Origin of the sequence: Pseudomonas sp. UBA6310 (assembly GCF_002438225.1) — a bacterium.
GTDB classification, from domain to species: Bacteria; Pseudomonadota; Gammaproteobacteria; order Pseudomonadales; family Pseudomonadaceae; genus Pseudomonas_O; species Pseudomonas_O kuykendallii.
Genome location: NZ_DJTK01000025.1, coordinates 1 through 41,878, shown reverse-complemented (window position 1 = coordinate 41,878; position 41,878 = coordinate 1). Strand labels below are relative to the sequence as shown.

Annotated in this window: 41 protein-coding genes and 2 pseudogenes; 10 read left to right on the top strand and 33 right to left on the bottom strand. The window is 67.6% G+C overall.

Features of this window, described 5'->3' with window-relative positions; genetic code table 11:
* Positions 1 to 387: 387 nt before the first annotated feature.
* The 13 genes from B3E91_RS05745 to B3E91_RS05685 all read right to left on the bottom strand — a co-directional run bounded on the left by B3E91_RS05745 (position 388) and on the right by B3E91_RS05685 (position 14,248).
* Entirely contained in the window at positions 388 to 1,314 is a 927-nt protein-coding gene (locus B3E91_RS05745) for an ABC transporter permease (protein ID WP_273230403.1), read from the bottom strand.
* A gap of 40 nt (positions 1,315 to 1,354) precedes the next feature.
* On the bottom strand, positions 1,355 to 2,452 hold the full coding sequence (locus tag B3E91_RS05740) for an ABC transporter permease (protein ID WP_287028676.1): 1,098 nt from the start codon (positions 2,450 to 2,452) through the stop codon (positions 1,355 to 1,357).
* A gap of 12 nt (positions 2,453 to 2,464) precedes the next feature.
* Positions 2,465 to 4,006 (bottom strand): ABC transporter ATP-binding protein, encoded by a 1,542-nt coding sequence (locus tag B3E91_RS05735; protein WP_287028675.1) that lies wholly within the window; start codon positions 4,004 to 4,006, stop codon positions 2,465 to 2,467.
* Positions 4,007 to 4,242: 236 nt separating this feature from the next.
* Complete coding sequence (locus B3E91_RS05730) at positions 4,243 to 4,710, bottom strand: nucleoside deaminase (RefSeq protein WP_282340811.1); 468 nt, start codon at positions 4,708 to 4,710, stop codon at positions 4,243 to 4,245.
* Position 4,711: 1 nt separating this feature from the next.
* Positions 4,712 to 5,479 carry an ABC transporter permease gene (locus tag B3E91_RS05725; RefSeq protein WP_287028674.1) on the bottom strand — a complete coding sequence of 256 codons (768 nt, stop codon included), beginning with the start codon at positions 5,477 to 5,479 and terminating at the stop codon, positions 4,712 to 4,714.
* Position 5,480: 1 nt separating this feature from the next.
* Positions 5,481 to 6,278, bottom strand: coding sequence for an ABC transporter ATP-binding protein (locus B3E91_RS05720; RefSeq protein WP_287028673.1), 798 nt, complete (start codon positions 6,276 to 6,278; stop codon positions 5,481 to 5,483).
* Positions 6,275 to 7,264, bottom strand: coding sequence for an ABC transporter substrate-binding protein (locus B3E91_RS05715; RefSeq protein WP_287028672.1), 990 nt, complete (start codon positions 7,262 to 7,264; stop codon positions 6,275 to 6,277). Before B3E91_RS05715 ends, B3E91_RS05720 begins: the two co-directional genes overlap by 4 nt.
* 31 nt (positions 7,265 to 7,295) lie before the next feature.
* Entirely contained in the window at positions 7,296 to 8,054 is a 759-nt protein-coding gene (locus tag B3E91_RS05710) for an alpha/beta fold hydrolase (RefSeq protein WP_287028671.1), read from the bottom strand.
* The gene (locus B3E91_RS05705) at positions 8,047 to 9,018 is read right to left on the bottom strand and encodes an isopenicillin N synthase family dioxygenase (protein ID WP_287028670.1); all 972 of its coding nucleotides are present in this window, start codon (positions 9,016 to 9,018) and stop codon (positions 8,047 to 8,049) included. The genes B3E91_RS05710 and B3E91_RS05705 overlap by 8 nt, the downstream gene beginning before the upstream one ends.
* Before the next feature lie 490 nt (positions 9,019 to 9,508).
* Complete coding sequence (locus B3E91_RS05700) at positions 9,509 to 10,459, bottom strand: LysR family transcriptional regulator (RefSeq protein ID WP_090225423.1); 951 nt, start codon at positions 10,457 to 10,459, stop codon at positions 9,509 to 9,511.
* A 331-nt stretch (positions 10,460 to 10,790) separates the two neighbouring features.
* Positions 10,791 to 11,456 carry a TetR/AcrR family transcriptional regulator gene (locus B3E91_RS05695; RefSeq protein WP_287028669.1) on the bottom strand — a complete coding sequence of 222 codons (666 nt, stop codon included), beginning with the start codon at positions 11,454 to 11,456 and terminating at the stop codon, positions 10,791 to 10,793.
* A gap of 238 nt (positions 11,457 to 11,694) precedes the next feature.
* The gene (locus B3E91_RS05690; RefSeq protein ID WP_287028668.1) at positions 11,695 to 13,089 is read right to left on the bottom strand and encodes a uracil-xanthine permease family protein; all 1,395 of its coding nucleotides are present in this window, start codon (positions 13,087 to 13,089) and stop codon (positions 11,695 to 11,697) included.
* Positions 13,090 to 13,327: 238 nt separating this feature from the next.
* On the bottom strand, positions 13,328 to 14,248 hold the full coding sequence (locus B3E91_RS05685) for a LysR family transcriptional regulator (protein ID WP_287028667.1): 921 nt from the start codon (positions 14,246 to 14,248) through the stop codon (positions 13,328 to 13,330).
* A gap of 207 nt (positions 14,249 to 14,455) precedes the next feature.
* Here B3E91_RS05685 and B3E91_RS05680 point away from each other — a divergent pair, with 207 nt between their 5' ends.
* A complete protein-coding gene (locus B3E91_RS05680; RefSeq protein ID WP_090225430.1) occupies positions 14,456 to 15,802 on the top strand; it encodes an aspartate aminotransferase family protein in 1,347 nt (448 codons plus the stop codon).
* Between the two features lie 121 nt (positions 15,803 to 15,923).
* The gene (locus B3E91_RS05675; protein WP_287028666.1) at positions 15,924 to 17,423 is read left to right on the top strand and encodes a CoA-acylating methylmalonate-semialdehyde dehydrogenase; all 1,500 of its coding nucleotides are present in this window, start codon (positions 15,924 to 15,926) and stop codon (positions 17,421 to 17,423) included.
* Between the two features lie 70 nt (positions 17,424 to 17,493).
* Here B3E91_RS05675 and B3E91_RS05670 read toward each other — a convergent pair whose 3' ends face one another.
* Genes B3E91_RS05670 through B3E91_RS05660 form a run of 3 tightly spaced genes read right to left on the bottom strand, consistent with a single transcriptional unit; the run spans position 17,494 to position 19,150 of the window.
* Positions 17,494 to 17,928: a hypothetical protein gene (locus B3E91_RS05670; RefSeq protein WP_287028665.1), complete on the bottom strand. Its 435-nt coding sequence runs from the start codon at positions 17,926 to 17,928 to the stop codon at positions 17,494 to 17,496.
* Positions 17,925 to 18,602, bottom strand: a complete 678-nt coding sequence (locus B3E91_RS05665) for a hypothetical protein (RefSeq protein WP_287028664.1) — start codon at positions 18,600 to 18,602, stop codon at positions 17,925 to 17,927. Before B3E91_RS05665 ends, B3E91_RS05670 begins: the two co-directional genes overlap by 4 nt.
* 35 nt (positions 18,603 to 18,637) lie before the next feature.
* A complete protein-coding gene (locus B3E91_RS05660) occupies positions 18,638 to 19,150 on the bottom strand; it encodes a PAAR domain-containing protein (RefSeq protein ID WP_287028663.1) in 513 nt (170 codons plus the stop codon).
* A 283-nt stretch (positions 19,151 to 19,433) separates the two neighbouring features.
* On the opposite strand from B3E91_RS05660, the gene B3E91_RS05655 reads away from it, so the two are divergent.
* The 4 genes and pseudogenes from B3E91_RS05655 (at position 19,434) to B3E91_RS05645 (ending at position 23,251) form a co-directional block, all read left to right on the top strand.
* Complete coding sequence (locus tag B3E91_RS05655) at positions 19,434 to 20,201, top strand: hypothetical protein (protein ID WP_287028662.1); 768 nt, start codon at positions 19,434 to 19,436, stop codon at positions 20,199 to 20,201.
* Between the two features lie 148 nt (positions 20,202 to 20,349).
* A pseudogene (locus tag B3E91_RS22210) lies at positions 20,350 to 21,489 on the top strand (HAMP domain-containing protein); the annotation flags it as partial.
* Between the two features lie 15 nt (positions 21,490 to 21,504).
* Positions 21,505 to 22,350, top strand: coding sequence for a methyl-accepting chemotaxis protein (locus B3E91_RS22205; RefSeq protein WP_414708200.1), 846 nt, complete (start codon positions 21,505 to 21,507; stop codon positions 22,348 to 22,350).
* Positions 22,351 to 22,621: 271 nt separating this feature from the next.
* Entirely contained in the window at positions 22,622 to 23,251 is a 630-nt protein-coding gene (locus B3E91_RS05645; protein ID WP_287028660.1) for a c-type cytochrome, read from the top strand.
* Between the two features lie 55 nt (positions 23,252 to 23,306).
* Here the strand turns inward: B3E91_RS05645 and B3E91_RS05640 are convergent, their stop codons facing one another.
* The 5 genes and pseudogenes from B3E91_RS05640 to B3E91_RS05620 all read right to left on the bottom strand — a co-directional run bounded on the left by B3E91_RS05640 (position 23,307) and on the right by B3E91_RS05620 (position 28,324).
* A complete protein-coding gene (locus B3E91_RS05640; protein WP_090225443.1) occupies positions 23,307 to 23,648 on the bottom strand; it encodes a zinc ribbon domain-containing protein YjdM in 342 nt (113 codons plus the stop codon).
* A gap of 180 nt (positions 23,649 to 23,828) precedes the next feature.
* Positions 23,829 to 24,245, bottom strand: coding sequence for a DUF1850 domain-containing protein (locus tag B3E91_RS05635; RefSeq protein WP_287028659.1), 417 nt, complete (start codon positions 24,243 to 24,245; stop codon positions 23,829 to 23,831).
* The gene (locus B3E91_RS05630; protein ID WP_287028658.1) at positions 24,242 to 26,272 is read right to left on the bottom strand and encodes a TRAP transporter permease; all 2,031 of its coding nucleotides are present in this window, start codon (positions 26,270 to 26,272) and stop codon (positions 24,242 to 24,244) included. Before B3E91_RS05630 ends, B3E91_RS05635 begins: the two co-directional genes overlap by 4 nt.
* Before the next feature lie 69 nt (positions 26,273 to 26,341).
* Complete coding sequence (locus B3E91_RS05625) at positions 26,342 to 27,298, bottom strand: TAXI family TRAP transporter solute-binding subunit (protein ID WP_273230446.1); 957 nt, start codon at positions 27,296 to 27,298, stop codon at positions 26,342 to 26,344.
* A gap of 104 nt (positions 27,299 to 27,402) precedes the next feature.
* A pseudogene (locus B3E91_RS05620) lies at positions 27,403 to 28,324 on the bottom strand (LysR substrate-binding domain-containing protein).
* 113 nt (positions 28,325 to 28,437) lie between these two features.
* Between B3E91_RS05620 and B3E91_RS05615 the strand changes: the two are divergent.
* Positions 28,438 to 29,193, top strand: coding sequence for a 3-oxoacyl-ACP reductase family protein (locus B3E91_RS05615; RefSeq protein WP_282343889.1), 756 nt, complete (start codon positions 28,438 to 28,440; stop codon positions 29,191 to 29,193).
* 1 nt (position 29,194) lies between these two features.
* Here the strand turns inward: B3E91_RS05615 and B3E91_RS05610 are convergent, their stop codons facing one another.
* The 4 genes from B3E91_RS05610 to B3E91_RS05595 form a co-directional block, all read right to left on the bottom strand.
* Positions 29,195 to 29,323: a hypothetical protein gene (locus B3E91_RS05610; RefSeq protein WP_287028657.1), complete on the bottom strand. Its 129-nt coding sequence runs from the start codon at positions 29,321 to 29,323 to the stop codon at positions 29,195 to 29,197.
* Positions 29,324 to 29,428: 105 nt separating this feature from the next.
* Positions 29,429 to 29,920, bottom strand: a complete 492-nt coding sequence (locus tag B3E91_RS05605; protein WP_287028656.1) for an LEA type 2 family protein — start codon at positions 29,918 to 29,920, stop codon at positions 29,429 to 29,431.
* A gap of 104 nt (positions 29,921 to 30,024) precedes the next feature.
* Positions 30,025 to 30,780: a hypothetical protein gene (locus B3E91_RS05600; protein ID WP_287028655.1), complete on the bottom strand. Its 756-nt coding sequence runs from the start codon at positions 30,778 to 30,780 to the stop codon at positions 30,025 to 30,027.
* Between the two features lie 332 nt (positions 30,781 to 31,112).
* Complete coding sequence (locus tag B3E91_RS05595; protein WP_287028654.1) at positions 31,113 to 31,799, bottom strand: hypothetical protein; 687 nt, start codon at positions 31,797 to 31,799, stop codon at positions 31,113 to 31,115.
* Between the two features lie 208 nt (positions 31,800 to 32,007).
* On the opposite strand from B3E91_RS05595, the gene B3E91_RS05590 reads away from it, so the two are divergent.
* Positions 32,008 to 33,066: a YeiH family protein gene (locus B3E91_RS05590; protein ID WP_273230458.1), complete on the top strand. Its 1,059-nt coding sequence runs from the start codon at positions 32,008 to 32,010 to the stop codon at positions 33,064 to 33,066.
* Between the two features lie 34 nt (positions 33,067 to 33,100).
* Here B3E91_RS05590 and B3E91_RS05585 read toward each other — a convergent pair whose 3' ends face one another.
* Both B3E91_RS05585 and B3E91_RS05580 read right to left on the bottom strand, forming a co-directional pair.
* Positions 33,101 to 34,828, bottom strand: coding sequence for a cobaltochelatase CobT-related protein (locus tag B3E91_RS05585; protein WP_287028653.1), 1,728 nt, complete (start codon positions 34,826 to 34,828; stop codon positions 33,101 to 33,103).
* Positions 34,825 to 35,790, bottom strand: coding sequence for an AAA family ATPase (locus B3E91_RS05580; RefSeq protein ID WP_287028652.1), 966 nt, complete (start codon positions 35,788 to 35,790; stop codon positions 34,825 to 34,827). The genes B3E91_RS05585 and B3E91_RS05580 overlap by 4 nt, the downstream gene beginning before the upstream one ends.
* Before the next feature lie 209 nt (positions 35,791 to 35,999).
* Between B3E91_RS05580 and B3E91_RS05575 the strand changes: the two genes are divergently transcribed.
* Positions 36,000 to 36,242, top strand: coding sequence for a hypothetical protein (locus B3E91_RS05575; protein ID WP_287028651.1), 243 nt, complete (start codon positions 36,000 to 36,002; stop codon positions 36,240 to 36,242).
* Between the two features lie 60 nt (positions 36,243 to 36,302).
* Complete coding sequence (locus B3E91_RS05570) at positions 36,303 to 37,067, top strand: TSUP family transporter (RefSeq protein WP_287028650.1); 765 nt, start codon at positions 36,303 to 36,305, stop codon at positions 37,065 to 37,067.
* Here the strand turns inward: B3E91_RS05570 and B3E91_RS05565 are convergent, their stop codons facing one another.
* The 6 genes from B3E91_RS05565 to B3E91_RS05540 all read right to left on the bottom strand — a co-directional run bounded on the left by B3E91_RS05565 (position 37,068) and on the right by B3E91_RS05540 (position 41,648).
* Positions 37,068 to 37,976, bottom strand: a complete 909-nt coding sequence (locus B3E91_RS05565; RefSeq protein WP_287028649.1) for a glycerophosphodiester phosphodiesterase — start codon at positions 37,974 to 37,976, stop codon at positions 37,068 to 37,070.
* A gap of 364 nt (positions 37,977 to 38,340) precedes the next feature.
* Positions 38,341 to 38,913, bottom strand: coding sequence for a HupE/UreJ family protein (locus tag B3E91_RS05560; protein ID WP_287028648.1), 573 nt, complete (start codon positions 38,911 to 38,913; stop codon positions 38,341 to 38,343).
* 21 nt (positions 38,914 to 38,934) lie between these two features.
* Positions 38,935 to 39,549 carry an urease accessory protein UreG gene (gene ureG / locus B3E91_RS05555; RefSeq protein WP_090225466.1) on the bottom strand — a complete coding sequence of 205 codons (615 nt, stop codon included), beginning with the start codon at positions 39,547 to 39,549 and terminating at the stop codon, positions 38,935 to 38,937.
* 70 nt (positions 39,550 to 39,619) lie between these two features.
* On the bottom strand, positions 39,620 to 40,294 hold the full coding sequence (locus tag B3E91_RS05550) for an urease accessory protein UreF (protein WP_286786238.1): 675 nt from the start codon (positions 40,292 to 40,294) through the stop codon (positions 39,620 to 39,622).
* Positions 40,291 to 40,791, bottom strand: a complete 501-nt coding sequence (gene ureE / locus B3E91_RS05545) for an urease accessory protein UreE (RefSeq protein WP_273230472.1) — start codon at positions 40,789 to 40,791, stop codon at positions 40,291 to 40,293. Before ureE ends, B3E91_RS05550 begins: the two co-directional genes overlap by 4 nt.
* 221 nt (positions 40,792 to 41,012) lie before the next feature.
* Positions 41,013 to 41,648: a TetR family transcriptional regulator gene (locus tag B3E91_RS05540; protein WP_273230474.1), complete on the bottom strand. Its 636-nt coding sequence runs from the start codon at positions 41,646 to 41,648 to the stop codon at positions 41,013 to 41,015.
* Positions 41,649 to 41,878 lie beyond the last annotated feature (230 nt).

Below are 41,878 nucleotides of genomic sequence, written 5' to 3'. Positions count from 1 at the left end.
GCCCCGGAGGTTGGATCGAGGCGCGCAGCGCGAGACGGCTCGACCCACCCTACATTGGCGTCGTAAATCCGTAGGGTGCGCCGCGCGCACCGGCAGACCGGCGAAGGTGCGCATGGCGCACCCTACGGCCGGCCCGGAGGTTGGATCGAGGCACGCAGCGCGAGACGGCTCGAGCCACCTTACATTGGTGTAGGAAATCCGTAGGGTGCGCCGCGCGCACCGGCAGACCGGCGAAGGTGCGCATGGCGCACCCTACGGCCGGTCCCGGAGGTTGGATCGAGGCGCGCAGCGCGAGACCGCAGCTCGACCCACCCTACATTGGCGTCGGAAATCCGTAGGGTGCGCCGCGCGCACCGGCAGAACGTGGAGGTGGTGTGTGCGCTGCGGTCAGTGCCCGGCTTTCCACGGCTGGCCGAGGGACACCGGCGCGTACAGGCGGGTCTTGATCGCGTCGCGGGAGAGCACCACCAGCACCACGATGGTCGCCACGTAGGGCAGCATCGCCAGCAGGTTGCCGGGGATCGCCAGGCCGATGCCCTGGGCTACCAGGTGGAGGATGCTGGCCAGGCCGAACAGCCAGGCGCCGAGCACCACGCGGAACACCCGCCAGCTGGCGAACACCACCAGCGCCAGGGCGATCCAGCCGCGTCCGGCGGTCATGTTCTCCGCCCACATCGGCGTGTAGGCGAGGGACATGTAGCCGCCGGCGAGGCCGGCCATGGCACCGCCGAACATCACCGCCAGGGTGCGCACGCGCAACACCGGCAGGCCCATGGCGCTGGCCGCGTTGGGGTTTTCGCCGACCGCCTGGATGATCAGGCCGACGCGGCTCTTGAGGATCACCCAGGCGACCAGGGCGAACAGCACGAACGACAGGTAGACCAGCAGGTCCTGGCCGAACAGCATGCGGCCCAGCAGCGGGATTTCGCTGAGCAGCGGGATGGCGATCGGCTCGAAGCCGGCCAGGGGCTTGCCGACCCAGGCGGCGCCGATGAACGACGACAGGCCGACGCCGAAGATGGTCAGCGCCAGGCCAGTGGCGACCTGGTTCGACGACAGGCCGAGGGCGACGAAGGCGAACAGGAGCGAGAGCAGTACGCCCGCCAGGCAGGCGCACAGCACGCCGAGCCAGAGGCTGCCGCTGGAGAAGGCGACGATGAAGCCGATCACCGCGCCGAACAGCATCATGCCTTCCTGGCCGAGGTTGAGTACGCCGCTCTTCTCGCACACCAGCTCGCCGAGGGCGACCAGCAGCAGCGGCGTTCCGGTGCGCACCATGGCGTAGAAGATATTGGTCAGCAGGTCGATGTCCATGGTTACTCCGCGAATTCGTAAGGGGCGACGGGCAGGCGCATCACGCGGCGGCCTTCTGCAGCGCCGCGCGCTTGGCCCATTTCAGCTTCAGCCGTGGGCGGTAGAGGATCAGCACGTCGCAGGCGAGCAGGAAGAACAGCACCATGCCCTGGAACAGCTGGGTGATCGATTGCGGCAGGTTGGCGGCCATCTGAGCGTTCTCTCCGCCGAGGTAGAGCAGGGCCATCAGCAGGCCGGCGAAGAGGATGCCGATCGGGTTCAGGCGTCCGAGGAAGGCCACCGTGATCGCCGCGTAGCCGTAGCCCGGCGACACCTGTGGCACCAGTTGGCCGATCGGCCCGGTGACCTCGCCGACCCCGGCCAGGCCGGCCAGGCCGCCGCTGATCAGCAGCGCCAGCCAGACCAGCCGGCGCTCGCGGAAACCGACGAAGCCGGCGGCGCGCTTGTCCAGGCCGAGCACCTTGATCTGGAAGCCGACGAAGCTCTTCTGCAGCAGCACCCACACCGCCACCAGCGCCAGCAGGGCGAAGTAGAGGCCGGCGTGGACGCGGCCGTCCTCGAACACCGCCGGCAGCCGGCTGGCATCGCCGAAGGTCGCCGATTCCGGGAAGTTGAAGCCGGCCGGGTCCTTCAGCGGTCCGTGCACGAAGAACAGCAGCAGGTTCAGGGCGATGTAGTTGAGCATGATGGTGGTGAGGATTTCGTTGGCGTTGAAGCGCGTCCGCAGCCAGGCGGCCAGGCCGCCCCAGGCCGCGCCGGCGAGCGTGCCGGCGGCGAGCACCAGGGTCAGCGCCCAGCGGCTTTCCCAGTCGATGATGTGCACCGCCAGCGCGCTGCCGGCGAGGGCGCCGATCAGCAACTGGCCTTCGGCGCCGATGTTCCAGATGCGCGCCTGGTAGGCCACCGCCAGGCCGAGCGCGCAGAGCAGGATCGGCAGCGCCTTCACCAGCAGCTCGGAGACGCCGTAGAAGTCGGAGACCGGGTCGATCAGCAGCACCTTGAAGGTTTCCAGCGGCGGATGGCCGAGGATGGCGAACAGCAGGGCGCCGCTGGCCAGGGTCAGCACGCCGGCGAGCAGCGGCGACAGCCAGAGCATGGCGCGGGACTGGCGACCGCGAGGTTCTAGGGATAGCAACATGGGTCGGTCTCGTCAGGCGTGGGTTACGGGTTCGAATTCGCCGGCCATCCAGCGGCCGACTTCCACCGGCGTGGTCTGCGCGGTTTCGGCCAGCGGCGACAGGCGACCGCTGCACAGCGCACCGATGCGGTCGCTGATCTGGAACAGTTCGTCGAGGTCTTCGGAGATCACCAGGATCGCCACGCCGGCATCGCGCAGGGCGATCAGCGCGCGGTGGATCGCCGCTGCGGCGCCGACGTCGACGCCCCAGGTCGGGTGCGCCGCCACCAGCAGCTTCGGCTGCTGGAGGATTTCCCGGCCGAGGATGAATTTCTGCAGGTTGCCGCCGGACAGGCTGCGCGCGGTGGTGTGGGCGTCCGGGGTCTTCACCGCGTAGTCGGCGATGATCCTGTCGGCGAAGGCCATCACCTTGCCGTGGTTGATCATCCCGGCGCGGGTCAGGCCCATCTGGAAGCCGGTGAGCAGGGCGTTGTCGGCCAGGCTCATGTCCGGCACCGCGCCGTGGCCGAGGCGTTCGGCGGGGACGAAGGTCAGGCCGAGCTGGCGGCGCGCGTCGGGGTAGAGGTTGGCCACCGGCTGGTTGTCCAGGGTGATGCGCTCGCGTTCGGCGGAGGGCAGGCGCACCTCGCCGGAGAGCAGCGCCAGCAGTTCGTCCTGGCCGTTGCCGGCGACCCCGGCGATGCCGACGATCTCACCGCTGCGCACTTCCAGGCGGCATTGCGCCAGGGAGGTGCCGAACGGGTCGGCGTTGTGCCAGTTGAGGTCGTCGACGCGCAGGCGGGTGAGGCCGCCGTGGACCTTCGGGTAGCTCGCTTCCAGGCCTTCCGCCGCGCCGACCATCAGCCGCGCCAGGTCCATGTCCGAGCATTCCGTCGGCACGCAGTGGCCGGACACCTTGCCGCCGCGCAGCACGGTGGCGCTCTGGCAGAGCGCGCGCACTTCGCCGAGCTTGTGGCTGATGAAGAGGATGCTGCAGCCCTCCGCCGCCAGGTGGCGCAGGGTGACGAACAGCTCGTCGGCCTCCTGCGGGGTGAGCACCGAGGTCGGCTCGTCGAGGATCAGCAGCTTGATGTCCTGCATCAGACAGCGGACGATTTCCACCCGCTGGCGTTCGCCGATCGACAGGCTGTGCACCAGGCGGTGCGGCTCCAGGGCCATGCCGTAGCGCTGCGACACCTCGCGGATGCGCGGCTCCAGCTGCTTCGGCGTGCCGGCCGCGGCGCCCATCGCCAGGGCGATGTTCTCCGCCACGCTGAGCGTCTCGAACAGCGAGAAATGCTGGAACACCATGCCGATGCCGAGCCCGCGCGCCTGCGCCGGATCGCGCATCTTCAGCGGTTCGCCATGCCAGATGATCTCGCCCTCGTCCGGCTGGGTGACGCCGTAGATGATCTTCATCAGCGTGCTCTTGCCGGCGCCGTTCTCGCCCAGCAACGCGCGGATCTCGCCGGGCTGGATGCTCAGCTCGACGCGGTCGTTGGCCACGGTGCCGGGGTAGCGTTTGGTGATGCCACGCATCTGCAGGCGCGGGGTGGAAGCGGTGTCGAAGGACATGGCGTATCCAATGGGAAGCGGGATGGGCTTGTCGAAAGCAAAAACCTGGCCAGTGGGTCAAGTTTTGTCAAAAGGCCAGCAGAACGGTGCTCGGCGCACGCTTCTGCGGCGTCCGGCAAGCTTGGCCGGGAAGCCAGGCGGCTTTTCAGTGCAATAAGAAGGCCGACGCGAAGGTCGGCCATATGATAAGTCGTCGCACCATTGCGGAGCGAGACGTCGTCTTTCGGTGCGGCCGATCACCACACGCCGTCGTGCAGCTCCGCGCCCTCTTCCTCGAGCAGTGGGCCGATCACCTCGACCTTGCGCTGGCCGGCGTCGAACACCACGCGGCATGGCAGGTCCAGCGTCGGATTTTCCGGGTGGTTGCCGGTGATGCGTTTCAGGCGCGCTTCGGAGAGGCCGTAGACGACCCGTCCCAGGCCCGCCCAGTAGGCCGCGCCGGCGCACATCGCGCAGGGTTCTGCGGAGGTGTACATGCTGCAGTTGGCGAGGAATTCCGGGCTGTAGGTGGTGCTCGCGCGGGTCATCAGCACGCGTTCGGCGTGGCCGGTCATGTCATGGTCGGGCAGGTAGGCGTTGCCCTGTTCCATCAGCACCTTGCCATCGGCGTCGACCAGGATCGCGCCGAAGGGGTGGGTGCCGTTCTCGTGGGCGCGACGGGCGACGTCGAAGCTTTTGCGCAGCAGGGTTTCGTGATCGGTCATGTCATGGGCTCTTCTTGGGCAGGCTCCAGGCGAACAGCAGGCGCTGCGCGAGGCCGACCAGCTGGAACAGGATCAGGCTGATCAGCACCAGCATCATCAGCGCGGCGAACGCCTGCGGGACCTGGAACAACGAGGTGGAGAAGTTGATGAAGTAGCCCAGGCCGTTCTCCGCGGCGACGAATTCGGCGACCACCGCACCGATCACCGCCAGGGTGATGGAGATGCGCAGGGCGGCGAAGATGTGCGGGATGGCGTAGGGCAGGCGGATGTTGCGGTATTCGCGCAGGCGGCTGGCGCCGAGCGACTGCGACAGTTCGATGAGCTCGGCCGGTGTCGCCTGCAGGCCGGTGACGGTGGACACCACGATCGGGAAGAAGGCGATCAGGAAGGTGATGAACACCCGTGGCAGGTCGCTGGCGCCGAGCACCACGACGATGATCGGCGCCACCGCCACGATAGGCGTGGACTGCACCACCACCAGCAGCGGATAGAGCGTGCGCGACAGCGCCTTCGACGCTGACAGCGCGATCGCCAGCGGAATCCCGACCAGGATCGACAGCCCGTAGCCGAGCAGGCTGACCTTCAGCGTGGCGCCGATGTGCCCGGCCCAGGTGCCCGGCGCGACCTTGCCGGCGGCAGCGGCGATGGCGCTGGGCGAGGGCAGCACGAAGCCGGGAATGGCGAACAGCCGGCAGGCGGCTTCCCAGAGCGCGAGCAGGGCGATGAAGGCGCACAGCGGGGCGAGCCCGTCCTTCCAGCGTGCGCTCATCCTAGAGCCCGACGACACGCGAGAAGACCTGTCGGCGGATGTGGTTGGCGAGCTCATGGAAGCGCGGCTCCGTCAGGGTTTCCAGGGACCGCGGGCGCGGCAGGTCGACCTCGATGATCTCGCGCACTCGCCCCGGTCGCGCCGACATCACCAGGATGCGGTCGGCCAGCAGCAGCGCCTCGGGAATCGAGTGGGTGATGAACAGCACGGTCTTCGGCCGCTGCGTCCAGATGTTCAGCAGCTCCAGGCTCATCTCGTCGCGAGTCAGCGCGTCGAGTGCCGAGAACGGCTCGTCCATCAGCAGGATTTCCGGATCGTGCAGCAGCGCCCGGGCGATCGCCGCGCGCTGCTGCATGCCGCCGGACAGCTCGTCCGGGCGTTTGTCGGCGAACTCGGCGAGGCCGACCATCTGCAGCAACTCGCCGGCACGCTGGCGCTCCTGCGGCGTCACCCGGCCGTACTTGTGCTTCATCGGGAAGGTGACGTTGTCGGCGATGCTCAGCCAGGGCAGCAGCGTCGGCTTCTGGAACACGATGCCGATCTCCTCGCGCGGGCCGTTCACCGGCAGGCCGTAGATCTGCACCTGCCCGGAAGTCGGCCTGACCAGCCCGGCGAGCACCCGCAGCAGCGTGCTCTTGCCGCACCCGGACGGGCCGATGACGGCGACGAACTCGTGCCGGCCGATGCTGAAATCGACATCCTCCAGGGCCACCACCCGGCTGCCGTCGGAGGCCGGGAAGACCTGGCCGACGTGCTCGAAGCGCAGGCTCGGGCGGGCGTCCGCGGGCGTTTCGCTCACTTGGAGAAGCGCCCGTCGATGGCGCTGGCCGGGTCGAGGGTATCCAGCGGCAGGTTCTGCGACTTGGCCACCCACTCCCAGGTGGTGTTGAGCAGCGTGCTGTCGAAGGTCTTCTTGCCGAGCTTCTCGCTGACCGGGTTGTCGATCAGCGGCAGCGACGCGCGGTACTGGGCTTCGGCCTGCGCCTCGTCGATTTCCGGGACCATGGCCTTGAGCGCGGCCGCGGCGGCGGCCGGGTCGGCGACAGCCATGTCCTCGGCCTTCTGATAGGCGCGGACGAAGCGCTCGGCGACGTCCAGGTGGGCGTCGACGAAGCGTTTGGAGCCCATCAGCGACAGGCCGTAGCCGTCGAAGCCGTAGTCCGACCAGGGCAGCACGCGCAGCTTCTTGCCGGTTTCGGCGAGGGCCTTCTCGAAGCCCGGCGCCACGGTCACCCAGTTCAGCGTGGCCTGCACCTTGCCGGTGGCGAGCATGGCGGTCATCGCGCCCGGGTCGACCTTGAGCAGGGGGATGGCGTCGGCGGCGATGCCGTTGTTGGAGAGCACCAGCGGCCAGGTCACGTTGGAGGCGGAGAAGGTCGGCGTGGCGACCTGCTTGCCGACCAGGTCCTTGATACTGGCGATGCCGCTGTCCTCGGTGGTGAATACCGCATCCGGCTGGCGCGTGTAGATCGGCGCCAGCGCCACCACCGGCACTTCGCCCTGGGCGCGCGCCTGCAGCAGGGCCGGCAGGCTGGCGGAGCCGAAGTCGGCGCTGCCGGTGGCCAGCTTGGTGACCACGTCGCTGCCGCCACGGGCGCTGCCGATTTCCACCTCGAGGCCTTCGGCGGCGAACAGGCCCTTCTGCACGCCGAGGTAGATCGCGGCCTTGTCGCCGGCCGGCAGCCAGTCGTTCAACCAGCGCACCTTGTCGGCGGCCTGGGAGGTGCCGGCGAAGGCGAACAGGCCGGCGGCGAGCAGCGCGGCTTTGAGCGGGGAGAGCGTCATGGGGGTGAACTCCTGGAGGAAGAACGGTAGGTCATGCAAGAAACGAATCGGTTTGCGCGAAGAAGCCCAGCAGCGCGCTGGCCAGGTGGTCCGGCGCGGCCAGCTGCGGGACGTGCCCGCAGGCCAGGCTGACCACCTGGGCGCCGGGCACCTGTTGCTGCATGCGCCGTTGCGCGGCGAGCGTCACCGAGCGGTCGGCGCGCGCTTCGATGTACAGACGCGGCAGCCGGCCGAAGCGTTCCGCGCTCCACTGCACGCTGGCCTGGCGACCGCCGTCGGGCTGCATCACCAGGCGTTCGGCGGCGCGCCGGGCGGCTTCGGCCGGCGCGTCGTGGAAGAAGACTTCCCGCGCGGCCTGCGGCGGCACCCAGCTGCCGCCTTCGACCGTTTGCAGGTACGGGCCGATGCCGGCGACGTCCTGGCCCTCCGCACTCAGCTGCGCGCAGAGTTCGGCGAAGCCCAGGCCGCTGGGCAGCATCATCCCGGCTACGAAGCTGACGCTGGCGATGCGCTCCGGCGCCGCTTCGCCCACCGCGGTGGCCGTCAGCCCGCCGCCGGAATGCGCCACCAGGTGCACCTTGCCGTCCAGCGCGGCGATCAGCGCGAGGATCTGTGCGCGATAGCCTTCCAGGGTGACCTCGCCGGGCGCCACGGCATCGGCGCCGTTGCCGATCAGGTCCGGCGCATGCGGCCGGTAGCCGGCGTCGCGAAGGGTCGGCAGCAGGCCGTCCCAGACCCAGCCGCCGGCCCAGGCGCCGTGGATCAGGACGACGTGAGCGCACTCAGGCATAGGTGCGCCGGTACATCTCGCGCAGGTGTTCCTCGACGGTCACCGCCGGGTAGCGCGGCGGCTCGTCGGAGCCGGGCAGGCACTCCACCAGGTGGTCGGGGTTGCCGCTGTAGAAGAACGGGATCGAGTAGCGCTCGCCGCCGCTGGTGTTGATCACCCGGTGCAGCGTCGAGTGGTAACGGTCGTTGGTCCAGCGCGCGATCATGTCGCCCAGGTTGATCACGTAGGCGCCCGGCACCGGCGTGCCGGACAGCCATTCGCCGTTGACCTTGTCCCAGACCTGCAAGCCGCCGCTGCCGTCCTGCAGCAGCAGGGTCAGCCCGCCGAAGTCGCTGTGCGCGCCGCAGCCCTTCTCGCCGGGCGCGGCATTGGCCGGCTGCGGCGGGTAGTGCAGCAGGCGCAGGGTGGTCAGCGGGTCGCGGCAGTAGTCGTCGAAATGCGTGTGCGGCAACCCCAGCGACAGCGCCATCAGGCCCATCAACCGCTGCGCCAGGTCGCTCACCGCCTCGAGGTAGCGCAGGTTCACCTCGCGGAATTCCGGCAGCGCCTGCGGCCACTGGTTGGGCCCGTGGTTGAAGCGCCCGGCCTGCACGGCGGGATGTTCCGCACCCAGCTCCGGGCCCATGTAGAAGCCTTCCTTCAGGTCCGGCGGAGTGCCGGCCTCCAGCACCTGGCCGCGCAAGGGCTCGTAGCCGCGGTTGGCGCTGGAGTTGGCCTTGTGCAGCGCCAGCTTGTCCGCCTCCGGCAGGGCGAAGAACTGCCGCGACTGCTCGAACATCGCCGCCTGCAACGCCGGGTCGATGCCGTGTCCGACGACGTAGAAGAAGCCCTTGTCGCGGCACGCGCTGCCGATCTCGGCGGCGATTTCGGCCAGGCGCCGCGGGTCGCCGGATTCGGCGCCGGAGAGGTCGATGATGGGCAGGCTGGTGGCGGGCAGGTCGCGGGCGTTGAGTGAGGTGGGCATGCGCTATCTCCAAGGTTGGCCCGAGCATACGGCGCGCCCGCTGATGCTCCCAAGAAGAGAATTACGCCTGCCCCGATGCCAAAACGGCATCGGCCATCGCCATCCTGCACGAGAGCGCTCCGTAGGGTGGATCACCCTCCGCCGATCCACCGGACGGTGTTTCGGTGGATGAAAAAAGCGTCATCCACCCTTCGTGCTCAGGGAGGGTAAGGACACGGCTCGCAGCCTTCCGGCCCTCTCCCCCGGCCCCTCTCCCATGAATGGGAGAGGGGAGCGGTTCCGTAGGGTGGATCACGCTCCACCGATCCACCGGACGCTGCGGTGGATGAAAAAGCATCATCTACCCTTCGTGCTCAGGGAGGGTAAGGACGCGGCTCGCAGCCTTCCGGCCCTCTCCCCCGGCCCCTCTCCCATGAATGGGAGAGGGGAGCGGTTCCGTAGGGTGGATCACGCTCCACCGATCCACCGGGCGGTGTTGCGGTGGCGGAAGTCAGCCGCGTTGCGCCTCGATTTCCTGCGCCTCGGCCCGTTCGAGCTGAGCGATCTCCTCGCCCAGGGCGCGGACGAAGGCGTCCACCGCCACCGGCAGGTAGCGGCCGCTGCGCACGTAGACGCCGAGGTCGCTGAACACGCCGCCGTTGTCGTTCAGCGGCAGGTGCTGGAGCAGGCCGCTGTGGCGGTCGGCCTCGACGCCGATGCGGGTCTGGAACGCCACGCCCATGCCGCGCCGCACCAGCTGCCGCGACAGTTCGACCGAGTTCGACTCGATCACCGGGCGCAGGCGCTGGGCGTGGCGGGCGAGGATCGGTTTGAGCAGGTGATGGATCGACAGCTCGCTCTTGGCCAGGATCAGCGTGTGCTCGGCGCAGGTGGCGAAGCTGACGTCCTTGCGTCCGGCCAGCGGGTGCGCGGCATCCACCAGCGCGCCGAGGCGGAAATGGCCCACCGCCATCTGGTTGAGGTCGGTGGTGCGCGGCAGGGCGAAGGCCAGGCCGATGTCCGCCGCGCCACTGATCACCGCCTCGGGAATCGCCGTGGAGCCGAGCGTGGTGACGCCGACGGTGACCCGTGGGTAGCGCTCGCGCAGGCGCATCAGCAGGTTCGGCAGCAGGTCGACGGTCGGCCCTTCCACCGTGGCGATCTCCACGTGGCCGGTGCGCAGCCCCTGCATGGCGTCGAGTTCGGAGCGCGCGCGCTCGGCGTCCTGCAGCACCAGCTTGACGTGGCGGGCCAGGGTTTCGCCGGCGCTGGTCAGTTGCAGGCCGCCGGGCAGCCGGTCGAACAGCGGCACGCCGAGCTCGTGTTCGAGCTTGAGGATCTGCCGGTTGACCGCCGAGGAGGCGACGTTCAGCTGGCGCGCCGCCTCGCGGATTGAGCGCGAGCGGCAGACCATGTCGAAGTAGTACACGGCGGGGGAATGGATGCGCAGCGGACGACTCATGGCAACTCCGGAAAACGGGGTGAAGGGTGGGGCGCTGCAGTCCTTGCCGGGCCTGCTTTCCAGGCGGTTGTCCGCAGACTTACCCACAGGTTCGCGGCTGGCGGGGATCGCCTCTGCGGCAGCCTGCCACGGCAGCTGCGAAAAACCCGCATGGCGCCGCTGTCAAGCAGGAAAAACCAATAAAGTCAGTGGGTTGTACTGTCGCACCCCAAGCCGTTGGCGATTTTTTGAGCAGCGCCGGCGAAGCCCCGCGAGGCGCGGGATCGGTGCGCCTGTCCCTGTGTTATGCACATTTTTGTGCACAGATTCTGTGGGCGGTTGCGCGGCCGGATCAGGCGCTCGGCGGCGTCAGGCCGCAGCCCTTGAGGATGATGTGGATGAGGTTCTCGGTGGCGACGGCGAAGTCGTCGCGGGTGAGCTTCTTGCGGCCCATCAGGCTGCAGATCTGGCTGGAGAAGTCGGCGTAGTGCTGGGTGCTGCCCCACAGCAGGAAGATCAGGTGGATCGGGTCGACCGGGTCCATCTTGCCCTGCGCGATCCACGCCTCGAACACCGCGGCGCGGCCGCGTACCCAGTCGCGGTAGTCCTGGCTGAAGTGCTCGGACAGGCAGGCTCCGCCGCTGATCACTTCCATGGCGAAGATCTTCGAGGCCAGCGGTTCGCGTCGCGAATATTCCATCTTGGCGCGGATGTAGTTGGCCAGCGCGGTGCTCGGGTCGTCCTCGGCGCGCAGGTGGCTGAAGGTGCCGTCCCAGAGTTCGAGGATGTTGCGCATCACCTCGATGTACAGCCCCAGCTTGTTGCTGAAGTAGTAATGCAGGTTGGCCTTGGGCAGCCCCGCGCGCAGGGCGATGGTGTTCATGCTGGTGCCCTTGAAACCGTGCCGGGCGAATTCTTCGGTGGCGGCCGTGAGGATGGTTTCTTCGTTCTTCTGGCGGATGCGACCGGCGGGCTTTGCGTTGGACGGCGCGGTCACGGCGGGGGTATCGGCGGTCATTACCTATCCGGTGAGTCAGCTTGGGCGGGAGAACAGATACTCCACAGATCGGCGCGAGACAAGCCTGCGAAACGATAATCCTGAAAATTGCCGAGGCCTGCCCGATCGCGGTGCGTGGCGGCGTCGTGCTTGCCTTTTTCCGGGGCGTTCGCGGGCGCGTATCGAGCGTCTCGCCAGGTGAAAAAAAGCCCCTCGCGAGAAGGGGCGGTCAGGTCAACCAAAAAGGAGAAGGTCACGCTCAGGGCGATTCGGGGGTTTCCACGCCGGGCTCGATCGCCCGGACCGGTGTGCTCGTCCGCTCCAGGGGCAGCACCAGGCTGAGGATGATCGCGGTCAGGCCGCCGCAGGTGATCGCCGAGTCGAACAGGTTCTGCACGATCTTCGGCAACTCGTGCAGCAGCGTCGGCTGCGCGGCGATGCCCAGGCCGACGCCGAACGAGGCGGCGATGATCAGCATGCTGCGGCGGTCCAGCGGCGCGCGGGCGAGGATGCGGATGCCGGCGGCGGCGACGCTGCCGAACATCACCAGGGTGGCGCCGCCGAGCACCGGCTTGGGAATCTGCTGCAGTACCGCGCCCAGCAGCGGAAACAGGCCGAGGGCGAAGAGGATCGCGCCGATGTAGAGGCCGACATGGCGGCTGGCCACGCCGGTCATCTGGATGACCCCGTTGTTCTGCGCGAAGGTGGTGTTGGGGAAGGCGCTGAAGGTGGCCGCCAGCAGGCAGCTGACGCCGTCGCCGAGCACGCCGCCCTTGAGCCGCTGCACGTAGCTCGGGCCTTCGATGGGCTTGCGCGAGAGCATGCAGTTGGCGGTCAGGTCGCCGACCGTTTCGATGGTGCTGATCACGTAGATCAGCGCGACCGGAAGGAACGCCGTCCAGTCGAAGGCGAAACCGAAGCGGAACGGGATCGGCAGGCTGATCAGCGGCAGCTCGGGCAACGGCTGCGGGACCAGTTTGCCGCTGAACCAGGCGGCCAGGCTGCCGATCGCCAGCCCGATGATGATCGCCGAGAGGCGCACCCAGGGACGGTTGGAACGGTTCAGCAGGATGATGGTGACCAGTACCAGCGCGCCGAGGGCGAGGTTGCGTGGGGCACCGAAGTCCGGCGCGTTGAAGCCGCCGCCGAGGTCGGTGACGCCGACCTTGATCAGGCTGACGCCGATCAGGGTGATGACGATGCCGGTCACCAGCGGGGTGACCAGGCGCTGCAGCCGGCCGATGAAGCGGCTGAGGACGATCTGCACGAAGGCGCCGAAGAAGCACACGCCGAAGATCATCGCGAGGATGTCCTCCGGGCTGCCGCCGCGGCTCTTGACGATGAAGCCGGCGGACAGCACCGCGCCGAGGAAGGCGAAGCTGGTGCCCTGCAGGCAGATCATCCCGGCGCCGATGCCGAACGGGCGACGCGCCTGGATGAAGGTGCCGACGCCCGAGACCATCAGCGCCATGCTGATCAGATACGGCAGGTGGGCGCCGAGGCCGAGCACCGAGCCGATCACCAGCGGCGGCGTGATGATGCCGACGAAGCTCGCCAGCACGTGTTGCAGGGCGGCGAACACGGCGGCGACGGGTGCCGGGCGGTCTTCCAGTCCGTAAATCAGATCGGGGGCGTTTTCGGATTCGGCGTTCATGCGGGACTCGATAGGTGGCAGTGGCCCGGTGGCGGGCGTCTGCCTGAAGCAAAAAGCTGACCATGTGCCCAGGTTTTGTTCCCGGGTGACGTCTTCAAGTTTTTATTTTTCTAATTGAATCAATTGCTTGTGAAAAGGATCGCGCTTCAGCGCTGGATTCGCGTCGACGCCGGCGAGCGTTCCCTGTGCACCGAAATGACGCGCCGAGGGGTTGGCGGCGCACCCGCACAGCGTCCGTTCAGCCCGTCGCGTCGAGCGCTTCCAAAAAACTCTCCAGCACCAGGTGCGGGCGGCGGCCCTTGCGCGTCACCGACGCCAGGCTCAGGTCGTAGAAGCGCGTCCCCGGTTTCAGCGCCCGCAGGCGGCCTTGCTGCACCCACTGCCTCGCGTAGTGGTCGGGCAGATAGCCGATGTAGCGCCCGGTGAGGATCAGGAAGGCCATGCCCTCGCGGTCCGAGGCGCTGGCGCTGCAGTTCAGCGCGCCGTAGTGCGCCTGGATTTCGGTGGGCAGGCGGAAGGTCGGCGCGATGGCGTCCTGGTCGTTCAGGCGGCGCTCTTCCAGCGCATCGTCGTCGACGTAGAACAGCGGGTGGCCCACCGCGCAATAGAGCTGCGAACGTTCGCTGTACAGTGGCAGGTATTCCAGGCCGGGCAGGGCGCCGGCCTGCGGCACCACGCCGACGTGCAGGCTGCCGCCGAGCACGCCCTGCTCGACTTCGCCGGGCGGGATCATGCGGATCTGGATGCGCACGTCCGGGCCGCGCTCCTTGAGCCGGGCGAGGGCGTGGGTGATGCGCATCTGCGGCACCGTGACCAGGTTGTCGGTCAGGCCGATGTTCAGCTCGCCGCGCAGGTGGCGGTGCAGCCCGTTGACCTCGGTGCGGAAGGTTTCCAGCGCGCTGAGCACCTGTTGCGACGCCTGGTAGACCTCGCGGCCTTCTTCGGTCAGGGCGAAGCCGGCGCGACCGCGCTGACACAGACGCAGGCCGAGGCGCTGTTCCAGATCGCTCATCTGCTGGCTGATCGCCGAACGGCCGATGCCGAGCGCACCCTCGGCGGCGGAAAAGCCGCCGCATTCCACCACGCTGCGAAACAGCCTGAGCAGACGGATATCGAAGTCGCTGACCTGGGCCAGCGGGTCGGGGCGGCGAATGCTCATGCGAGGCTCTCTTGCGTAGGGTGCGCCGCGCGCACCGGGGCTTTTGCAGGGGGCTGTAATTGTTTAGCAGTTGGTAAACCGAAGATAGGAATAATCGGATTTTAGAGAATCTATGCGCGTGTCACTGTCGCCGGCAAGTGCTATTCCGTAGAGGCGAGCCAGCCGCCGCTGCTACGACTCCCTGTCCGCCTTCGCGAGGATTCGCCGATGAACATGCCGCAGACCGCCACTCCGCCCCTGGCCAGCCAGCTGAAGCTCGACGCCCACTGGATGCCGTTCACCGCCAACCGCGCATTCCAGAAGGACCCGCGGATCATCGTCGGTGCCGAAGGCAGCTACCTGTTCGACGACAAGGGCCGCAAGATCTACGACAGCCTCTCCGGCCTGTGGACCTGCGGTGCCGGGCACACGCGCAAGGAAATCCAGGAAGCCGTGGCCAAACAGCTCGGCACGCTCGACTACTCGCCGGGCTTCCAGCACGGCCACCCGCTGTCGTTCCAGCTCGCCGAGAAGATCGCCGAGCTGACGCCGGGCGAACTCAACCACGTCTTCTATACCAACTCCGGTTCCGAGTGCGCCGACACCGCGGTGAAGATGGCGCGCGCCTACTGGCGCCTGAAGGGCCAGCCGGCGAAGACCAAGCTGATCGGCCGCGCCCGTGGCTACCACGGGGTGAACATCGCCGGCACCGCGCTCGGCGGCATCGGCGGCAACCGCAAGATGTTCGGCCAGTTGATGGATGCCGACCACCTGCCGCACACCCTGCAGCCCGGCATGGCGTTCACCCGCGGCATGGCGCAGACCGGCGGCGTGGAGCTGGCCAACGAGCTGCTCAAGCTGATCGAACTGCACGACGCCTCGAACATCGCCGCGGTGATCGTCGAGCCGATGTCCGGCTCGGCCGGCGTCATCGTGCCGCCCACCGGCTACCTGCAGCGCCTGCGCGAAATCTGCGACGCCCACAACATCCTGCTGATCTTCGACGAAGTGATCACCGGTTTCGGGCGCATGGGCAAGGCCACCGGCGCCGAGTATTTCGGCGTTACCCCGGACATCATGAACGTCGCCAAACAGATCACCAACGGCGCCATTCCGCTCGGCGCGGTGATCGCCAGTCGCGAGATCTACCAGACCTTCATGGGTCAGGCCACGCCCGACTACGCGGTGGAATTCGGCCACGGCTACACCTACTCCGCGCACCCGGTAGCCTGCGCCGCCGGCCTCGCCTCGCTGGAGCTGCTGGCCAAGGAAAACCTGATCCAGCAGTCGCTGGAACTGGCGCCGCACTTCGAGAAGGCGCTGCACGGAGTGAAAGGCGCCAGCCACGTGGTAGACATCCGCAACTGCGGCCTGGCCGGCGCGATCCAGATCGCCCCGCGTGACGGCGACGCCATCGTGCGTCCCTACGAGATCGGCCTGAAGCTCTGGGCAGAGGGCTTCTACGTGCGCTTCGGCGGCGACACCCTGCAGTTCGGGCCGACCTTCAACGCCAAGCCGGAAGACCTCGACCGCTTGATGAGCGCCGTCGGCGACGCGCTGAACAGCGTCGCCTGATTCCCAGGGCGGGGCGACCAGCACGCCCCGCAACCACCCCCTCGCAAACGCGTGAACGCCCTTGCGGAGCGACGCGGGGCTCTGGCCCCGCGACCTACACGCCTTAACAAGAGAACCGGACATGAGCCACATCCAGCACCTGATCAACGGTGAATTCGTCACCGACACCGGCCGCACCGCCAACGTCTTCAACCCGTCCACCGGCGAAGCCATCCACAAGGTGCCGCTCGCCAGCCGCGCCACCGTGCAGCAGGCCATCGACGCCGCCAAGGCCGCCTTTCCGGCCTGGCGCAACACCCCGGCGGCCAAGCGCGCCCAGGTGATGTTCCGCTTCAAGCAACTGCTGGAGCAGAACGAGGCGAAGATCGCCGAGCTGATCAGCCAAGAGCACGGCAAGACCCTCGAGGACGCCGCCGGCGAACTCAAGCGCGGCATCGAGAACGTCGAATACGCCAGCGCCGCCCCGGAAATCCTCAAGGGCGAGTACAGCCGCAACGCCGGCCCGAACATCGACGCCTGGAGCGACTTCCAGCCGCTCGGCGTAGTCGCCGGCATCACCCCGTTCAACTTCCCGGCGATGGTCCCGCTGTGGATGTACCCGCTGGCCATCGCCTGCGGCAACTGCTTCATCCTCAAGCCTTCCGAGCGCGATCCCAGCTCCACCCTGCTGATCGCCGAACTACTGCAGCGCGCCGGCCTGCCCAAGGGCGTGCTCAACGTCGTGCACGGCGACAAGGAAGCGGTGGACGCGCTGATCGAAGCGCCGGAGGTCAAGGCCATCAGCTTCGTCGGCTCCACGCCGATCGCAGAATACATCTACAGCGAAGGCGCCAAGCGCGGCAAACGCGTGCAGGCCCTCGGCGGCGCGAAGAACCACGCCGTGCTGATGCCCGACGCCGACCTCGACAACGCAGTCAGCGCGCTGATGGGCGCCGCCTACGGTTCCTGCGGCGAACGCTGCATGGCGATCTCCGTCGCCGTCTGCGTCGGCGACCAGATCGCCGATGCGCTGGTCGAGAAGATCGTCCCGCAGATCAAGGGCCTGAAGATCGGGGCCGGCACCAGCTGCGGCCTGGACATGGGCCCGCTGGTCACCGCCGCCGCGCGTGACAAGGTGGTCGGCTACATCGACGACGGCGTCGCCGCCGGCGCCGAACTGGTGGTGGACGGCCGCGGCTACCGCGTCGCGGGCAACGAGGACGGCTATTTCGTCGGCGGCACGCTGTTCGACCGCGTGACCCCGCAGATGCGCATCTACAAGGAAGAGATCTTCGGCCCGGTGCTGTGCATCGTCCGCGTCGAGAGCCTGGAAGACGCCATGCAACTGATCAACGACCACGAATACGGCAACGGCACCTGCATCTTCACCCGCGACGGCGAAGCGGCGCGGCTGTTCTGCGACGAGATCGAGGTCGGCATGGTCGGCGTAAACGTACCGCTGCCGGTTCCGGTGGCCTACCACAGCTTCGGCGGCTGGAAGCGCTCGCTGTTCGGCGACCTCCACGCCTACGGCCCGGACGGCGTGCGCTTCTACACCCGGCGCAAATCCATCACCCAGCGCTGGCCACAGCGCGCCAGCCACGAAGCCGCGCAATTCGCCTTCCCGAGCAACAATTCCTGAGTAGGCGATGAATGCAAAAGGCCAGTCGAGAGACTGGCCTTTTTCGTTTGCGTGCGCTGTCGGGGCGGGCTCAGTCGACCCACTCCAGAACCATCTGCTCCAGTTCCGCGCGGGTGACCTGGCGGGCCTTGAGGATGCGTATCAGGTCTTCCTTGCTCAGCGGATATTCAGCGAGCAGCCCCTTCAGGTCATCGGTTTCCACGGCAAAAAGCTGCAGCGGTGGAGCAGACTCGTCGGGCGCGAGACGCTCCATCGACAGTCGGCCGTTGACCATCACCTGGAGCGCGTAAATCTCGGGGCCTTCTTCCAGTGCGTACTGATGGTAGAACACTGTTTCTGAGGGCAGCAGGTAGTACGGCTGGCCGAGTGGGGTAGAGATCAGCGCGGGCTCTTTCAGGCGAAAGGCGGAGGTTTTATCCATGACGGGGGTTCTCAGTTGAGTGATCGCGAGGGTGAGGGCTGCGGCAGATAATGCGGCGGCCAGATGAGTGATACCTGCTTTCATTGCCTGCTCCCGTAGGTGTCGATCCTTTCGGCTGGCAGGCGTTTGTTGGCCGCGAGCATCGCGCGCAGGTCTTCGGGCATGAACAGCTGTGCCGGCCAGCCGCTTACTCGTGCTGCGGCACGCTCCACCAGGCTCATTCCGCGGCCCTGATTGTGCCTGGCCGCTTCCTGCTCCAACTGCGGCAGCGCCAAGCGCGCGCCGGCCATGGATAGGGTCACGCAGTTGTTGTTCAGCGCATGATAATCGTCCTGCAGGCGGTACTCGGCCATGTATTTGCCGGATGCCCGCAGAGGCTTACGCCCAGCCAGCAGCGCATCGAAGTGAAGGTTGATCGCCCGTGCCTTCGCCTCGGGTACCGGATAGTGGAAGCCGGCAGTAACGCGCTTGTAGCTGTTCTGGCTGGCGATGTAGCGAGAGAAGTCACTCCATACCCTCAGGCGACCTTCACCGGTCGGGCCTTTCTCGCCCGCATATCTACCGAAATCGTAAACATGATCGGTACCCTCGGTCGTCACCCGCAGTGCGACGTGACCGTAGGTGTGCTCCTTTCCCTGCGCGTCGGTATAGGGGCCGCCTATCAGCACTTCCAGTGACGCCGGCTTGACGACGATGGGCGTATGAGCGCCGGTTTTGACTGCCAGGCCGCTTCTGGCCTGGCCGTTGGTACTGTCCATGTTCGTGACGTCCTTGTCGGGTAGGCGCAGATCGCTCAGACGCTGCGGGTGATGCCCAGGCGCGGGAACTGCAGGGTGCAGCCGCCGCGCCTGACGGCGTCCAGGCGCGCATGGCCGTTCGCATCCAGGACGCCTTGGTGGGTGGCACCGGCGCTGTCGGTCAGCACGTAGGCTTCGCCGGCGTAGGCGCTGCCATGAATGTCGTGCAGGTCGAAGCTGACCCAGGTCGGCGTATCGCGCAGGTGATCGAGGAACGACACCGGCGCGAAGCTGGCGCCGCCGCCCACCAGCACGTTCCCCGAGCCGGAAACGATCGCGCCGCCGTGCGCGGTGGCGCTGCCGAGGTAGGCGATCGGCTTGCCGTTGACGTAGATCCCCGGCATGCCGGTGCTGATCGCGTCGCCGCAGCCGGTGGGGTCGCCGATCCGCGCGGCGGGCAGGTGGTTGATCAGTACATCGGGGGAGCCGGCGCTGATCGGGTTGGGCCCGTGTCCGGGCTTTGGGCAGGCGTCGGTATCGGAAACGCGTGCGGCGGGTTTTCCTGACATGGCGAACTCCTTGTCTGTCGATACGGCGTTTGCCGCGATCGCCCCGATCCCTGGGGCCTGGCCAAGTTGCCAGCTTTGCGTGCTCCGGGCCTGATCCACGTCAGGCCGCTGGAACCTGCGCGGCGTGCGATGCGACGGGCTTCACGATTGTGCGGGGCAGGCGTCGCCGCGGTTGCCTTGCGAGCGGCATTGCGGCACTTCTATTGCTTGTGTCCGTCACATCAGCACAACCTGGGTGCGCTTTACTCACGCGCGCCCTTCGATGATCTAAGGACCAGATCCGATGTACCTGTCTTGTCGCGACCTTGTCGCCCGTCTGCCCCGTGCGCTGCCCGTGCGCGCGGGATGGTTGCTGCTACCGCTGCTGCTGGCGCTGACGGGCGGCTGCGCCCGGCATCAGGACCACCAGGCGTTCGTCGGGAACAAGAGCCCGGTCAAGCCCAGCGAGTTCTTCCAGACTCATTCCGACCGCCTGGCCACCATCGCCATGCGCAACAACCTGAACAGCCTCTACCAGTTGCTCGACAAGCTCTACCGGCGTAACCCGCGGGAGTGGCGCAAGACCGGCCTGCCGAGCATCGAGGCGGCGGAGAAACGGGTGCAGATGGGCATCGAGAGGGACCAGCCGCTGGCGTCGCTCGGCGGGCGCAAGGATGTGGCGGCGCTCAGCTATGCGCTGAGCAACGAGTTCCAGGGCGACCGCGTCGGCGCCTTCATCTACGCCGTCGGCAGCATGCTGATCACCGCCCACGGCGGCAGTACCGAGTTCTACCTCACCGACTCGCTGAACGCGCAGTTCATCAACAACGCCGCGCGCAACATCGAGAAGGCCACCTGGATGCTGACCAGCAGACGCGACCTGCAGGGCAATCCCTGGCTGCTCTCCAACGAGATTTCCGCCGACGCGCGCAACCTCAGCTTCGCCGTGGAATTCGGCAAGATCGTCGCGCGTCTGGACCTGCTCAGCGACGTGCTCGACGAGCGCTACCGGCGCATCGGCGTCAATTACGCCCAGGGCCTGCTGTTCCTCAACTTCCTGCCGGTGCAGTAGCGCGTGCCGCCTTTGCGGCCAGCAACTACGCTGAGGTTGGCCCTGATTGCCTGCCCTCATCAAAAGCCGCGGCGGGCCGATACCCTCGACCAGAACGCGGCGTCCCCGCCGTCCCCGTAGCGTTTGGCCCCCAGGAAGGCTACCCAGCATGAACGCACTGCATACCATCAAGGCTCGCTACACCCTGACCTTCGTCGTCTTCATCGTTCTGCTGGTGATCGCCACCGTGCTCGGCATCCGCCGGTTCGTCACGCCGATGCTGGTGGATGCCGGCAAGCAGATCACCCTGGCGCAGGTCGGCGAGATCGGCTCGCGGATCAAGCTGGAGCTGGCCCAGGTCCAGGCCCAGTCGCGCAGCATCACCCAGACCATCCCGCTGCTCGACAGCGACACGATCGACCGCGTGCTGCCCGGGCTGGTCGACCAGTACGGCGACGCCAAGGTGTTCGGCGGCGGTATCTGGCCGCTGCCGGACAAACGCACGCCGGGGCGCGCCAAGCACAGCACGTTCTACCACCGCGATGCCTCGGGAAAGCTGACGCTCAACGAGCACTGGAACTCCGCCGAATCGCTCAACTACTTCGAGCAGCCCTGGCATCGCGCCGGCATGCAGGCCCCGCGTGGTCGTTGTGCGTGGGCCGCGGCCTACCAGGACGAAGCCAGCGCCGAACCGCGCACCAACTGCGCGATGACCATCTACAAGGACGGCGAACCCTACGGCGTGTCCACTATCGACCTGACGCTGGGCTTCTTCAATGCACTGGTGGCACAGAAGGAGAAGGACATCCAGGGCGAGGTCATGGTGGTCGAGGCCGACGGCAAGATCCTCAGCAACCAGCCGGAGATCAGCGGCAACATCGTGCTGAAGAACGTCTCCGACCTGGCCGCGCAGTCGCCGTTCATCGGCACCGTTCAGGCGGCGCTGAAGGTGCCGAACCGTGCCGAGCGCTATGAAAGCGAGTACGAAAGCGCCGGTGGCGAAGACTTCACCTTCTTCCTTTCGCCCATCGAGGGCACGCCCTGGCTGCTGGCCGCGGCGTTGCCGACCAGCCACCTGACGGCCAAGAGCGACACCGTGCTGAAGACCCTCAGCTGGCTGCAGATTCCCATGGTGATCGTGCTGCTGCTGTTGATGCTGTTCGCCCTCGGCCAGTTGATGGGCCGCCTCGGCGTGCTCAAGGCGAACATCGACTCGCTCTCCGCCGGCGACGCCGACCTGACCCGGCGCATCGCCCTCAAGGGCCACGACGAGGTCGACGAGGTGGGTGTGTCGGTCAACCGCTTCATCGAGTACCTGCAGAACATGATGGTCGACGTGAGCAAGGCGACGACCCAGATCGCCAGCGAGATCGGCCACCTCAAGCAGCTGTCGCAGCAGACCAACCTGGCGCTGTCGCGGCACGCGTCGGAGACCGATCAGGCGGTGACGGCGATCACCGAGATGAGCTCCACCGCCGACTCGGTGGCGCAGAGCGCCACGGAAACCGCCAGTTTCACCCAGCGCGCCAACATGAACGCGCAGAGCACCCGCGAGGTGGTGGAAGACGCGGCGGCCAGCGTGCGCGCGCTGGTCGACGAGGTGGACGCCGCCACCATCAAGGTGCAGGCGATGCAGGACGATGCGCAGCGCATCAACACCGTGCTCGGGGTGATTGGCGAGATCGCCGGGCAGACCAACCTGCTGGCCCTCAACGCGGCCATCGAGGCGGCCCGTGCTGGCGAGCAGGGCCGCGGTTTCGCCGTGGTCGCCGACGAGGTCCGCGCGCTGGCCGGGCGCACCCAGCAGAGCACCTCGGAGATCAACGACATGCTCACGCGCCTGCAGCAAGGCGTCAGTTCCGCGGTCAGCGCCATGGAGAAGACCAAGTCCAGCTGCCAGGCGACGGCCGACAACACCGCGCGGGTCACCCAGGGTCTCGACGAGATGGTCACCTCGGTGGTGCACATCACCGACCTCAGCACGCAGATCGCCACCGCCGCCGAGGAGCAGAGCGCTGTTTCCGAAGAGATCAACAGGAACATGGTGGCGGTGCGCGAGCTGGTCGAGGAACTGGTCGGCAGCGGCGTCAGCGTCGACCGCAGCACCGAAGGGCTGATGAGCTCCAACCAGCGGCTGATCGCGCTGGTGCAGCGCTTCAGGGTGCACTGAGAAGCTGTCCGGGATCGGGCGCCCTCTCATTTCACAACGCGGAAACGCTGCCTTATCGGGCGTTCTCGCCTTGCCAGGCGTTGTCGCCGGATCGTGAACAGATTCCGATACCCGGAATTCCGCCTCGCTGCGCGGGGCAGGCCGGCGCGGCGTGCGTCTCGCGCGTTTCGCATCGACGCTTTCCTTGACGTGCGTCCGCCAGTGTCGCGGTGCCGCGCGGCATAGTCGGCGGCGACGCGGGCTATCGGCTCGCGGTAAAGGACGACTCTCGATGCGTATTCCGTTTCTCCTGCTGATCGGCCTGCTGGCCTTCGGCGCGCACGCCGGCGACGAAGAAGCGATGGCGCGCTTCAACTACCTGATGGGCGACGCCACGCTGCGCCAGAAGGCCTACGAGGCCGGCCAGGAGCGCATCGTCCTGTGCGGGCATTGCCACGGCAAGGATGGCAACAGCAAGCGCGACTACATCCCCAACCTGGCGGCGCAGAATCCGCTGTACCTGTTCCGCTCGTTCGAGAAGTTCGCCGACGGCGAGCGCAACAACTACGTCATGTCGAGCCTGGCGAAATCGCTGAGCCTGGAGGAGCGCGTCGACATCGCCATCTACTTCAGCCAGCAGAAGGTCGTGCCGTTGCCGGCGGTTGGCGACGCGGCGCAGCGCGAGCACGGCAAGGCGCTGTTCGACAGCGTCTGCCATGCCTGTCACGGCCCCCGTGGCGAAGGCCAGGAAAAGGCCCCGCGGCTGGCCGGGCAGTCGGCGGAATACGTGCGCCTGGCGCTGACCCGCTACCACGACAAGGACCCGCGCCGGGCATTGTCGGTGATGTACTCGGTGGCCGCCGGCCTCACGCCGGATGACATCGAAGGCGTCGCCGCCTACGTCCATCAACTGACGCCCTGAGGGTCAGCGCAAAAAAAGCCCGGCATCGGCCGGGCTTTTTTGTGCGCGATCCGCATCAGACCTTGCGGACGAATTCCGACTTGAGCTTCATCGCGCCGATGCCGTCGATCTTGCAGTCGATGTCGTGGTCGCCGTCGACCAGGCGGATGCCCTTGACCTTGGTGCCGACCTTGACCACCAGCGAGGAGCCCTTGACCTTGAGGTCCTTGATCACGCTGACGGTGTCGCCGTCCTGCAGCACGTTGCCGACCGAGTCCTTGATCACCTTCGCGTCTTCGCCGGGTGCGGCTTCGGCACTGGCCGACCATTCGTGGGCGCACTCCGGGCACACCAGCATGGCGCCGTCTTCATAGGTGTATTCGGAATTGCACTGGGGGCAGGCTGGCAGGGTGCTCACGGGAGACTCCTCGGTGGGAAAGCGAAAAGGCCGCGGATTGTATAGGGTTTTTTACGGGCCGCGCAGCCTCGATCCGTCGGGCTCAGGCGAACGCCGGTGTGTTCCGGGCAGATCGGCGGGCGGGACGTGCCCTCGAGGCCGGGCAGTACTTCCAGTGTGGGCGAAGAGTCTCATTTGGGCTCAGGGTTGGAGCCGGTCGCCGCGGGCTTCCGCCCTCATGGTACAGCTCCACAACTCCACGGCAGGCTGGTTGAGCCTGGGCGGGCCGATCCAGTGGGAGAGGGGCCGGCAGGCCCCGGCCACGCACAGTTCGAAGTCGCCGGCCTCCGGCGTGCGGCCCAGGCGAAGGGGCTGCAGCGCCGGCAGGTCGCGCCGGTAGTGCCAACTGCCATTCCGGAGCACCGCACCGTCGGGAATCTCCATGCCCGCACCGCTTCCGCGAACCCGCGCCTCGCCGAGGTGAAGGCCCTCGGCGTCGAGGTGGTAGTCCTCCTCCCAGCGAATCTTCTCGATGGTGTGACGCCAGGCCAGGGTGAAGTCGGCTGTTGGCTCCTGCGCCCACACCGCCCCGGCCAGACCGATGCACAGACCGATCAAGGCGCAACCGGCAGCGGCGTCCTGCGCGCACGCCAGAGATGCTGGGCGACCAGGGCGATGCCGAGGGCGAAGCCGACGACGTCGCTGATCGGTGCTGCCAGCAGCAGCGCGACACCGGCTGCGAATGCCAGCAGTCGCTCCCAGGCAGGCAGCCGCACCTGCAGGAAACCGACCACCGCGGCGCCCCAGAGGGCCACGGCGAACGCGCTTTTGACCAGCATGTACAGGGTGTCCAGCAGGCTGTCGCCCTGCATCATAAGGGCCGGGTCGTAGACCGCCATGAACGGCACGGCGAAGCCGGCAGCGGCGATGCGGATCGCCCACAGGCTGATCTTGAAGCCGCTCTCCTTGGCGATTGGCGCGGCGGCGAAGCAGGCCAGGGCCACTGGAGGCGTAAGGTCGGCCATCAGGCCGAAATAGAAGACGAACATGTGCGAGACGATCAGCGGTACCCCAAGGTCGAGCAACGCCGGCGCGGCGATGGCGCTGGTGATGATGTAGTTGGGGATGGTCGGGATGCCCATGCCGAGGATGAGGCAGGTGATCATCGTCAGCACCAGCGAAAGGAACAGGTTGTTCTGCCCGATGGCCAGGATATAACCGGCGAAGGTGGTAGCGATGCCGGTCAGCGAGACCACGCCGATGATCACCCCGACCAACGTGCAGGCAATGCCCACGGCCACCGAGTGGCGGGCACCTTCGGCGAGCGCCCGCACGCAGGCGCGCAGGGTCTCGCGGCCACCCTTGACGAACCAGCAGGCCACCACCAGCAGGCCGATTACGCCGAACACCACGCCGATGCCGAGCTGGAAGAATCCGGCGCAGAGCACCCCAAGGATGATCCAGAAGATCAGGCGCAAGGCCGTTGAGGACACCCTCAGGATGATCGCGGAGCCGAGGATGACGATGGCGGTCAGCGCCAGGCCGATGGTTCCGGAGAACATCGGCGTGCGTCCGGAGAACAGCAGGTAGATCAGGACCAGCAGCGGAATCAGCAGGTACCAGCGTTCCTTCACCGCGGCCCAGGCGCTTGGGCACTGGTCTTTCGGCAGGCCCTTGAGGTTGGCCCGGCGGGCTTCCAGATGGACCATCCAGAACACCGCACCGAAGTACAGCAGCGCCGGTATCAGAGCGGCCTTGGCCACTTCGACGTAGGGCACGTTGATGGTCTCGGCCATGATGAAGGCCACTGCGCCCATCACCGGCGGCATCAGCTGGCTGCCCATGCTGGCGGTCGCCTCCACCGCGCCGGCAAATGCCGGGCGATAGCCGAAGCGTTTCATCAGCGGGATGGTGAACTGCCCGGTGGTGACCACGTTGGCCACGCCGGAGCCGGTGATGGTGCCCATCAGTGCCGAGGACACCACCGAGACCTTGGCCGGTCCGCCAAGCTTGTGGCCGAACAGGCCCATCGCGAAATCGGTGAACAGCTTGATCATCCCGGCCTGCTCGAGGAAGGCGCCGAACAGAATGAACAGGAAGATGTAGGTCGCCGATACGTACACCGGCGTGCCGTAGAAGCCTTCGGTGCCGAAGGCCAGCTGGTTGACGATCTGGTCGAAGCCGTAGCCACGATGCGCCAGGTCGCCGGGCAGGTATTCACCCAGCAGGCCGTAGGCAAGAAAGATGGCGCAAATCAGCGGCAGGGCGATGCCCATCACGCGGCGTGCCGCTTCGAATACCAGCACCGTGAGCAGGATGCCAATGGCCATGTCCGCGTGGGTCAGATCGCCCGAGCGCTGGATCAGGTCGGCCTCGAAATACCATTGGTAGAACGCCGTCGCCATGCCGGCTAGGCCGAGCAGCCAGGCCAGCGGCTGCCAGGGGCGTGCATGACCGCGCAGCGGGTAGCTGAGGAAGACCATCAGCAGCAGAAAGCCAACGTGGGTGGCGCGCAATACCTGCGTGGATACCAGCGGAAAGGCGGCGGTAAGGACCTGGAAGGTGGAAAACAGCAGGGCGACGGCGAACAGCGTCTTGGGCCAATGCTCAGCGTCCGCTGCCAGGCCGTGCGAGGTCTCGCTCATGATTTCACTCCGAAACAGCTGGCGGGCGACCCCGATCAGGGCCGCCCGCGATGGCGGGACAAGGGCAGACTAGAACTGCAGTCCCTTCTCCTTGTAGTAGCGCTCGGCGCCCGGATGCAGCGGGATCGGCAGGTTCTTCGTGGCGTTCTCCAGGGAAATGTCCTTTGCCGCGGAGTGGGAAGTGGCCAGCCGGGGCAGGTTCTCGAACATCTGCTTGGTCATCTGGTACGCCAGTTCGTCGCTGACGCCCTTGTGCGTGACGAGGATGTTGACGATGGCTACGGTGGGAACGGCGGCATCCTGGCCGTCATAGGTGCCGGACGGAATGGTGCTGGGAATGTAGGCGGCGTTGCCGATCTTCTCCACCACCTCCGTGGGGATCGGCACGAAGGCGATCTTCATGGTCGAGGCGAGATCGCGGATCGCCGCCATGCCCAGGCCGGACGACTGCAGGGTGGCGTCGAGCTGGCGGTTCTTGATCAGCTCGACGGATTCGGCGAACGGAAGGTACTCGACCTTCCCCATGTCCCCGTAGGTCAGTCCCGCAGCCTTGAAGATCGCCCGCGCGTTCAGCTCGGTGCCGGATTTCGGCGCGCCGACCGAGATGCGCTTGCCCTTCAGGTCAGCCAGGGTCTTGATCCCGGAATCCGCGCTGGCAACGATCTGGATGTAGTTGGAGTACGTTCCGGCGATGGCGCGCAGGTTCTTCAAGGGTTTCTTGAAGCCGGCATCCTCGACGCCGTTCCAGGCGTCCGACACCGAGTCGCCAAGGGCGAAGGCCAGTTCGCCGCGTTTGGCTTCGAGCAGGGTGAGGTTCTCCACCGAGGCCTTGGTCGCCTGGACGGAGGTTTTCGCGCCGTCGATGTGCTGGCTGTAGATCTGCGACAGGCCGACTCCGACGGGGTAGTAAACGCCGCTGGTGCCGCCGGTGAGGATGTTGATGAAGTCGGATGCGGCGAAAGCCGTGGTGCTGAGGGTCAGGGCGGTCGCGACAGCGAGTAGCCCTGCACGTTTGCGCAAGTACATGGTGCCTCCAGGATTCTTGTAATTGTCGGGCAGGCCCGAAACTACCCCACTCGGGCGCTCGCGTCGACCGTTCGGCTATCGCCAAAAGTCGTAGAAGGCCGAGGCTAGACGGCGGACAGCTGCCCCGCGAGGCCTGCGCGGCGGAAGTGCTCGACTACGAAGTCGACGAACGCGCGGGTCTTGGCCGGCAGGATGCGCTGCGCGGGGAAGTAGAGGCTCAGCGCTCCGCCGTCCACATACCACTCCGGCAGCACGCGGCGCAGGCGGCCGTCGTTCAGGTACGCCGCCGCGTGCGGCAGGCTGACCAGCGCCACCCCGTAGCCCAGGCTGGCGGCCAGGCACGCGGCGCCGGGATCGCTCAGGGTCATGCGCGGCTTCAGCGTGACTGGCGCCTGTTGGTTGTCGCGGGTGCGCAGCGGCCAGGTGCGGATGCGCCCGGTCTGTGGCGAGCGGATCAGGATGCCGTCAAGCGCCGCCAGATCCTGCGGATGCCGCGGCTCGGCGCCGTCGGCGAAGTAGTCAGGGGCGGCCACCAGCGCGCGATGGGCCGGGGCGAGCTCGCGGGCGATCACGCCGGGCGGTAGCTCGAAGCCGCCGCCGATGGCGGCGTCGAAGCCCTGGCCGATGAGGTCGACCTGGCGATTGTCGAAATGCCAGTCCGGTTCGATGGCCGGGTAGAGGGCGAGGAACTCGCCCAGCAGCGGCACCATGTAGTCGATGGCGAACGCCAGCCCCATGCTGACCTTCAGCGTGCCGGAGGGTTGCCCGGCGCTGTTGCCGAGGTTGGCCACCGCGCTCTTGATGCTGGCCAGGCCCTCGCGGACTTCGCCGAGGAAGCGCTCGCCGTCTTCGGTCAGGCTCAGCCGGCGTGCTGCGCTGGAACAGCCGCACGCCCATGCTCGCCTCCAGCCGGGCGACGTTCTTGCCCACCGCGGCAGGCGTCAATCCAAGGCGCCGCGCCGCCTCGGCGAAGCTGCCGGCCTCCGCGCTGTGGACGAAGCAATCGATGGCGTTGAGGGTTTCCATGGGCATCTGCGTAAACCGTTGGTTCATTCAGCGTATAGGGATTGCCGGCTAATCGGTATCGATTGAGCGGTAGATACTGGACCTCTCTTTCACCGAACACCCAGGAGACACCCATGAGCACATCCGATAGCAACACCCTTGGCGGCAAGATTGCCCTGGTCCAGGGCGGTTCGCGCGGCATCGGCGCCGCCATCGTCGAGCGCCTGGCCGCGGAAGGCGCGGCAGTCGCCTTCACCTACGTCAGCTCGGCGCAGAAAGCCGAGGAACTGGCCGCGGCGATCCAGGCGAAAGGCGGCAAGGCCCTGGCGATTCGCGCCGACAGCGCCGACGAGCAGGCGGTGCGCGCGGCGGTTGCCGCCACCGTGAAGGCCTTTGGCGGACTCGACATCCTGGTCAACAACGCCGGCGTACTGGCGCTGGGACAACTGGACGAACTGAGCCTGGAGGACTTCGATCGCACCGTGGCGATCAACGTGCGCAGCGTCTTCGTCGCCACCCAGGAAGCCGCGCGGCACATGGGCGAGGGCGGCCGCATCATCAGCATCGGCAGCACCAACGCCGAGCGCATGCCGTTCACCGGCGGTGCCGTGTACGCCATGAGCAAGGCCGCGCTGGTCGGCCTGACCCGTGGCCTGGCGCGCGACCTCGGCCCGCGCGGAATCACCATCAACAACGTCCAGCCGGGCCCGGTGGACACCGACATGAACCCCGATGACGGTGACTTCGCGGACACCCTGAAAGGCCTGATGGCGCTGCCGCGCTATGGCCGCGCCGAGGAAATCGCCAGCTTCGTCGCCTACCTCGCGGGGCCCGAAGCCGGCTACATCACCGGTGCCAGCCTGACCATCGACGGCGGTTTCGCCGCCTGAGTCAGCCGCGCAACTGGCGCGCCACCGCGTCCGCCAACGTCAGCGTCGGCCGGCCGATCAGTCGGTCAAGCTGGCGGCCGTCGTCGAACAGCGCGCCGCGGCTGGCGCCGGCGTCGGAATCGGCGAGCATCGCGCTCAACCAGTCCGGCAGGGCGGTGCCTGGCAGGCCGTCTGCGGCAGGTCCTGGTAGGGAATCTTGCCCGCCTGGCGGGAGAGCGAACCGCGCTGATCGTCGTCAGGGCGAGGTCGGCGGCTCGGGCCAGGTGAGGGTGCCGCTGTCGCTGAAACGCTGGGTGCCGAACAGCCCGCTGGCGAACTTGCCCTTGAGCCGATAGGGCAGCCCCTGGCCGGGCTGGTAGAGGCCCAGGCCCCAGGTCTGGCGCATCACCGAGAACGCCGAGATCGTCACCGGCACGCTGACCAGCGCCTCGCCGAAACGCGGGATTTCGCCGCGCCGGTCGCTGACGCCGCTGGCCAGCGGCTGGCCGTTCACTTCCAGGTCCAGCGCCACGCCGTCGTAGTCGAGGGCGTCGTCGTTGGGGTTCTGCACGCGCAACTGCACGGCGAAGCGCATTTCCAGGCCCTGGCCGGGCAGCGGCTCGATCCCGGCGAGGTCGATGCGCAGCGGATCGCGCGGGGCCAGGCTGCTGCAGGCGGCGAGACTCGCCAACAGCAGCAGGAGGAGGGGCAGGCGAACGGGGGCGAGTGACGCGTGACGGTGGCGCATGCGGGCGGTCCGGTCCGGGGAACATGTTCAGCAGACCGGAACCGGGGCGGATTTGCTCATCCGGGCGGGCCCTGGCGGAGCGATTTTCCGCCAGGGCGCATCGGTCACAGCGCCGGTAGCGGCTCCGCGCGCAGGCGCTTGCGCTGCACCTGGGTGGCGACGATCACCAGGCCCACCAGTATCGCGCCGAGGAAGGCCGAGGCGCCGACGGTGCCGAAGTCCAGCCCGCCTTTTTCCAGCGGCTTGGTGAGGAAATCTCCCAGCGTGGCGCCGAACGGCCGGGTCAGCACGAAGGCCACCCAGAACAGCAGGACGGTGGAAATCCGCGTGCGGTAGTGCAGCACCGCGATGCCGGCGATCAGGCTGCCGATCAGCAGCGCGCCGCCGCCGAAGCCGAGGCCCGAGTCGTCCGCCAGGTAGTCGCCCAGCGCCGTGCCCAGGGTATTGGAGAAGAGGATCGCGACCCAGTAGAACATCTCGCCCTTGAAACCACGGATACGATCCACCGCCAGCGTGCTGCCGCTGAGTTTCCACACCGCGAAGATCACCGCGAGAATTCCGATCAGCAGCGCCGAGCCACTGGCATAGCCGAGCCCGAGGGTGCGGTCCATGAAGTCCGACATCGTCGTGCCGGCGGTGCTGGTGGAGAGAATCACCGCCCAGTACAGCGGCGGGTTGTAGCGTTTGGAGGCGAGCTGAGCCACCAGGGTGACGAGGAATGCGCTGAGCAGGATCAGCGAACTCATGGCATAGCCGACATCGAGGGTCATCGACAGCAGGTCGCCAGCGGTTTCACCGAGCGTGGTGGCGCAGATCTTCATGATCCAGAAGGCGAGCGTAATCTGCGGAAGTTTGTTCATGGGGCGAGTTCCGAAAGCGACAGGGGCGGCGGGGCCGGCGGTTGCGGCGGCCGCCATGCAGGCTTACGACGCGATCCCAGAATGCCGTTCGGAACATCAAGAATGGGTCAAAAAATCATCAATAGAATATCTGTTACAGGTTTTTTCTGCGGCACTGATAGCTAATTGAAAGGCTTCTGCGTTTACCATGCGCGCCCCGCATGGCTGCGCTGCAGTCGTGCCGGGCGACACGCCGTCACGAGCGTCGCGTTGTTCTCCCACTGACGTCATTTCCCTTGCGAAGCGACAGCGGTACCGCCACAAGCGGCACCGCGATTTCGCCTGTCCGCGAATCAGGCCGGCGCGCCGCCCAGTTGCTCGAGCCACTGCGCCAGCACGCGCCGCCGCCACCAGTCGCTGTTCTCGATCAGCTGGCGCACCCTTCGCTGTTCGTCGGGGCTGCCGGCGAACTGGCGCGGCGCCGGCAGCACCGGCATTTCCTTCAGCAACGCCGCGCAGGCGTGCTGGTAGTCGCTGGCGTCGAGGCCGAGCTGGCCGTCGGCGAGCAGTTCCAGGCCGCGCAGGCCGGCGTGGCTTTTGGGCAGCAGCGGCAGGCGGGGGCAGAGCCAGAAGAGGATCTGGCTACCGACCTCGCCGTTGCCTGGCTCACCGAACAGGCCGGCCTCCAGGGATTCGACCAGGCGCTCGGGCGGTTCCGCCTCGGCGTTCTCCGTCAGCGCCTCCCAGCGCGGTACCAATTGTTCGCGGATGAACGAGTCCAGGCGCGCGGCCAGCTCGTCGGCGCTCAGGCCCTGGTAGTCCAGTGCCGCGCCGCTGAACAGGATGCGCAGGTAGGTCTTGTCGACCAGCGTGCGGCCGGCGTTCTGCCAGGCGTAATCCGCTGCGTGCGCGAGGCTGCCGTGGAACAGCAGCAACAGCCCGTTATCGCTGCTGCGCGGGTCGTTGCCGGTGGCGCACTCCGGGTTTGGATTTCGCCATCGCTGCAGCGCGACGGCGGTGGCTTGGGCGAGTCGATGCACGGGAATTGCCACGCGGGTTCTCACGGGTTGTCGGTGGGGCAGCCTGGAGGCCTGGGTGGCCGTCGCGGTAGGTCCAGTTGCCAGGGCGCGCGGGTGCCATTCAAAACTGGCCCATCCTATGTGGTGATAGTGGTCCTAATGGTGCCAGTTTCGATTCTCTAGCATGCGCTTATGCATTTATGCCCAAGCAGTGCAAGGAATCGGAATAATGAGTTCCAAAAACAACAATAATTCAGTGGCTGCCCTTCCGCCTACCGACAGTTGGCTCAGCCGGCGCCGGGAGCGTTTCCTGGAGGTCTCGCCCGGCCTGCTGGTGGCCGTCGTCGTCGCTGCCGGCGCGACCTTTCTGTCCGAGCACTACGGCGCGCCGGTGATGCTGATGGCCCTGCTGCTGGGCATGGCGCTGGGCTTCCTGCACGAGGAAGGCCGCGCGGTGGCGGGCATCAAGTTCACCTCCAGCACCATCCTGCGCATCGGCGTCGCGCTGCTGGGCATGCGCATCACCGTGGAACAGATCTTCTCCCTGGGCGGCACCCTTATGATGGTGGTGATCGGCGCGGTGCTGCTGACCATCGCGGTCGGCGTGGGGCTGTCGAAGCTGCTCGGCCTGGGACGCGATTTCGGCGTGCTCAGCGGCGGCAGCGTCGGCATCTGCGGCGCCTCAGCGGCGTTGGCGATTTCGGCGGTACTGCCGCAGGACAAGGATGCCGAGCGCAACACCATCTTCACCGTGATCAGCGTGACCGCGCTGAGCACGCTGGCGATGATCGTCTACCCGATCCTGGCCAAGAGCCTCGGCCTGGACGACCAGCAGGCCGGGGTGTTCCTCGGCGCGACCATCCACGACGTGGCGCAGGTGGTCGGTGCCGGCTACAGCATGTCCAACGAGACCGGCGACACCGCCACGGTGATCAAGCTGCTGCGGGTGGCGATGCTGGTGCCCATCGTGTTCTCCCTCTCGCTGTTGCTGCGCCGCCGCGGCGGCGCGGACGCGGGCGGCTCGAAGACGGCATTGCCGCTGCCGCTGTTCATCATCTTCTTCGTGGTCTTCGTCGGCCTGAACAGCAGCGGCGTGATGCCGGAGTGGTCGCAGAAGATGGCCATCGGCGTATCGAGCTGGTGCCTGGTCACGGCGATCGCCGCGCTGGGCATGAAGACCTCGATCAAGGCGCTGCTGGCGGTGGGCTGGCGGCCGGCGACCTTGCTGGTGACGGAAACCCTGTTCCTCGCCGCGCTGATCCTGGTGATCCTCAAGTTCTTCGTCTGAACCGGCGCGGTCGTCCCGGGTGACGGCCGCGGCCTCAACGCCGCGCGCGACCCCGGCCGAGCAGCCCGAGCACCTCGCCGAACAGCGCATTCTCGACGCCCTGCTGCAGGTCCAGTTCCAGGCTGTGGCGGTAGTAGGTGCCCAGGTCGAGGCCGACGCCCAGCGCGTACAGCTCGATTTCCCCTTCGTCCTCGATCTGCCGCGCCACCTGGCGCAGGTGCAGGTCGAGGATGTCCTCGCGGTTGGTCTGGTGAGTGGCGCTGTCCATCGGGCAACCGTCGCTGATGACGATCAGCAGGCGCCGCGCTTCGTTGCGCTGGCGCAGCCGCTGGCGCGCCCAGAGCAGCGCCTCGCCGTCGACGCCCTCGCGGAACAGGTCGGACTTGAGCAGCCCGGCGATCGCCGGACGGGCGCGGCGCCAGGGCGTGTCGGCGTCCTTGTAGATCATGTGGCAGAGCTCGTTGAGACGCCCCGGATCGGCCGGTGAGCCCTGCCCGCGCCAGCGCTTGAACGGGCGGCCGCCGTTCCACTGGCCGGTGGTGAAACCGAGGATCTCGGTTTTCGCGCCGGCCAGTTCGAGCGCGCGGGACAGGCAGTCGACCAGCAGCGCCAGGCTTTCGATGTGCGTGCGCATCGAGCCCGAGTTGTCGATCAGGAAGGTCACCACGCACTCGCTGTGCGGACGCAGCGGTTCGCGGCGGAACAGGTCGCGCTGGTTCGGGTTGGTCACCAGGCGGCTCAGCCGACCGCCATCGAGGCGGCCTTCCTCCTGGGCGAATTCCCAGCCCTGCAGGCGTGGCGCGGCGAGCAGCGCGGACAACTGGCGCGCCAACCGTTGCAGGTTCAGGCCCTGGCGGAGGATGCGCTGGTCGAGGCGTTGGCGCAGCTCCAGCAGCAGTTCGGCGCGTACCCGTTTGCCGACGACCTGCTCGACATCGTGGTCGCGGCTGAACACCCGGTAGCGGAAACCGTCCTGGGCGCCTGCAAGGTCGCTGGCGCCCGCGATGCCGCCGCCGTCGCCGTCTTCGCCGCCGTCGTTTTCCAGCAGCAGGGCGAATGCCGCCAGGCTCTTCTCGCTGGCGGTATCGCGGCGCTCGTCGGCGCTGCCTAGTTGCTGTTCGAGTTGATCGATCAGCGCAGCGATGCAGAAGGCGATGTTCAGCGCGTGGGTGGCGAAGGCGGCCTGGTCGTGGCGGGTCTTGCGCAGCAGGCCGAACTCCGCGCCGAACTGGCCGAGCAGGCCCATGCGTGGTGCTTCCAGCAGGTCCTGAATGCGCTCCGGCGTGTGCCCGTTGCAGAGCAGCCGCCAGCTCATCAGGGCGAGGGTGAAGAGCATCAGACCGAGGTGGTTTTCCAGCTGACCGGAGTCGATGAACTGCTCCGCCCACTGGCTGAAGCGGTGCATCAGGTTGTGGCGCACGCCCGGTAGCTGCTCGCTCACCAGCGCTTCGCAGCGCAACTGTTCGAGCAGGTCGAAGACCAGCCGCTCGATCGGCGAGGCCGGCATCCGGCTGCGGTGCAGGGCCCGATCGCTGTGGCGCAGGCGCAGGGCGAGGCTGTCGGCGACGCCGCGAAAGGAGCGGAAATTGTCGCGGGCGAACTCCGGGTGCAGGTGTGGCGCACGGATCGGGAAGACCCGTCCGGCCAGTTCCAGGCGGTTGCCGCGATAGCGCAGGCGCGGGCTCGCGGCCAGTGCGCGGAGCACCGCGGCGCAGAGTTCCTCGACCTGTTGCTGGCGCTTCTCCAGGCGCTGCGCGGTCATGTGGATTGCTGCCGAGCGTGGGATTCGGCCAGTTCGACGTCGAAGCAGCGCTGGTAGTACTCCGCCACTAGCGCGCGCTCGCTGTCGTCGCACTTGTTGAGGAAGGTCAGGCGGAAGGCGCGCGCCGTGTCGCCGAAGATCTCGACATTCTCCGCCCAGGAGATCACCGCGCGCGGCGACATCAGCGTGGACAGGTCGCCGGCGGCGAAGCCCTGGCGGGTGAGGTTGGCCAGCGCCACCATGCGCCCGATCAGCGCCGGATCGGTGCCCGGCGCCTGCCCCGAGACGATCGCCACTTCCTGTTCGGCGGGCAGGTAGTCCAGACGGGCGACCACGTTCCAGCGGTCCAGCTGGGCCTGGTTGAGCACCTGGGCGCCGTGGTAGAGGCCGTTGAGGTTGCCCAGGCCGATGGTGTTGGCAGTGGCGAACAGGCGGAAGTACGGGTGCGGGGTGAGCACCTGGTTCTGATCCAGCAGGGTCAGCTTGCCGTCGCGTTCGAGCACGCGCTGGATGACGAACATCACGTCCGGGCGGCCGGCATCGTATTCATCGAAGATCAGCGCCATCGGCCGGCGCAGCGCCCAGGGCAGGATACCTTCCTGGAATTCGGTGACCTGCTGGCCGTCGCGCAGGACGATGCCGTCCTTGCCGATCAGGTCCAGGCGGCTGACGTGACCGTCGAGGTTGACGCGCATGCACGGCCAGTTGAGCCGCGCGGCGACCTGTTCGATGTGCGTCGACTTGCCTGTGCCGTGAAGGCCCTGCAGCAGCACCCGGCGGTTGCGCATGAAGCCGGCGAGGATCGCCAGGGTGGCGTCCTGATCGAAACGGTAGGCGGGGTCGATGTCCGGCACCTGCGCATCGCGCTCGAGGAACACCGGCACCTGCAGGTCGGCGTCGATGCCGAACAGGTCGCGACAGGAAACCAGGCGGCTGGCGTGTTCGAAGTGCAGGTCGGTCATCGGGCGGGTCCGGGTCGAGTGGGGATAGCCGATTCTAGGCAGCGGGCGGCGCCGGCTCTGGCACCAGATGCCGCGCAATCGTGCGTCCAGTGGCTGCAACTGGCCCCATTGCCGGGCCAGTTGTGGTTCTGGACCCAGCCCTGGCTCTTTCCCGACCATGCGAATCTGGAGACCCGAGCCGTATCGGCATCACCCACGGAGCGCATGCGATGAGCGAAACACTCGAATTGAACCTGTCCGATGACCAGCTGGAGCTGCTTCGGCGCTACCATGCGCACACCGGCGTCAGCGCGCAGGATTATGTGATCGCGTTGCTGACCCAGACCCGGCCGACGCTGGAGGCCGTGGTGGAAGCATTCGACGAGGCCGGCGGCGACAGCGAGGCCGTGGGCCGGCTGTTCGGCAGCAGGATGGCGGACGTGTTGCGCGAGCGTGAGGCGAACGCGCGCTGACGCCGGCGATACCCTGAAAACGCGGTGGCACCGCACGCCCCAAGGTCCTGAGTACAGGGTATGAGCATCTGGTTGCATCTGGCTTTTCTGATCTGCGTGGCGCTGGCCACCTTCGCCCAGAGCCTCACCGGTTTCGCCTTCGGGCTGATCCTGCTGGGCCTGGTCGCGATGCTGCACCTGGCGCCCCTGAACGAGGTGTCCATCGCGGTCAGCGTGCTGACGTTGTTCAACGCGGCGGTGACCCTGGCCGGCTCGAAGACACGCATGGACATGAGCGTGCTGCGTCCTCTGCTGGCCACCAGCCTGCCCGGCGTGGTGATCGGCATCCTGCTGCTTGGCTGGCTCAGCGGCAGCCAGGTGACGCTGCTGCGGGTGCTGCTGGGCGGGGTGATCCTGCTCTGCAGCCTGATGCTGGTGATGCAGACCCGGCCGCGCGCGCAGCGCTCCGGGCCGCTGTCGTTCCACGTCGCCGGCGCGCTCACCGGCCTGCTCGGCGGGCTCTTCGCCAGCGGCGGGCCGCCGGTGGTCTATCACCTGTACCGCCAGCCGCTGCCCTACGAAATCATCCGCAACACGCTGGTCGCGGTGTTCGCCGCCAATGCGCTGCTGCGCATCGCCCTGGTGCTGGTGCAGGGGCATTTCACCCTCAACGTGCTGCTGCTCAGCGCCGAGGCCTTGCCGCTGGTGCTGGTCCTCAGCTGGCTGGTCAAGCGCTATCCGCCGCCGCTGTCGCTGCGGGCGATTCGCTGGATCGTCTTCAGCCTGCTGGTGATCGCCGGCAGCAGCCTGATCGGCGAGGCACTGCCGGGCCTGCTGGGGCGCTGATCAGGGCCTGGGGGCGATGCGCGTCGGCCGGCCGAGCAGTTGCAGGGCGCGCTCGGGGTAGTCGGTGATCAGCCCGTCGGCGCCCATGTCCAGCAACTGACGCATTTCCGGCTGCTCGTTGATCGTCCACAACTGCACCGCCAGGCCGCGCGCCTTCGCGTTGGCGAACAGCCGCGCGGAGGCGAGCTGGGCGTCGCCGCTGCGCGGCGGAATCTGCAGCACCTGGTAGGACGGCGAGAGCACGCCGGCCAGGCCGACCCAGTTCAGCGCCGCCAGCAGACGCACCGAGGTCGGCCCGGCGGCGGTGGCGACGCCGGGGCAGAGCTCGCGGAACAGTTGCAGGCTGCGCTCGTGGAAACTGGCGACGATCACCTTCTCGCGCTGGCCGGCACTTTTCAGCAGCGCACACAGGCGCTCCTCCACGCCGGCGTCGGCGCTCTTGATCTCGATCGACTTGGGCCGCTCCGGCAGCCGCGCGAAGACTTCGGCCAGGCTCGGGATGCGGATGCCCTGGCCGCGGTACGGGTAGGTTTCGCCGCCGTCGGCGGTCCAGGTGTAGCCGGCATCGAGCGCCTGCAACTGCGCCAGGCTCAGCGCCGCCACCGGTCCGCGGCCGTTGCTGGTGCGCTCCAGCGACTCGTCGTGGACCACCACCAGCTCGCCGTCCCGGCTGGCGCGCACGTCCAGTTCCAGCATGTCCACGCCCAGCGCATCGGCGCGCTCGAAGGCGAACAGGGTGTTCTCCGGCCACAGGCCCATGCCGCCGCGGTGGGCGATCACCAGCGGCTGCTCGCCGAGTTCCACGAGCACCGGCGGGCGGCTGGCCGGATGGCTGGTCAGCAGCAGGCCAAGCAGCACGGCGGCGAGCAGCAGCAGGGGAATCAGCAGGAAGCGGGCGAAGCGCAGCATGGTCGGTCCATCGGGCGAGGCGGGAGTGGTCGACTATGCCAAAGCGGCCGGCGAAAGGGCAGGTGCGACGTTGCGTGGAGCGGGTGATTGGTGCGCGCGGCGCACCCTACGAGAGCGGCGTGCACCGTAGGGTGCGCCATGCGCACCGTTGCTCGGGCGGGCGGCGAAAGGTTGGGCGCGGAGCAGGTGGGATTGGTGCGCGCGGCACACCCTACGAGAGCGGTGCACACCGTAGGGTGCGCCATGCGCACCGTTGCTCGGGCGGGCGTGGAAAGGTCGGGCGCGGCGCGGGTGATAGGTGCGCGCGGCGCACCCTACGAGAGCGGTGCGCACGCCGTAGGGTGCGCCATCGGTGTTGCGGTTATCAGCCGGCCAGCATCCAGGCGCCGGTGACGGCCGAGGCGGCGCCGGCGAGGCGTACCAGCGGCGCGGCGGCTTGCGGCAGGATGCGCACCAGCGCATAGCCGATGGCATGCAGCGCGGCGGTGGCGGCGACGAAGCCGGCGGCATAGCTCCAGGGGCTGGCGATTTCCGGCAGCTCGAGGCCGTGAGCGACGCCGTGGGCGAGGGCGAACAGCGCGGTCAGGCCTACGGCCACGGCCATCGGCGGACGTACCGCGACGGCGACCAGCAGGCCGAGGGCGAGCACCGAGCTGGCGATGCCCTGTTCCATGAACGGCAATTCCATACCCTCGAAGCCGAACAGCCCGCCGATCAGCATGGTGCCGACGAAGGTCGCCGGCAGCGCCCAGCGCGCGGCGCCTTTCTGCTGCGCCGCCCAGAGGCCGACGGCGAGCATCGCCAGCAGGTGGTCCAGTCCGGTGATCGGGTGGGCGATGCCCGACATCAGTCCGGAAGCGTCATGGCCCGGATGGGCGAAGGCCAGCGCCGGGGTGAAGGCGAGGGCAAGGGCGTAAAGCGAGTGGCGAAGCTTCATGGAGGTCTCCTGGTGATGGGCTCAGGCGGCGCTGAGCATGCCGTGGCGTTCGATGAAGGCGATGATCTGGTCCAGACCCTGGCCGACTTTCTGGTTGCTGAAGACGAACGGCTTGTCGCCGCGCATCTTGCGGGTGTCGCTGTCCATCATCTCCAGCGAAGCGCCGACCAGCGGGGCGAGGTCGATCTTGTTGATTACCAGCAGGTCGGACTTGCAGATGCCCGGGCCGCCCTTGCGCGGCAGCTTGTCGCCGGCAGACACGTCGATCACGTAGATGGTCAGGTCGGACAGCTCTGGACTGAAGGTCGCCGAGAGGTTGTCGCCGCCGGACTCGACGATGATCAGGTCCAGGCCCGGGAAGCGCCGGTTGAGCTGGTCGACGGCTTCCAGGTTGATCGAGGCGTCCTCGCGGATCGCCGTGTGCGGGCAACCGCCGGTTTCCACGCCGATGATCCGCTCCGGCGCCAGGGCTTCGTTGCGCACCAGAAACTGCGCGTCCTCCTGGGTGTAGATGTCGTTGGTCACCACAGCGAGGTTGTAGCGTTCGCGCAGCGCCAGGCACAGCGCCAGGGTCAGTGCGGTCTTGCCGGAACCGACCGGACCGCCGATGCCGACACGCAAGGGTTGGCTGTTCATATCGTTGTTTCTCCCATGTCTATCTGTGTGCCGCGCACACCGGGCGCGCGGCGGCTGATTGGTTGCGCCTTCACGAGCGGAACAGGCGGCTGTACTGGCGTTCGTGGGCCATGCTGCTCAGGGCCAGGCCGAAGGCGGCACTGCCCCAGGTGTCCGCGCTCCGTTCGCTGGCCTCGCGCTGCGCCTGCTGCAAGCTGGGCAGCAGCTCGGAGGTCAGCCGCTGCGCGGCCTGCTGGCCGAGCGGCAGGGTCTTCATCAGTACCGCCAGCTGGTTTTCCAGCCAGCCCCAGAGCCATGCGGCGAGGGCGTCCTGCGCGTCGATCTTCCAGGAGCGGGCGGCCAGCGCCCAGGTCACCGCCAGGCCGGGTTCGTCGAGTTCGCCGAGCAGCGTGCGGGCCGCTTCATCCATCTCGGGCAGGCCTTCGAGCAACTGCTGCAGCGAGTAGCCCATCTGCCGGCTTTCCAGGCGCAGCTCGCGGGTTTCCCGGCTGGCGCGCTGCTCGCCGGCGAGGCGTTTGAGTTCGTCCCAGTCACCCTCGGCGGCGGCCACGCAGTGGGCCAGCAGCAGCGGCGCCTCGAAGCGCGCGAGGTTGAGCAGCAACTGGTCGGCGATCCAGCGCCGCGCGCTGGCGCTGTCCTTCACGCGCGCCTGCTCGACGGCCATTTCCAGGCCCTGGGAATAGCTGTAGCCGCCGATCGGCAACTGCGGGCTGGCCAGGCGCAACAGGGCCCAGGCGGGATTCACGCTTTGCTGCCGAACTGGTGCAGGCGCGGCGCGTAACTGAATTCGGCTTCGCCGGCGTGCGAGTGGTGATGGCCGCCGCCGTAGGCGCCGTGCTCCGGCTGGTACGGCGCCTCGATGGCTTCGACGTGGGCGCCGAGCTGTTCGAGCATGTCCCTGAGCACGTAGTCGTCGGGCAGACGCAGCCAGCCGTCGCCCAGTTGCAGGGCGACATGGCGGTTGCCCAGGTGGTAGGCGGCGCGGGTCAGTTCGAAGGCGTTGGCGCAGGTCACGTGCATCAGTGGCTCGGCGCGGGCGCGGACGCGGACGATGCGGCCGTCCTCGGCCTGCAGGCATTCGCCATCGGCGAGCGGTGGCTGGCCGCGTTCGAGGAACAGGCCGACGTCTTCGCCGGTGCTGCTGAAGCAGCGCAGGCGGCTCTTGCTGCGGGCCTCGAAGGTCATTTCCAGTTCGGCGTCCCATTCGGTGCGGGGTTCGATGCGGCGGTGAATCACGAGCATGGTGGCTTCCGGGGATTGGCGTGGCGGAGGTACGAGCAAGGGACTTGCCAAGTGCGTGCGGCCCCATGGATGGCGCGCTGCGGCGCGGGGTTGCCCGAATTTGAACCCTCGGTCAGGTTTGCTTTGGTGCCCAGGTGAAATTCGTGCGCGGTAATGGTGCATTCAGGCGCGCGGCGTCTGGCCAGTATGCCAAAGCGGGGCAGCGCCGGGGCGCCGGGCGATCAGGTCCGCGAGCCGTTCAGCCCGAGCCAGTGCTTGCCGCCGATGAAGATGAAGCGCAGCTGCTGGGTGATCTTGGCTTCGGCGCTCAGGTGCGCGGGCAGGGATTCGGAGGGCGGGTCGATGAGTTCGGGGAGGGTGGCGAACACCGCTTTCACCACCAGATCGGAGATCACGTCCAGCGCCGCGTCGTCGAGCTGCGGCATGCGGTTCATCAGCTTGAGGTCGGCCGCGAGGTCGTCGGTGATGCGCTGGCGCAGGCTGGAGATGGCCTGGCGCACCGGGCGCGAACCGCCGTATTGCTCGCGGGCGAGGAAGAGGAACTGCTCGCGGTTGGCGCTCACCGCGTCGAGGAAAATCCGCGTGCTGGCCTCGACCAGCCCGCCCAGCTCGAACTCGTTGCGGCGCACCACGCGCAAGGTTTCGCGAAAGGTCTCGCCGACTTCCTCGACCAGCGCCAGGCCAAGCTGATCCATGCCCTCGAAGTGGCGATAGAAGCCGGTGGGGACGATGCCGGCGCAGCGTGCGACTTCGCGCAGGCTCAGGCTGCCGAAGCCGCGCCCGCTGTCCATCAGGCTGCGCGCGGCGGCCAGCAAGGCGTGGCGGGTCTGCAGTTTTTGTTCGGCGCGTGGTGGCATGCGGGGGCGACGGCGAGCGGGGGAGGTGGCCGCACTCTAGCAAAAGGATTTTGCGCCCGTCGATGTCTGGTGATCAGTCGTGCACTGAGCGTGCGGGCGGGGTGTGGCGTGGGCATTCGCGGAAAAGCGCTGGCTGAAAATGAACAAAGCCCGGACGGGCCGGGCTTTTGTCATCTATCGAGGGCTTCAAGCGACTTTACCGCCGGTGCGTTCGAAACCGCTGTCGGCGA

Bases quoted from the DNA above. Each gene is read 5' to 3' on its own strand.
- B3E91_RS05745 (WP_273230403.1), bottom strand. From the start codon at position 1,314: ATGGACATCGACCTGCTGACCAATATCTTCTACGCCATGGTGCGCACC.
- B3E91_RS05740 (WP_287028676.1), bottom strand. From the start codon at position 2,452: ATGTTGCTATCCCTAGAACCTCGCGGTCGCCAGTCCCGCGCCATGCTC.
- B3E91_RS05735 (WP_287028675.1), bottom strand. From the start codon at position 4,006: ATGTCCTTCGACACCGCTTCCACCCCGCGCCTGCAGATGCGTGGCATC.
- B3E91_RS05730 (WP_282340811.1), bottom strand. From the start codon at position 4,710: ATGACCGATCACGAAACCCTGCTGCGCAAAAGCTTCGACGTCGCCCGT.
- B3E91_RS05725 (WP_287028674.1), bottom strand. From the start codon at position 5,479: ATGAGCGCACGCTGGAAGGACGGGCTCGCCCCGCTGTGCGCCTTCATC.
- B3E91_RS05715 (WP_287028672.1), bottom strand. From the start codon at position 7,264: ATGACGCTCTCCCCGCTCAAAGCCGCGCTGCTCGCCGCCGGCCTGTTC.
- B3E91_RS05710 (WP_287028671.1), bottom strand. From the start codon at position 8,054: ATGCCTGAGTGCGCTCACGTCGTCCTGATCCACGGCGCCTGGGCCGGC.
- B3E91_RS05705 (WP_287028670.1), bottom strand. From the start codon at position 9,018: ATGCCCACCTCACTCAACGCCCGCGACCTGCCCGCCACCAGCCTGCCC.
- B3E91_RS05700 (WP_090225423.1), bottom strand. From the start codon at position 10,459: ATGAGTCGTCCGCTGCGCATCCATTCCCCCGCCGTGTACTACTTCGAC.
- B3E91_RS05695 (WP_287028669.1), bottom strand. From the start codon at position 11,456: ATGACCGCCGATACCCCCGCCGTGACCGCGCCGTCCAACGCAAAGCCC.
- B3E91_RS05690 (WP_287028668.1), bottom strand. From the start codon at position 13,089: ATGAACGCCGAATCCGAAAACGCCCCCGATCTGATTTACGGACTGGAA.
- B3E91_RS05685 (WP_287028667.1), bottom strand. From the start codon at position 14,248: ATGAGCATTCGCCGCCCCGACCCGCTGGCCCAGGTCAGCGACTTCGAT.
- B3E91_RS05680 (WP_090225430.1), top strand. From the start codon at position 14,456: ATGAACATGCCGCAGACCGCCACTCCGCCCCTGGCCAGCCAGCTGAAG.
- B3E91_RS05675 (WP_287028666.1), top strand. From the start codon at position 15,924: ATGAGCCACATCCAGCACCTGATCAACGGTGAATTCGTCACCGACACC.
- B3E91_RS05670 (WP_287028665.1), bottom strand. From the start codon at position 17,928: ATGAAAGCAGGTATCACTCATCTGGCCGCCGCATTATCTGCCGCAGCC.
- B3E91_RS05665 (WP_287028664.1), bottom strand. From the start codon at position 18,602: ATGGACAGTACCAACGGCCAGGCCAGAAGCGGCCTGGCAGTCAAAACC.
- B3E91_RS05660 (WP_287028663.1), bottom strand. From the start codon at position 19,150: ATGTCAGGAAAACCCGCCGCACGCGTTTCCGATACCGACGCCTGCCCA.
- B3E91_RS05655 (WP_287028662.1), top strand. From the start codon at position 19,434: ATGTACCTGTCTTGTCGCGACCTTGTCGCCCGTCTGCCCCGTGCGCTG.
- B3E91_RS22205 (WP_414708200.1), top strand. From the start codon at position 21,505: ATGATGGTCGACGTGAGCAAGGCGACGACCCAGATCGCCAGCGAGATC.
- B3E91_RS05645 (WP_287028660.1), top strand. From the start codon at position 22,622: ATGCGTATTCCGTTTCTCCTGCTGATCGGCCTGCTGGCCTTCGGCGCG.
- B3E91_RS05630 (WP_287028658.1), bottom strand. From the start codon at position 26,272: ATGAGCGAGACCTCGCACGGCCTGGCAGCGGACGCTGAGCATTGGCCC.
- B3E91_RS05625 (WP_273230446.1), bottom strand. From the start codon at position 27,298: ATGTACTTGCGCAAACGTGCAGGGCTACTCGCTGTCGCGACCGCCCTG.
- B3E91_RS05615 (WP_282343889.1), top strand. From the start codon at position 28,438: ATGAGCACATCCGATAGCAACACCCTTGGCGGCAAGATTGCCCTGGTC.
- B3E91_RS05610 (WP_287028657.1), bottom strand. From the start codon at position 29,323: ATGCTCGCCGATTCCGACGCCGGCGCCAGCCGCGGCGCGCTGTTCGAC.
- B3E91_RS05605 (WP_287028656.1), bottom strand. From the start codon at position 29,920: ATGCGCCACCGTCACGCGTCACTCGCCCCCGTTCGCCTGCCCCTCCTC.
- B3E91_RS05600 (WP_287028655.1), bottom strand. From the start codon at position 30,780: ATGAACAAACTTCCGCAGATTACGCTCGCCTTCTGGATCATGAAGATC.
- B3E91_RS05590 (WP_273230458.1), top strand. From the start codon at position 32,008: ATGAGTTCCAAAAACAACAATAATTCAGTGGCTGCCCTTCCGCCTACC.
- B3E91_RS05585 (WP_287028653.1), bottom strand. From the start codon at position 34,828: ATGACCGCGCAGCGCCTGGAGAAGCGCCAGCAACAGGTCGAGGAACTC.
- B3E91_RS05580 (WP_287028652.1), bottom strand. From the start codon at position 35,790: ATGACCGACCTGCACTTCGAACACGCCAGCCGCCTGGTTTCCTGTCGC.
- B3E91_RS05575 (WP_287028651.1), top strand. From the start codon at position 36,000: ATGAGCGAAACACTCGAATTGAACCTGTCCGATGACCAGCTGGAGCTG.
- B3E91_RS05570 (WP_287028650.1), top strand. From the start codon at position 36,303: ATGAGCATCTGGTTGCATCTGGCTTTTCTGATCTGCGTGGCGCTGGCC.
- B3E91_RS05565 (WP_287028649.1), bottom strand. From the start codon at position 37,976: ATGCTGCGCTTCGCCCGCTTCCTGCTGATTCCCCTGCTGCTGCTCGCC.
- B3E91_RS05560 (WP_287028648.1), bottom strand. From the start codon at position 38,913: ATGAAGCTTCGCCACTCGCTTTACGCCCTTGCCCTCGCCTTCACCCCG.
- ureG (WP_090225466.1), bottom strand. From the start codon at position 39,549: ATGAACAGCCAACCCTTGCGTGTCGGCATCGGCGGTCCGGTCGGTTCC.
- ureE (WP_273230472.1), bottom strand. From the start codon at position 40,791: ATGCTCGTGATTCACCGCCGCATCGAACCCCGCACCGAATGGGACGCC.
- B3E91_RS05540 (WP_273230474.1), bottom strand. From the start codon at position 41,648: ATGCCACCACGCGCCGAACAAAAACTGCAGACCCGCCACGCCTTGCTG.